We start from the raw sequence: 57,671 nt of genomic DNA, 5'->3' as shown, positions 1-57,671 counted from the left end.
GACAGCCTGGGCGAGCACATCAGCCCGTTTCTGCTGCTGGACCACGCGGCCCCGACCGAATTTTCCCCTACCCGGGAGCGCCGCGGAGTCGGCCAGCATCCGCACCGGGGATTCGAAACCGTGACCATCGTCTATCAGGGCGAACTGGAACACCGGGACTCCACCGGCAGTGGGGGCAGGATCGGCCCGGGTGACGTGCAGTGGATGACCGCCGGATCCGGCATCCTTCATGAGGAGTTTCATTCCCAAGCCTTCGCCCGCCAGGGTGGGACCATGGAAATGGTCCAGCTGTGGGTCAACCTGCCCGCCAAGGACAAGATGGCGCCGGCCGGCTACCAGACCCTCGTCGCCGGCGAGATCCCGGATATCGCCCTCAAAGGCGACGCCGGCCGCCTGCGCCTGATTGCCGGCACCTTCGAAGGGCAGCAGGGGCCGGCGAAGACCTTCACCCCGATCGACGTCTGGGACATCCGCTTGAACGCTGGCAAAAGCCTGGACCTGGACCTGCATGAGGGACGCAATGTCGCGCTGGTGGTGCTGCGCGGTGCGGTCTCGCTCAACGGTCGCGAGCGGGCCGAGGCCGGGCAGCTGGCTCTGTTCGACCGGGCGGGAGACCGGATGACCCTGCAAGCCAGCGAGGATGCGGTGGTGCTGTTGCTCAGCGGCGAGCCCATCGACGAACCCATCGTCGGCCATGGTCCGTTCGTGATGAACAGCGAGCAGGAGATTCTCCAGGCCTTCACCGACTTCCACGCCGGGCGCTTCGGCCAGATGGACGACTGACTGGCGCATGCGATGGACGGGGCTGGTGGCTTTGCTCACCCGCCCTGGATCCCTTGTGGGACGGGCTTGCTGGCCAAACCACGACATCGGTGGACTTGCTTGTCGAAATGTTGCCCTCGTCGCGAGCGGGCCCGCTGGCACAAAAGTTTGTGGCGTGTGCAATTTGTGCCAATCTTCGCTCCAATGATTTCCTGGAGCTGTCCCGATGCTGTCTCTGATCACCGATCATCCGATGCTCTGCGCCCTGGTGCTGCTCGTGCTGGACCTGCTGTTGTGGCGGCTGGTCAGTACGCAGCGGACCTACTGGAAAATCGGTGGTCGCCTGGTGATTTTTTCGTTGTTCAGCATGCTGCTGTTCAACGAGGGGCTCAATCCGATGGTGCCGGCGCCCTGGGGCGACGATGTGCCGCGGCATCTGGCGGCCACTGGTCTGCAGATTGCCTGGTGGCTGTTCGCCGCGCGGACCCTGACGGTGATGATCGGCGCGGCGATGATGCAGCGGGTCGGGCACACCGGACGCTTGCTGCAGGATCTGCTGGGTGCGGTGATCTTCCTGATCGCCGTCATCGCGGCCCTGGCCTACGTGCTGGACCTGCCGGTCAAGGGCGTACTGGCGACATCCGGCGCGATGGCGATCATTGTCGGCCTCGCGTTGCAAAGCACCCTCAGCGATGTGTTTTCCGGGATCGTGCTCAATACCACCAAGCCCTATCAGCTCGATGACTGGATCTCCATCGACGGCACCGAAGGCCGCGTCACCGACATCGACTGGCGAGCCACGCGGTTGCAGACGGCCCAGGGCAGCATGGCGGTGATTCCCAACTCCCTGGCGGCCAAGGCCAAGATCGTCAACTTCAGCCGGCCCAGCGATGTGCACGGTCTTTCCATCAGCGTCCCGGTCAGCCCCCACGCCCGACCGCAGAAAGTGATCGAGGCGCTGGAGCGCGCCATGATCGGCTGCCGCGCATTGCTCTCCAGCCCGGCGCCCTGCGTGACCCTCAAGAGCACCGGCAGCGCCGGGGCGGAATATGAGATCAGCGGGTTCGTGGCCTCCATGAGCCAGAAGCGCGAGGTGCGCAATCAACTGTTCGACCTGGCGTTCCGGCATCTTCGGGCTTCGGGCATCAGCCTGCTCTCCACCAGCGAGAACACTGCCGCCGCCGGTACGTCGCGGCCCCGGGCCCTGCTGGACAGTTCGAGCATTTTCGCCACATTGCGCCCGGAGGAAAAAGACACCTTCAGCCAGAACATGACCCTGCAGACCTTCCGCGCCGGGGACATGATCCTGCCCGCCGGGGAGGTCAGCGACCATCTGTTCATCATCGAGTCGGGGGTGGTCAGCGTGACCCTGGTGCGCAATGGCCAGGTACTCGAAGGCGGACGCATGGGGCCAGGGGAGGTGATTGGCGAAGCGGGAATCGTCTCCGACCAGGCCGCCCTGGCCAACTTCACGGCCAAGACGTTCTGCTCCCTGTATCGCATCGAGAAGAGCTACCTCAAGCCGTGCCTCGACGCTCGCCATGACATTGCCGATGCGATGAAGAACCTGCTGGACGTGCGCACCCACCTGGCCCAGAACCTGACGCGGGAGATGCCCAAGCCCGTCGCCAAGAAACGCTTCCTGCAATGGTTGCGCAGCCGCGCCTGAACAGGTCCTGAAGTCGGGGCCCCCTGAGGCGAGGAGATTTATCCCCGCTGGACTGCGAAGCAGGCCCATACGGTTGAGCAGGGCGTCTGCTTCGCAGCCGTGCGGGGATAACTCCCGTCGCCACAGGGACAATCATCTTCGATGCCCATTGGCCACCCGAACTTCCCAATAATTGGCTATTTGTACGGCGCCACCGCAAGGCTAACGTAGCGCCACACCCAATCGTTCTGGAGTTCACCATGCAACCGCGCATCGATTTTTATACCGCTTCCCCGGACGCCTTCAAGGCCATGATGGCCCTGGAAACCGCCGTTTCGAAACTGGGCCTGGAAAAATCCCTGCTGGAACTGGTCAAGCTGCGTTCCTCGCAGATCAATGGCTGCGCCTTCTGCATCGACATGCACACCGCCGATGCCCGCAAGAACGGTGAGACCGAGCGGCGCCTGTACGCCGTGACCGCCTGGCGCGAAGCACCGTTCTTCACCGGCCGCGAACGCGCCGCACTGGCCTGGACCGAAGCCCTGACCCGCCTGAGCGACACCCACGCGCCCGATGCCGACTATGCGCTGCTGAGCGAACACTTCTCCCCCAAGGAAATGGTCGACCTGACGGTGGCGATCAACACCATCAACGGCTGGAACCGCCTGGCGGTGGGCTTTCGCAAGATGCCTGAAGCCTAGTCGAACGCAAAGAGACCGGTGGGAGCGAGCCTGCTCGCGATGGGGTAGGGCATTCAATGTTGAATTGACTGTCAAGCTGCCATCGCGAGCAGGCTCGCTGCCATAGGACATTCTCGATTCTGAAAGCTTCGGACGACAGGCAGTGCAATAGGTTTGCTTCAGCTTAATGGGAAGAATTACTATTCACATCCCGTTTCCGCAGCGCGCCGTAATGACCCCCAAGTTGCCCCGCTTATCCGGTTTTTTCGAGCATTACGAAGAGTTGATCGGAACCTGGACCCGGCGCCTGCGCAATCGCGAGCAGGCCGAGGACCTGGCCCACGATACCTTCGTGCGGGTACTCGAGGCCGATTCGGCGGGGGTCGAGCAACCTCGGGCCTACTTGCACCAGACGGCGCGCAACATTGCAGTGGATGGCTATCGGCGCGAAGATCGACGGGGCGCCATGGAGGAGGCGGCGATCGATTTCAGTCAGTCGCTTTCCAGCGACCCGGAGCATTTCATGCACGCGATCCAGCTGGCGGACTCCATCGAACGGGCGCTTGCCGAGCTGCCAGCCAACTGCCGTACGGTGTTTGTCTGGCAGAAGATCGAAGGCCTGACCCAGGCGGAAATCGCCGAGCGCCTGGGGCTGTCAAAAAACATGGTGGAAAAGTATATGATCCGCACCCTGCGGCATCTGCGCGATCACCTGGACGGGCCTGGGCAATGATCCGCCGTCGTCTTGCACTGCAACCCGCTCACCTGAACCCGAGGACCTTCCATGATGGATAGCCGTGATTGCCCGTGTGGGCAGAACCGGGTTCGCGACGAAGCGGCGCAATGGTTCGTGCGCCTGCAAGCGCCGGTCATGGGGGTGGAGGAGCGTCGGCGCTTCGATGCCTGGCTGGACGAACACCCCAACCACCGAGATGAAATCCAGTTGCTGCAAGGCATCTGGAGCGCCACGGACCTGCTGCCCCGCGAGCGCCTGCAGGCCTTGTGCGAGCCCCCGGCCAAACGTCCCGCGCGCCGGCCGTTGCTGCGCTATGCCGTGGCCGCCGGACTACTGGCGGTGACGATCGGGCTGGGGCTGTTCAGCGGCCTGGGTTCTACCACCGACTACAGCGCAGAGTTTGCCACTGCCCTTGGCGAACGCCGGCACATCGCGCTACCGGACGGCTCGCTGATCGATCTCAATAGTCGCAGCCGAGTACGTATCCAGTTCGTGCATCATCAGCGCCGGGTGGAGTTGATCGAAGGGCAAGCGTTGTTTCGTGTCGAGCATGACGTCGGCCGGCCTTTTACCGTCGAAGCGGGCAACGGCCAGGTGACAGTGACCGGAACACGCTTCGACGTGCGCCGTGATGTCGACAAGACCCGGGTCGCGGTAGAGCAGGGCAGCGTCAAGGTCCAGGGGCGCGATCTGTCCCAGGCCAGCTTTGTCAGCCTGACGGCCGGCCTGGGTACCCAGATCGACGCCCAGGGCAAGGTGGCCACGCCCTATGCGATCAATGCCGATGCGCTCACCGCCTGGCGCAATGGCAAGCTGGTGTTCAACAACGCCTCGTTGAACGAGGTGGCCGAAGAGGTTTCCCGTTATCGCGCCAAACCCTTGCGGGTGGGCAGCGCGGCGGTGGGCAACCTGCGCTTGACCAGCGTGTTCCGTTCCGACAATCCCGAGGCGTTGCTCAAGGCCCTGCCGGACATCCTGCCGGTGGCCGTGCGAACCCTGGACGACGGTAGCCAGGAAATAGTTGCGCGCCAGGTTCTGCCTGAAAAGCCTTGATACTCGTTCATGCCGCGTTGAAAACCGGCTCGTGCGCGAGTCCGATCGCCATGCTCATTTACTCCAGTAAAGTCGAGCGCGACCCTGGCCGTTCCTCGCCGGTTTTCGCCTTGCCTACCTGCCCAAGATTTTTCAAACAGAGCCTGGATTCAGGTTTTTTTCGAGTTCTTCGTCTACTTGTCCAACTGCAACTGGTTTGTATTAACAGACGCGTATTCTTGCGATTCGACAGGACAAGGTTCGACGTGAAAACTTTTGCTAAAAACAACAAACGCCGCCAACCCCGCTGGTTGCCACTGGCCTTGACGTTGGCCGTCAACGCCGCGGTTCCCCAGGTTCTTGCCGATCAGGCGGCCAGTAGCATCCATATCCAGGCCCAGCCGCTGGGCCAGGCCTTGAGCCAGCTGGCCCAGCAGACCTCGTTGCAGGTGTTCTTCAGCCCCGAGCTGGTGGCTGGCAAGCAGGCGCCGGCGGTGGAAGGCAACCTGTCCCCGGAAGCGGCCCTGCGCCAGCTGCTGCAGGGCAGCGGCCTGCAGTACCAGCTCAATGACGGTTCGGTGACGGTGCTGCCGGCGCCTTCGGCCACCAACGGTGGCCCGCTGGAGCTGGGCGCCACGGACATCCAGGTGGTGGGCGACTGGCTCGGCGATGCCAATGCCGAAGTAGTGCAGAACCATCCTGGCGCACGCACGGTGATCCGCCGCGAAGCGATGCAAGAGCAGGGCGCCATGAACGTCGGCGATGTCCTGCGGCGTGTGCCCGGTGTGCAAGTGCAGGACGCCAATGGCACCGGCGGCAGCGATATTTCCCTCAACGTCGGTGTACGAGGCCTGACCTCGCGCCTGTCGCCGCGCTCCACGGTGTTGATCGACGGCGTCCCGGCAGCGTTCGCGCCTTACGGTCAGCCGCAATTGTCCATGGCGCCGATTTCCTCGGGCAACCTGGACAGCATCGATGTGGTACGCGGCGCTGGCTCCGTGCGCTACGGGCCGCAGAACGTCGGTGGGGTCATCAACTTCGTGACCCGGGCGATTCCGGAAAAGGCCACCGGTGAAATCGGCACCACGCTGGAAACTTCCCAGCGCGGCGGCTGGAAACATATCGACACGGCATTCCTCGGCGGTACGGCCGACAATGGCATGGGCGCCGCGCTCCTGTATTCCAGCGTGAACGGCAACGGCTATCGCCGCAGCAATAATGGCAACGACATCGACGACGTGATCCTCAAGACCCACTGGGCGCCTACCGAGGTGGACGATTTTTCCCTGAATTTCCATTACTACGACGCCAAGGCCGATATGCCGGGCGGCCTGAACCAGGCGCAATATGACGCCGACCCGTACCAGTCCGACCGCGACTGGGACACTTTCGCCGGCCGGCGCAAGGACGTTTCCTTCAAGTGGATCCGGGAAATCAGCGAACGCACCCAGGCCGAGGTGCTGACCTATTACTCCGACAGCTACCGTGGCAGCACCATCGCCTCTCGGGATCAACGCAACCTGGTGTCTTACCCGCGCACCTATTACACCTTTGGCATCGAGCCGCGGGTGTCCCATGTGTTCGACCTGGGCCCCACGACCCAGGAGGCCAGCGTGGGGTATCGCTACCTCAAGGAGGGCATGCACGAAGAGGCCAGTCGCCTGGCGTTGCGTGATAACCAGCCAGTGGTGCGTCCGGGGGCCGATGGCCATGTCTATCAGGACCGTACCGGAGGCACCGAGGCCCATGCGGTCTACGTCGATGACAAGATCGATATCGGCAAATGGACCATCACCCCGGGTATCCGCTTCGAAAGCATCAGCACCGAATGGCACGACCGCCCGGTGCTCGACAACGCCGGCCGTCCCGTGCAGGAAAAGCGCCGCAGCATCGACAGCAACGAGCCGCTGCCGGCCCTGAGCGTGATGTATCACCTGTCCGATGCGTGGAAGCTGTTCGCCAACTACGAGACGTCCTTCGGCAGCCTGCAGTATTTCCAGCTCGGCCAGGGCGGCGTGGGCAACGACACGGCCAATGGCCTGAGCCCGGAAAAGGCCAAGACCTACGAGATCGGTACGCGCTACAACGATGAGGTGTGGGGCGGGGAAGTGACGCTGTTCTACATCGACTTCGACGATGAGCTGCAATACATCAGCAACGATGTGGGCTGGACCAACATGGGCGCCACCAAGCACCAGGGCCTGGAAGCTTCGGTGCGCTACGACCTGGCCGCCCTGGACCCGCGTCTCGAGGGCTTGAGCGCCAACGCCGGTTTCACCTACACCCGGGCGACCTATGAAGGCCAGATCCCGAGCTTCAAGGGGCGTGACCTGCCGTTCTACTCGCGCCAGGTGGCAAACGTGGGCTTGCGCTACGACGTCAATCGCTGGACGTACAACCTCGATGCGTTTGCCCAGTCCAAGCAACGCTCGCCCGGAAACAACGTGAACCCCGACGGCAGTTTCAGCGACAACTACATCACCGACGGCACCGCCGACGGGCAGTTTGGCGACATGCCTGGCTACGTGCTGTGGAACGTGCGGGCCGGCTATGACTTTGGCGAGCAGCTGTCGAACCTGAAACTCGGCGCCGGGGTGAAGAACCTCTTCGACCACCAGTACTACACCCGTTCGAGCGACAACAACTCGGGGATCTACGTGGGGGCGCCGCGGACGTTCTTCGTGCAGGCCAGCGTGGGGTTCTGATGAGAACGCCTTGCGCAGGGCTCAGACTTTGAGCACTTTCCCACTGGCCGCCACCGCCACCAGTGACAGCGCAATCAGCCCGAACGCAATGCTCAGGCTGCTGCCATGGGCCACGAACCCGATCAGCGCCGGGCCGGCAAGGATGCCGGCGTAGCCGATGGTGGTGATGGCCGGTACGGCAATCGCTTCAGGCATCAGTGTCTGTTTGCCGACGGCGGTGTACAGCACCGGCACGATGTTCGAACAACCGGCCCCCACCAATCCATATCCCAGCAACGCCGCCTGCCACATTGGTGCCAGGGTCGCCAGCAGGAACCCGGCCGCGGCGGTCGCGCCGCCGTAGATGATCACGCGCCGGGCGCCCAGGCGACGCACCACTGAATCGCCCGTCAACCGGCCGACGGTCATCGTCAGCGCGAACGCGGCATAACCCAGCCCGGCGTAGGCGGTTTCCACCCCGCGCTCGGTGGTCAGGAACACCGCACTCCAGTCCAGCACCGCGCCCTCGGCCAGAAATACGATGAAACAGAGGATGCCGATGAACAACACCACGCCATGGGGAATGGCAAACGCCGGTCCCGAACTCTCACTGCCGTAGGGCAGTAGATGCGGCGCCGCCTTGAACAGCGCCACCAACAGCAAGGCGTTGACCACCAGTGTCGCCCCCAGGGGCGAGAGCCCCATGCCGAGCAAGGCACTGACCCCGGCCGCACCAATGATGCCCCCCAGGCTGAACATGCCGTGGAAGCCCGACATCATGGTCTTGCCACTGGCTCGCTCGACGATCACCGCTTGCAGGTTGACCGTCGAATCCACGGTGCCAAGCCCGGCACCGAACACGAACAGCGCGGCCACCAGCCAGGGTAGCGTCGTCATCGTCGCCAGCAACGGCAGCGCCAGACAGATCAGTATCGTGCCGCCGCTGAGCACCCGACGGCAGCCGAACCGCGCCGCCAGCGCACCGGAAATCGGCATCGCCAGGATCGACCCCACCCCCAGGCACAACAGCAGCAACCCGAGGGTGCCTTCATCGAGATTGGCCCGGACCTTGGCATAAGGCACCAGCGGCGCCCAGGCCGCGATGCCGACACCGGCGATCAGATAGGCAATGCGGGTGGACATCTGTTCCAGGCGTCCGGGGATAAAGGTTGGCGGTGGGGTGATGGCAGTCATGAAACGTCCTTGGTCTGGCGATGCGGTGGTGCGGGCAGGGCCCTATGCTTGCATATTCACTGACCGTGCTGCGACTCCAAGGTGCCGACCGCGTTGTCTGCATCGCGAGCAAGCTTTGATCCCACCGTCATGCGTTGACGATTTTGCTCCTGCAGGGGCGCTCGGCATAAAGTACTGCCTCTCGCTGGCGAATACCGGGTTGGTCCATGACGCAGTTTTATGATGCACGCGGCAATGTTTATGGTGTGGTTTCACCGCAACAGGTCCGTGCCCAGGGCATAGACCTGCCCTCGTCGGCCGGACAGGCGGCAAGGGCGAGGGAAGGTTGGACTTCAGCCGCCATCCATGCCTTCTGCAGTTGGGCGCCGGGCGAAGCCCCGCCGGGGGCCAAGGCCCATCGCTGCGACGGCTTGCTGATCGGGCCATTCCAGAGCGAGCCGCCCTTCGATCTGCTGATCGTCAACACCGATGGCACCCTGGCCGAGCGCAGTGGCAATGGCCTGACGATCTTTTCCCAGGCCCTGAAAGAACGCGGGTTGATAAAGGACGATGGCGATTGCCTGCTGCAGGTCCATCACGACAATCCCCATGGCGTGTCGCCGTTGCGCACATCGGTGCGGGCCGCCATGTTCGAGGGCGCACAGGGTTTCTGGTTGGACCTGGGGCGGCCGTCGTTCGGGCCGCAAGCCGTCGGTGCCCGGAACGTGGAGCGCGTGACCTTCCAGCAGCACGATGTCAGTCGGGTAACGGCGTTGCACGCCTTGAACCCGGCATGGGGCCACAACCAGTTCGTGAACATCGGCAATCCTCACTGCGTGACGTTGGTGGACAGGGTCGACGCCCTGCCGGACAACCCACAGATGCGCGCCCCGGCCTTGGCGCAGGGCCTGACCCGCATCGCCTTTGCCGCGCCCGCAGGGTCGGGTTCTCCTTGTCCGGCAGGGGTGAATCTGCAATGGGCGTGGCTCCAGGCCCCGGGACTAATCGTCGCTCGCGTCTTCGAGCGCGGCGAAGGCCCCACGGCTTCCTCGGGCACCAGCGCCAGCGCCGTGGCCAGCGCTGCGTGGCGAGTGGGCTGGGTCGCGGCGGGACCGGTGAGGGTTGTCATGCCCGGTGGCACAGCGCCGATCTTATTGGAACAACAGGATGAGGCGTTGGTGCGAGTTAGGCTGTTCGGCACTGCCAAGGCCATCCCGTGAATCCCTGTGTTCCCGGTAATGCCGAGGACCCGTCAGGCGCCACCGATGACGCCATCATGATCAGGCTCGTCTCCCAGCAGGGGCAGGTTCAATCCAACACGGGAGCAAACTCCACCACCGGCATCTGCCGCTTCATCAGCACTTCGCCATGGCGAATCGAGTAGAGCGGCAAGCCCTGGCTGCGGATCACTTCGTAGTCGCTGTCCGCCGACAGGATCAGCAGGTTCGCCGGGCGGCCGGGCTCCAGGCCGTAGCGCTCGCCCAGGGCCATGGCCTTGGCACTGTTGTCGGTGACCAGGTCCAGGGCGCTTTGCAGGTTGCGGTAGCCGAGCATATGGCAGATATGCAGGCCGGCTTCCAGTACCCGCAGGATGTTGCCGTTGCCCAGGGGATACCACGGGTCGACGATGGAATCCTGGCCGAAGCACACGTTCATCCCGGCTTCGAGCAATTCGTTGACACGGGTGACGCCGCGGCGTTTGGGGAAGGTATCGAAGCGCCCTTGCAGGTGGATGCTTTCGGTGGGGCAGGACACGAAACTGATGCCCGAATGGCCCAGCAGGCGGAACAGCTTGGCGCAGTAGGCGTTGTCGTAGGAGCCCATGGCCGTGGTGTGGCTGGCTGTCACCCGACTGCCCATGTCGCGGCTGCGGGCTTCTTCGGCAAGCACCTCCAAAAAGCGTGAGTGCGGGTCGTCGGTCTCGTCGCAATGCACATCCACCAGGCAACCGGTGCGTTCAGCCAGGTCCATCAGGAACTTCACCGAGCTGACGCCCTGGTCGCGGGTGTACTCGAAATGCGGGATACCGCCCACCACATCGGCGCCCATGCGAATCGCTTCTTCCATCAGTTCGCGGCCATTGCGGTAGGACTCGATGCCTTCCTGGGGAAACGCGACGATCTGCATGTCCACCAAGTGACGGCTTTCCTCGCGCACCTGCAGCATGGCCTTGAGGGCCGTCAGTTCAGGGTCGGTCACGTCGACGTGGGTACGCACATGCTGGATGCCGTGGGCAGCGAGGGCCTGGAGGGTCTTCTTGGCGCGGGTCCTGGTGTCTTCCTGGGTGATGGTGGCCTTGCGCTCGCCCCAGCATTCGATGCCTTCGAACAGCGTACCGCTCATGTTCCAGCGCGGTTCGCCGGCCGTGAGGGTAGCGTCCAGGTGGATGTGCGGCTCGACGAAAGGCGGCACCACCAGGTTGCCTCCGGCATCGAGGTCTTCCGGGCCAAGGCTGGGGGCCTCGGTCTGGCGGGCGATATTGGCGATCAGGCCGTTTTCCAGGTGCAGCTCATGCAAGCCTTCACGGTTGCGCAGGCGGGCGTTGATGATGTGCATCGGCGAGTCCTTGTTATAGGTCTTGGAGTGGCGCAACAGCGGTGCGGGTACCCATGACGCCAGTCAATACCACATACGTTAGCGCGCCGGTGGCGATTCCTACCAGTGGCGCGACCCATGGCGAATTGAATGCGGCGACAGTACCCAGCCCATAGGCCAGCAAGCCGGGCCAGTTGAAGGCTGGCAACCGTGCTTCGGCCAGGCGTGGATAACGGCCGCGCCAGCGAAAGAAGAAGTCGGCCATGATCACGCCGCCGATCGGCGGGATGACCGTGCCCAGAAGGATCAGGTAGGGCACCAGCAGGTCGTACATGCCCAGCAGGGCCAGCAGTGTACCGACCAGCGCCCCGCCCAGGGTAACGGCCTTGCGTCGACGGGTTCGCAGCAGGTTGCAGCCGGCCACGGCGAAGTTGTAGATGGTGTTGTCCTGGGTGCTCCAGATGTTGAGCAGCAGCATCGCCATCGCCGCCATGGCGAAGCCCTGCAGCAGCAACACCTCGACCACGTCCGGTTGCTGATAGACGATGGCGCCGTAGGCACCGATCAGCACCATCAGCCCATTGCCGAGGAAAAAGCCGATCAGGCTGGCCAGCACCGCAACCTTCGCCGAGCGGGAGAAGCGCGTCCAGTTGGTGGCCTGGGTCGCGCCGCTGACGAAGGTGCCGAACACCAGCGTGATGGCGGTGGACCAATCGAGGCTGCCTGTGGGAACCACGGCCAGCAAACCCTCGAAACCGCCGATTTTCGTCGTCGCCACCCACATCGACAGCATCAGCAGCAACAGCATGGCCGGTACGGCGATATAGGAAAGGATCTCCAGCCCGCGATAGCCGATGTAGGCGGTGGCGCAGAACCCCAGGCCGAACAGCACCATCAGCCCCAGCACGCTGCCCTGGTCCAGCTCGAAATACTTGCCCAGCACCACGGCCGCGGTGGCCGTGCCCCAGGCGTACCAGCCGATCTGGGTGAAACCCAGGATCAGGTCGCTGAGCTTGCTGCCGACCTCACCGAAACAGAAGCGGCCCATCAGCACCGAGTTGAGCCCGCTCTTGAAGGCGATGTAGCCCAGGCCTGCGGCATACAGGCCCAGCAGCAGGTTGCCGATCACGATCACCGTGAGCATTTCGACAAAACCGAAGGCCACCCCCAGCTTGCCGCCGGCGAACATCGTCGCGGTGAAAAAGGTGAAGCCCAGCAACACCATGGCCGTGGAGGCCAGGCCCTTGCGGGCATGCATCGGCACTTCGCTCAAAGGGTAATCGTTGCCCGGATCGTTCTGAGTCATGTGGCGGACCTTGCAAAAGAGGAAAGACCGCGAGCGTGCAGCGGCCGTGCCAAGCGCGTGATCGCGAGGTTATTTATAGACAATCCTGGGAATTGGGGGGCGCAGGGGGGGCGAAAGCGGTGCGCGAGTGATTCAAGTTGGAACACGGATCCCATTAGCGACGAGCCCTGTGGGAGCGAGCTTGCTCGCGATAGCCTTGTGTCAGATAGCATCAAAGTGACTGCCATGCCGCCATCGCGAGCAAGCTCGCTCCCACAGGAGAATGCGGTGTCTTTCAGGTCGGGGAGGACAGTGGCAAAAACCGCAACATCGCCGCCACGATGGCTTGCGGTGCGTCTTCCTGGACCAGGTGCCCGGCGTTCGGAACGGGATGCAATTGTGCCCCGGGGATCATCCGTTGGAGGGCCTGGCCGCGTTCGATGGGAATCCACTGGTCATCCTCGCCCCAGAGGATCTGGGTCGGGCAGCGCACGCTCGGGTACAGGTCTTGCGCCTCACGGGTATAGCGTTCGTCCATCTGCGCGATCTGCCGGTAGAACGCCGCCTGGCCTGTCTCGCCCAGCCATGGCTTTACGTAGGGCGCCAGTTCCTCGTCCGGGATGTCCCGTTTGATCGCACCACGAATGTACGTCGGCACGATGGCGCGTTGAATGTAGTCGGGCAGGCCGCTGAAGGCGGCTTCATGTTGGCGCACGTGCTGTACGAAGGCGGAGCCCCAGGGCGACAGGGCCACGGGGTCGATCAGGGTCAGGCTGCGGTAGTCCCTGCCGTCGAGCAGATGGGTGCGCAGGGCGGTGGCGCCGCCGAAGTCATGGGCCACCACGTCCGGGCAGTCCAGGCCCCAGTGTTCCAGCAATTGTGCGAGCAACAGGTTTTGCACGCCCAGGGACACGTCGGCATCGGGTTGTGCGGATTGGCCATAACCCAGCAGGTCGAAGTAGTGCACCCGGTGGGTGGCGAAAAACAGCGGGGCGATGCGGTGCCACACGTAGGAAGAGAACGGCGTGCCGTGGACAAATACCAAGGGAGGGCCATCGCCGTGGATGGCGTAGCGGATGGGATGTCCGTTGAAGGTGTATGTCTGATCCAGCGGCCAGTGGGTCATAATCGTGTCCTCTTGGCATGTTCGAGCCAAAGAGCATAGACACAAAAAAGCTGATGTCAGGCAAACAGGGACCTGTGGCGAAGGCAGTTATCCCCGCTGGGCTGCGCAGCAGACCCAAAGCAATGGACTCGATCCGCCTGACACACCGAATGGCGGTTTCAGGACTGCTGCGCGGCCCAGCGGGGGATGAACCCCGCCACAAGGGATTTGGTTATTCGCCGCGATAGATGCAGCCGCTGGTGCATGTCTCATGGATGCGAATGGCACTGAGCTCGGGCAGCAACGGCTTCAATTCACTCCAGATCCACTTGGCCAGGACTTCGCTGGTGGGGTTTTCCAGGCCGGGAATGTCGTTGAGGTAGTTGTGGTCCAGACGCTCGTACAGCGGCTTGAAGATCGCCTTGATCTCGGAGAAGTCACGAATCCAGCCGGTGTACGGGTCGATATCGCCGTCCAGATGGATCGCCACTTTGAACGAATGGCCATGAAGGCGGCCGCACTTGTGGCCTTGCGGCACGTGGGGCAGGCGGTGGGCGGATTCGAAGGTAAACTCTTTGAAGATTTCCACGGGGTTCGGGCTCTATAGGGTAGCGGTCGCGAGGCAGGCGGCGGAGTTTATCAGTTTGGCTCCGGCGTTGCGCAACCGTGCTGACTAAAGGGTCAGCAATCGCTCGCCCAACCCCCCATTGGCCGTCAGTTCCAGGAACTCGTCGCCCAGCCGTCGGCTTTCGTCCATTGCGGTGCGCCAGTATTTGCGGCGGCTTGGGTCATCGCCCATGAAACGCTTGAAGTCGTTACGATCCGGCAGTTTGCCGAAGGGCAGGCGAGCCAGGTACTCACGGGACGGCGCCAGTAGCAGCACGTCCTGCAGGCGTTCGGCATTGCCCCGGCGCCACGGCAGGCTCTTGTCGAACCAGCCGGGAATGACCCGGTCGGTAAAATGTGGATACAGCACGATGTCATCGCCGCTGTAGGGCAGGTCGAGGTGATAGTCCAGCAGGCCGCCGTCGCGGTAGGTACCGGCACCGGCACCCGGCAGGTCGCGCACGCCTTCCATCACCATGGGAATGGAGCCCGATGCCAGCAAGGCCTGGCGCAGGTTGGCCACCTCCAGCGGGACGAAGCGCGATGGAAAGTCGTTCAGAGGATGCAACGGCGGCGCCAGGCGCGGATCGTGGACGATCAGCCGTTCGAAGTGCCGTGACAGCCGTGCGCGGCCGCGCAGGTTGTCAGCGATCACCGACGACAGGCCCAGGCCCAGCCGCCCACGATGATCCTGCGCGAGCAAACCATGGCTTTTGACCACCATGATGTTGAGTCGGTAATGCGGGTTGTCGAGGATCGCCGCATCGCGGCCTTCGAGCAGGTCGTCGAGCATGCGCTGCGAACTCTGGCTGACCCCGGCCATGGTCACGCCTTTGGCAAAGCTCTGTTCGTTGTACAAGGTGCCCAGGCGCCGGATCCCTTCGGCGGCATCCGGCAGGCAGGCACTGGCGAAGCGCCAGGAGCCTACCGACGCGCCGATCAGCGAGCGTTCCCGGGGCGCGGCGGGCAGCCATTCACCGAACAGCGCCAGGTCCAGCCCCTGGATCCCCAGGGCCTTGGGCCCCCCGGCGGCGCCGGGCAGGATGCCAACGTCGCGGGCGCTGAGGCCCGCCTCGCGAATGCGCGCGAAAGCACGAGGGCCGGCCTTGAGGGTGAGCGCTGGGATCTTGATGTGGATGGCGGTCATACCGGCCTCGAATGCGTACAGGTGGATGATTATAACGACACAACAACCCGTGGACGCGAGCCCGCTGGCGATGGCGCCGGCCCATCCCGCGCCGATTCAGGTTCGCACGGCTCTGCCAGCAAGCCCGTCCCTGCAAGCGTTCACAGACGTTGATGTGGGTTCAATGATGGCAATTCAGTTTCAGTTAAGTTCTTCCCGATAGAGTCGTTGCGTGACGATTATAAAAAGGAGACAAACCATGAACCGCCTGACTGCCTTTTTCATCGCGATGTCCATGGCCCTCGGCGCCGGCCTGGCCCAGGCTCGAGACCTTGATGCCGGCGAAGCCCAAAAACTGCAGGACGCTGGTACCATTCAGTCCTTTGAAAAACTCAAGGCCGCAGCCCTGGCCCAGCACCCTGGTGCCACGCTGACGGATGTCGAGCTGGAGGAAGAGTACGGCAAGTACATCTTCCAGGTGGACCTGCGCGATGCCAAGGGCATCGACTGGGACCTTGAATTGGATGCTGTGACCGGCAAGGTGCTCAAGAATCATCAGGATACGTAATGAAGCTTAATCTACGCGCCCGCAGTCCCTGGCTGCTGGCGCTGCTGACGTTTTGTTCGGTGGTCATGGCTCGCGACCTGGACCAGGACGAAGCCCTGCAATTACGCCAGCAGGGCGTGATACTGCCCCTTGAGCATCTGCTGCAACAGGCGCTGGACCGGCATCCCGGCGCCAAGTTGCTGGAAGCCGAGCTGGAGGAAAAGCACGGGGTCTATATTTACGAGGTCGAGCTGCTGGATACCGACGGCGTCGTGCGCGAGCTGGACCTGGAGGCCAAGACCGGCCGTTTACTCAAAGATAAGGAAGATTGATGCGCCTGCTTCTGGTGGAAGATCACGTTCCCCTGGCCGACGAGTTGATGGCCGGGCTTGCACGACAGGGTTATGCCGTCGACTGGCTCGCCGATGGGCGCGATGCGGTGTACCAGGGCAGTACCGAGCCCTATGACCTGATCATCCTCGACCTCGGCCTGCCCGGGGTGCCGGGGCTCGAGGTGCTGGCCCAGTGGCGTGCCGGCGGCCTGAGCACCCCGGTGCTGATTCTCACGGCCCGTGGTTCCTGGGCCGAGCGCATCGAAGGTCTCAAGGCCGGCGCGGACGACTACCTCACCAAGCCGTTTCATCCCGAAGAGCTGCACCTGCGGATCCAGGCGCTGCTGCGTCGCTCCCATGGCCAGGTCAACCAACCGACGCTCCAGGCCGCCGGGCTGCATCTGGACGAAGGGCGTCAATGCGTGGTCCGCGACGGTACGGACATCCAGCTCACGGCTGCCGAATTTCGCCTGTTGCGCTATTTCATGCTTCACCCTGAACAGATCCTCTCCAAGAGCCATCTCTCCGAGCACCTGTATGACGGCGAAACCGAGCGCGATTCCAATGTGCTGGAGGTTCACGTCAATCACCTGCGGCGCAAGCTGGGACGCAGCGTGATCGAGACCCGTCGTGGGCAGGGCTATCTGTTCGGCGGACAGGCGCAATGAGCGCCGGGCAGTGAGGTCCATCCAGCGGCGCCTGAGCCTGGGCCTGATCGGTGTGATGGTGGTGGTCGGCCTGGTCCTGGCGCAGACCAGCCTGTGGTTGTTCGAGCTGGGTTTGCAGCGTTACCTGGAAGCCGGGCTGCGCAACGACAGCGAGAGCCTGCTGGTGGCCCTGGTGCGCGGCCCCCAGGGGTTGCAGCTGGATGAGCGCCGCTTGTCGCCGGCCTATCTGCGCCCGTTTTCCGGGCACTATTTCCGCATCGATTTTGCCGATGTGCATTGGCGCTCCCGCTCCCTTTGGGACCAGGAATTGCCCCGGCTCGAGCATCCGGGCCTGCACAGCAACCTGAAACTGGGGCCCGAAGGGCAGAAGCTGCTGGTGCTGCGTACCGACTACCGGCGCCTGGGCCAGGCGATCTCCATCAGCGTGGCCCAGGACTACACGCCAGTGCGCGACAGTTTCCTGCGCATGCAACAGGTTGGCCTCGGCCTCGGCCTGGCCGGCCTGCTGCTGATCCTGTTTCTGCAACGGATCACAGTGCGCCGGGCCTTGCGTCCATTGGAGGCGGCCCGGGAACAGATCGCCCAGCTACAGCGCGGGCAGCGCTCGCAGCTCGATGAACAAGTGCCCCGGGAGCTGGAGCCGTTGGTGGCGCAGATCAACCACCTGCTGGCCCATACCGAGGACAGCCTCAAGCGTTCGCGCAATGCCCTGGGCAACCTGGGCCATGCCTTGAAGACCCCGCTGGCGGTGCTGCAAAGCCTGGCCTCCAACGAAAAGCTCGATCCCTATCCGGAGCTGCGCAAGCTGTTGCTCGAACAGCTGGAACAGGTGCGGCAGCGCCTCAATCGCGAGCTCAACCGTGCCCGGCTGTCCGGCGATGCGTTGCCCGGCGCGCACCTGGACTGTGACGCTGAGCTGCCCGGGCTGCTGGCGACCCTGAACATGATCCATGGCGAGCACCTGCACCTGGCGTACGTCGCACCGCCCGGGCTGCACTTGCCCTGGGACCGCGAAGACCTGCTGGAACTGCTGGGCAACCTGCTGGACAACGCCTGCAAATGGGCCGACGCCGAAGTGCGCCTGACCGTCACCGAAACCGCCGGGACATTCAGCCTGGCGGTGGAGGACGATGGCCCGGGGATTCCCGAGGACCGGCGTGACCAGGTGTTCAGCCGGGGCACGCGCCTGGACGAACAGACCGACGGCCATGGCCTCGGGCTCGGTATCGTGCGCGACATCGTCGACACCTGGAGCGGTACGCTGGCACTGCATGACAGCGAGTGGGGCGGGCTGAAGGTCGTGATCGAACTGCCCAAGCGCTGAGCTCTATCGCATGACGCCGCCCAGCCTGTGGGAGCGGGCTTGCCCGCGATAGCAATCGCTCGGCAGCTATCCATGCGTCCGAACTGACGCCATCGCGAGCAAGCCCGCTCCCACAAGGGGGGGCGCTTGGCGCTAGTCAATATCGCGAGATTTGAAAACCTGCCCCACGGCCCTTGCAGCTTGCCGCCGCTTCCTGCAAAGTCGCGGCCTTTTTGTCCGGTGGCCTTCCATCGCTGTGCTTTGAGGTAACGATGATAAATGCAGTAATTGCCGCGGTTGGCGTCATGCTGGTGCTCAGCCTGTCCCGCGTGCATGTGGTGATCGCGCTGATTATCGGCGCATTGGTGGGTGGCCTGACCGGCGGCCTGGGTATCGAGGCCACGCTCAAGGCGTTCAACGCAGGCCTTGGCGGCGGGGCGACAGTGGCATTGTCCTACGCCTTGCTTGGAGCGTTCGCGGTAGCGATTGCCAAGTCCGGCATGGCCCATGCCTTGGCCGACAAGGCCCTGGCCATGGTGGACCGCCAGGACGCCGCTGGTGGCTCCGGTGTGAAATGGGTGCTGATCGGTTTGCTGGGGACGGTCGCGGTCGCTTCCCAGAACATCCTGCCGATCCACATCGCCTTCATCCCGCTGCTGGTGCCGCCGCTGCTCTATGTGCTGACCAAGCTCCAGCTGGATCGTCGGCTGATCGCCTGCGTCATGACCTTCGGCCTGATCACCCCCTACATGTTCCTGCCGGTGGGCTTCGGCAACATCTTCCTCAATGAAATCCTGCTGGCCAACATCGCCCGCAGCGGCGTGGATGTCAGTGGCATCAACGTCACGCACGCCATGGGTATCCCGGCGCTGGGCATGGTCTTCGGCCTGGTGCTGTCGTTCTTCACCTATCGCAGGAAACGCGTCTACGACCTGAAGAAGATCGCCAGGGCCGAACAAGTGGCGGTGCGCTACAACCCGTTGAGCCTGGCGGTGGCCGGGTTGGCAGTGGCTGCGGCGTTCGCCATCCAGCTGCTGCTGGACTCGATGATCATCGGTGCCCTGGTCGGCTTCCTGATTTTCTCCATCTCGGGGGTGGTGCGCTGGCGCGAAACCGACGACTTGTTCACCGAAGGCATGAAGATGATGGCGATGATCGGCTTCATCATGATCGCCGCCTCGGGTTTTGCCGAGGTGATGAAGGCCACCGGTGAAGTCCAGAGCCTGGTGGAGACGTCGGCGGCGTGGATCGACCACAACAAGGGCGTCGGTGCGCTGATGATGTTGCTGGTGGGCTTGCTGGTCACCATGGGCATCGGCTCGTCGTTCTCCACGGTGCCGATCCTGACGACGATTTTCGTGCCGCTGTGCCTGCAGCTGGGCTTCAGCCCCCTGGCCATCGTCTGCATCGTCGGCACGGCCGGCGCCCTGGGCGACGCCGGCTCGCCTGCCTCGGACTCGACCCTGGGCCCGACCTCCGGCCTGAACATCGACGGCCAGCACCACCACATATGGGACACCGTGGTGCCGACCTTCATCCACTACAACCTGCCGCTGCTGGCGTTTGGTTGGGTGGCGGCGATGGTGCTGTAGCCTCGAGACCGAGTCGCCTCAATCGCAAGCAGGCTCGCTCCCACAGGGAATTGCACTCCAATGTGGGAGCGAGCCTGCTCGCGAAGGGGCTGCCCAGATCAACCCTTCCCTGAGCCCCTGCTCACCTTGTCCTACAGTTTTGCCGTGCGATGCCGTTAATACAGCTAACCACGCCAATAACACCTACAAGAGTGAACAGCATGCGCCTGAGCCTGAAGGCTAAAGTCCTGTCCCTGGCAATACTCCCGGTATTGCTGTCCGCTGTGATCATCAGCCTGACCACGGCATTCATCCTGAAGGAACAGGCCGCCAACGAGGTCCGACAGACCCGTGAACGCCTGCTCGCCGAGGCCAAGGCCACGCTGCAGAATTACGTGGCGGTGGGCCTGACCGCCATCAAGCCGCTGTACGATGCCGCCGCGCCCGGTGATAACGCCGCGCGGGCCCAGGCGATCAAGCTGCTGTCGAACGTCAGCTACGGCAAGGACGGCTATTTCTTCGGCTACGACTCCGAAACCGTGCGCCTGTTCAAGGCCAACAGCCCCGATGGCGTGGGCAAGAGCTTCAAGGACAACCGTGACCCGAACGGTGTCTACGTCAACCGTGACCTGGTGAAAGTGGCCAAGGACGGGACGCATTACCTCGAATACAGCTCGCCGCTGCCCAACAGCAACGAACTGGTACCCAAGCTCGGCTACACCGAATACCTGCCCAAGTGGGACATGGCGGTCGGCAGCTCGGTCAACCTGGACGGCATCGAAGGCCAGGTGGCGCTGGTGGAAGCCAAGGTCCACGATCGTGTACAGGGCGTGATATTGAGCATCGTCGGCATCGCCGCCGTCGTGTTGCTGGTGATCGCCATGGTGGGGTTGCTGCTGGCCAATACCATCCTGCGGCCGCTGCACCTGATGAAGGACAACCTCGACGACATCGCGGCCGGCGAGGGCGACCTGACCCGGCGCCTGCCCATCACCAGCCAGGACGAGCTGGGCCAACTGGCCGGTTCGTTCAACCGCTTCGTCGACAAGATCCATGGCCTGGTGCGCCAGATCACCGACATGACCTCGCAACTGACCGGCCTGGTGACCCAGGTGTCCGAGCAGGCCCAGCGTTCCGAACAGGCCATGGAACGCCAGCGCCACGAAACCGACCAGGTCGCCACGGCGATCAACCAGATGTCTTCGGCCGCCCAGGAAGTGGCTCGCAGCGCCCAGGGGGCCGCCGTCGCGGCCCAGCAGACCGATGAAGAGGGCCAGTCCGCCAAGCGCGTGGTCGCCGGCAGCATCCAGCAGATCCATGCCCTGGTGAGCGACATTCGCAGCAGTGGCCTGTCCCTGGACAGCCTGCAGCAGGACGTGGCCTCCATCGTCAGCGTACTGGGGGTGATCCGCTCGATCGCCGAGCAGACCAACCTGCTGGCCCTCAACGCCGCCATCGAGGCCGCGCGGGCGGGGGAAGCGGGGCGAGGTTTTGCCGTGGTGGCCGATGAAGTGCGGGCCCTGGCCAGCCGGACCCAGCAGAGTACCCAGGAGATCCAGGGCATGATCGACCGCCTGCAATCGGGTACCCATGCGGCGGTGGAAGCGATGCGTCGTTCCAGCGAGGCCGGTGACGGCACTTCGGTGCAGGCCAACGAGGCGGGCGCCTCCCTGGATGCCATGGCGCAGTTGATCGGCACCATCAACTCGATGAACGCCCAGATCGCCAGCGCCGCCGAAGAACAGACCGCCGTGGCCGAGGAAATCAACCGCAGCGTGCATCAGATCGCCGTGGCGGTGGACAGCGTCGCCGACGAAACCCAGCGGGGCGCCCAGACTTCCCGCAGCCTCAACGACCTGGGCCAGCGCCTGGGCAAGCTGGTGGGGCAGTTCCGCATCTGATCCCGCAGCAGCAGGAGCTGCCGAAGGCTGCGATCTTTCGCTCTCGATCCAGTTGTTTCGCCTGGGCTACCGGGCCCTATCGAAAGTGGAGGATCGCAGCCTTCGGCAGTTTCTGCCGCGACCAAAGGCCGGGCAGGACCCCTGTGGGTGCGAGCTTGCTCGCGACAGAGGCGGATCGGTCATCGAAGTGTTGCCTGGGCAGTCGCCATCGCGAGCAAGCTCGCTCCCACAGGGGCAACTGTAACCGCTAGGGTGCCTGCACATCCCGCATCAACAACCCGAACCGCAGATCCACCGCGTCCGGGATCGGCACGTACACCACATGTCCATCCCCCGGGGCGACGTCGATGCTCTGGCCCTTGGCGTTCTGCAACTGATGCAGGTCGAAGTGGAAGTTGCCCTTGGGCGTCATCAATTCCATGTGATCGCCCAGGCCGAAGCGGTTCTTGACCCTTACTTCCGCCAGGCGCTCGCGACGCTCGCCGGTCAGTTCGCCGACGAACTGCTGGCGCTCCGACACCGAGCTGCCGTTCTGGTAGTTCTGATATTCATCGTGCACATGCCGCCGCAGAAAGCCTTCGGTGTAGCCGCGCTGGGCCAGTGATTCGAGGTCGGTCATCAGGCTGCGGTCGAATTCCCGGCCGGCCACGGCGTCGTCGATCGCCCGGCGGTAGACCTGGGTGGCACGGGCGCAATAGAAGTGGGACTTGGTCCGGCCTTCGATCTTCAGCGAGTGCACCCCCATGCGGGTGAGCCGCTCCACGTGCTGGACCGCACGCAGGTCCTTGGCGTTCATGATGTAGGTGCCGTGCTCGTCCTCGAAGGCGGGCATGGACTCGTCCGGGCGATTGGCCTCCTGGAGCAGGAATACCTGGTCCGTGGGGGCGCCCAGGCCGAGCGTGGGTTCGGGCTGGTAGCTCTGCACGATTTCGCCGGTCACGTTTTCCATGGCCGGTTGCGCCGAATACTTCCAGCGACAGGCATTGGTGCAACTGCCCTGGTTGGCGTCGCGCCGGTTCAGGTATCCCGACAGCAGGCAGCGCCCGGAATAGGCCATGCACAGCGCGCCATGGACGAACACTTCCAGCTCCATGGCCGGGACCTGCTGGCGAATCTCGGCGATTTCCTCCAGGGACAGCTCCCGGGACAGGATGATCCGGCTCAAGCCCTGTTGCTGCCAGAACTCCACGCTTGCCCAGTTCACCGTGTTGGCCTGGACCGACAGGTGGATGGGCATCTCTGGGAAATGCCGGCGAACCAGCATGATCAGTCCCGGGTCGGACATGATCAGCGCATCCGGCGCCATGGCGATCACAGGTTCCAGATCCTTGAGGAAGGTGCGCAGCTTGGCGTTGTGCGGGGCGATGTTGACCACCACGTAAAACCGCTTGCCCATGGCCTGGGCCTCGCCGATGCCCAGGGCCAGGTTGGCGTGATCGAATTCATTGTTGCGCACCCGCAGGCTGTAGCGCGGCTGGCCGGCGTACACCGCATCGGCTCCGTAGGCGAAGGCATAGCGCATGTTTTTCAGGGTGCCGGCGGGGGCGAGCAGTTCGGGGGCTACGAGGGGCATGGTGGCGTCGGATCGCAAAAAGCGGCGAGGGTAATCCGCGTCCGGTCGAGCAGTATTGATGCAGGTCAATGCGGGGGTGGGCAAACGCGACGGCACTCCGGCGAGTCCGGGCTGACTAACGTTTATCCCGCCTCTGGACATGGAAAGCTGATGAATCGAAAGATGCTGCAGAACAAAGCCCAGATGTCGCTGTTGGTGCTGGTCACCGTCGCGTTCATCTGGATCCTGTTACCCTTCTACGGAGCGGTCTTCTGGGCGGTGATCCTGGCCATTGTCTTTGCGCCGATGCAGCGTCGCGTGCAGCTGAAGTTCGGCTGGCAGCGCAACGTCACCTCGCTGTTCACCCTCAGTATCTGCGTGCTGATCGCGATCCTGCCGGTGATCGTCATCAGCATGCTGCTGGTGCAGGAGGGCACGGCCCTCTACAAGAGCCTGGAGAGCGGCGAGCTGGACGTTGCCGATTACCTGGCCCGGTTCAAGGAAGCCTTGCCGCCGTATTTCCAGAACCTGTTCGACCGTTTCGGCCTGGGTAACCTGAACGGGTTGCGCGACAGAATCGTCAAGAGCGCCATGCAGGGCAGCGAGTTCTTCGCCACCCAGGCCTTCAGCTTCGGCCAGGGGACTTTCCAGTTCCTGGTCAGCTTCTTCGTGATGCTCTATCTGCTGTTCTTCTTCCTGCGCGATGGCGCGGAACTGGCGCGCAAGGTGCGCGCCGCCGTACCGCTGGCCGAATACCAGAAGCGTCGGCTGCAATTGAAGTTCAACCGGGTGGTGCGGGCGACCGTCAAGGGCAACCTGCTGGTGGCGATCACCCAAGGGGCGCTGGGTGGGCTGATTTTCTGGATCCTGGGCATCCCGACGGTGTTGCCATGGGCGGTGCTGATGGCGTTCCTGTCCCTGTTGCCTGCCGTTGGCGCGGGGCTGGTGTGGGCGCCGGTGGCGGTGTATTTCCTGCTGTCGGGGGCGATCTGGCAAGGTGTGGTGCTGACGCTGTTCGGCGTGTTCGTGATCGGGCTGGTGGATAACTTCCTGCGTCCGATCCTGGTGGGCAAGGACACCAAGATGCCTGATTACCTGGTGCTGGTGTCGACCCTGGGCGGCCTGGCGGTGTTCGGGCTCAACGGGTTCGTGATCGGCCCCTTGATCGCCGCGCTGTTCATCTCGTGCTGGGCGCTGTTCGTGGAAAGCCAGCCCAAGGTGAAGCTGCCTTAGGCTCTGTACGAAAAGTCTTGAAACCAAGGTCAGGCAAGGCGAAAACAGCCGAACAAGCGCCGTGTACTGGAGTGCATGAGCATTGCGAGGCAGTTTTCAGCGCGACATGAACCCGTATCAAGGCTTTCTTAGGCGGTCAGCACATAGGGGCCGATACGTTGGGACAGGGCCTGGGCGGCGGGCAATGAAGTCAGCGGGCCGCTGATGGTCACGCCATCCTGCACCAGATACCAGCAGGCCAGCAGACCGCGTTCCCTGAGCGGGGCGGGGACGGCACTGCCGATGACAGACATGATTCGAACCTTGGACATTGGGCACCTCCATCAATCGATGGAGCTACCTTACGGTTCAGGCGGCGGGACGAAAAATCAACAGTCTCGATAGTAGGAATCGACGCCGCTCAGTCGACCACCAGATCGAGCATATGCACCACTTCCCGCTCATTGAGTACGCCCTTGCGGACCAGGTTCTCCGTCAGCAACGAAAGAAACTTGGCGCTGCGATGGCCTTCCAGGTGCTTGAGCTCGGTCAACACGTTATACACCTTGCTGGAGGTGCACAGGCCGACGATGCGGTGGGGATTTTGTGTGGGCATACCTTCGTCCTTGTTGTTATGAAGCTGTTGTTGACGGACAGCGCCAGCTTGCGGCAGCGCCATGACACTCGCGTGACAGCTTGGGTTTGAGAAAAAGAAAGCAGGATTCAGACCATAATGCCTTTTTGGCGCCGGATTATTGTTCTGGCAGCGACCTCGGGGAGGCTTATTCGGCCATCCCCCAGGCTGAATGCGACGCCTGGCTCAAGCTTTGCCCCTGTACAGGGCAAAAGCCGCCCACAAAAAAGCCCCTGAACCTTTCGATTCAGGGGCTTCTTGTCTTGCTGTCTGGCTCCACGACCTGGACTCGAACCAGGGACCCAGTGATTAACAGTCACTTGCTCTACCAACTGAGCTATCGCGGAATGACGCGTATGTTACTGATTGGAAAAGAGAAGTCAAGCTTTGGGTGGTGAATCGGGCGCTCGAAGGGAGGTGGGTGCTCGCTCGGTCACTTGTTACTGCTTCACACAGCCTAGACGCCGAGGAAACAGAGGACCTTGTGTGAGCGAGCAAGCCCGCCCCCACAAAATCTTACTTTCCCGTTATTTCGCGGGCCTCATATGACCTGCATGATCGCCTTGGTCACCGCATCGATGTTGTTCTGGTTCAACGCGGCCACGCAGATGCGACCGGTGTCCAGGGCGTAGATACCGAACTCGTTGCGCAGGCGCGCCACTTGTTCAACGGTCAGGCCGGAGTAGGAGAACATACCGCGCTGGCGTGCGACGAAGCTGAAGTCGCGGTGCGGCGCTGCCTTGGCCAGCATGTCCACCATCTGATTGCGCATGCCGCGGATCCGCAGGCGCATTTCAGCCAGTTCCGCTTCCCACTGGGCACGCAGCTCGGGGCTGTTGAGGACGGCGGCCACGATGCTGGCACCGTGGGTCGGCGGGTTGGAGTAGTTGGTGCGGATCACGCGCTTGACCTGGGACAGCACCCGGGCACTTTCTTCTTTCGATTCGCTGACGATCGACAGTGCGCCAACACGTTCGCCGTACAGGGAGAACGACTTGGAGAACGAGCTGGACGCGAAGAAGGTCAGGCCCGATTCGGCGAACAGGCGCACGGCCGCCGCGTCTTCGTCGATACCGTCGCCGAAGCCCTGGTACGCCATGTCCAGGAACGGAACGTGATTCTTGGCCTTGACCACGGCCAGCACGTTTTTCCAGTCTTCGGGGCTCAAGTCCACGCCGGTCGGGTTGTGGCAGCAAGCGTGCAGCACAATGATCGAACGGTCGGGCAGGGCGTTGAGGTCTTCCAGCAGGCCCGAGCGGTTCACGTCGTGGGTGGCGGCGTCATAGTAGCGGTAGTTCTGCACCGGGAAACCGGCGGTCTCGAACAGGGCGCGGTGGTTTTCCCAGCTTGGGTCGCTGATGGCCACGACGGCGTCGGGCAGCAGTTGCTTGAGGAAGTCGGCCCCGATCTTCAGCGCGCCGGTGCCACCCACAGCCTGGGTGGTGATGACGCGACCGGAGGCGATCAGGGGCGAGTCCTTGCCGAACAGCAAGGTCTGCACCGCCTGGTCATAAGCGGCAATACCGTCGATCGGCAGGTAGCCACGGGAAACGTGCTGGGCCACGCGAATCGTCTCGGCTTCGACCACGGCGCGCAGGAGTGGAATACGCCCCTCTTCATTGCAGTACACGCCTACGCCCAGGTTGACCTTGTTGGTACGGGTGTCGGCGTTGAATGCTTCGTTGAGGCCCAGGATGGGGTCGCGGGGTGCCAATTCGACAGCGGAAAACAGGCTCATTATTGCGCGGCTCTGAATGGAGTAAGAGGGGACGTGTCACGCTCCAGCCGAATGCACTAGAGCGGTGCACAAACGGGGAGCTAGTATAGAGGCCATCACCGGGTACCGCGACAGGCGATTCAGCTTTTACGGTAAGTATTTTCGATTTTTTTTCGACCGTTAGTCCTGGTGCGGCGTCAAAGTCCACAAGGCGCGTAGGACGTCCGTCTTGAAAGCGAAGGCATTCAACTCCACATTGGATGCATTCCAGCTTTTTCTTCGGGCGACATCCGTCGTTTCGGTCTTTCTCGTTTCTGTCGCCTGGCCGACAGGAGTGAATCCAGAGGTTATGTCATGTCTGAATTCCAGCTCGTCACCCGATTCAAGCCCGCCGGCGACCAGCCGGAAGCCATCCGCCTGATGGTCGAAGGTATCGAGGCGGGCCTGGCCCATCAGACGCTGCTCGGCGTCACCGGTTCGGGCAAGACCTTCAGCATCGCCAACGTGATCGCCCAGGTGCAGCGTCCGACCCTGGTACTGGCGCCGAACAAGACCCTGGCGGCGCAGCTGTATGGCGAGTTCAAGGCGTTTTTCCCGAACAACGCGGTGGAATACTTCGTTTCCTACTACGACTACTACCAGCCTGAAGCCTATGTGCCTTCGTCGGACACCTTCATCGAGAAGGATGCCTCGATCAACGACCACATCGAGCAGATGCGGCTGTCGGCCACCAAGGCGTTGCTGGAGCGCAAGGATGCGATCATCGTCACCACGGTGTCGTGCATCTACGGCCTGGGTAGCCCGGAGACCTACCTGAAGATGGTGTTGCACGTCGACCGCGGCGACAAACTCGATCAGCGGGCCTTGTTGCGGCGCCTGGCGGACCTGCAATACACCCGCAACGACATGGATTTCGCCCGGGCGACCTTCCGGGTGCGTGGCGATGTGATCGACATCTATCCGGCGGAATCGGACCTGGAGGCGATCCGCATCGAGTTGTTCGACGATGAAGTGGAGAGCATTTCGGCGTTCGACCCGCTGACCGGCGAGGTGATCCGCAAGCTGCCACGCTTTACCTTCTATCCCAAGAGCCACTACGTCACGCCCCGGGAAACCCTGCTGGACGCCATCGAGGGCATCAAGGCCGAGCTGCAGGAACGCCTGGAATACCTGCGTTCGAACAACAAGCTGGTGGAAGCCCAGCGCCTGGAGCAGCGAACCCGTTTCGACCTGGAGATGATCCTGGAGCTGGGCTACTGCAACGGTATCGAAAACTACTCGCGTTACCTGTCGGGTCGCCCGGCGGGCGCACCGCCGCCCACCTTGTACGATTACCTGCCGGCCGACGCCTTGCTGGTGATCGACGAATCCCACGTCAGCGTGCCCCAGGTCGGCGCCATGTACAAAGGCGACCGTTCGCGCAAGGAAACCCTGGTGGAATACGGGTTCCGCCTGCCCTCGGCGCTGGACAACCGACCCATGCGCTTCGATGAATGGGAGAGCGTCAGCCCGCAGACGATCTTTGTCTCGGCCACCCCCGGCAATTACGAGGCCGAGCATGCCGGACGCGTGGTCGAGCAGGTGGTACGTCCCACCGGGCTGGTCGACCCGCAGGTGGAAGTGCGTCCGGCGCTGACCCAGGTAGATGACCTGCTCTCGGAAATCAACAAGCGCGTGGCGGTGGAGGAGCGCGTGCTGGTCACTACGCTGACCAAGCGCATGGCCGAAGACCTTACCGATTACCTGGCCGATCACGGCGTGCGGGTGCGTTACCTGCACTCGGACATCGACACGGTGGAGCGGGTCGAGATTATCCGCGACCTGCGCCTGGGAACCTTCGACGTGCTGGTGGGCATCAACCTGCTGCGTGAGGGCCTGGACATGCCGGAAGTGTCCCTGGTGGCGATTCTCGATGCCGACAAGGAAGGATTCCTGCGCTCCGAGCGTTCGCTGATCCAGACCATCGGCCGCGCCGCCCGTAACCTCAACGGCCGGGCGATTCTCTACGCCGACAACATGACCGGCTCCATGGAGCGGGCCATCGGCGAGACCGAACGCCGCCGCGAGAAACAGATCGCGTTCAACCTGGCCAACGGCATCACGCCAAAGGGGGTTTTCAAGGACGTGGCGGACATCATGGAAGGCGCCACCGTGCCAGGCTCTCGCAGCAAGAAGCGCAAGGGCATGGCCAAGGCCGCCGAAGAGAGCGCACGCTACGAGGCCGAACTGCGCTCGCCCAGCGAAATCACCAAGCGTATCCGCCAGTTGGAAGAGAAGATGTACCAGTTGGCCCGGGACCTGGAATTCGAGGCAGCGGCGCAATTGCGTGACGAAATTGGCAAGTTGCGGGAGCGGTTGCTGACTGTCTGAGGCTGCGTGGCGACCTCAAGGGCTTCATCGCGAGCAAGCTCGCTCCCACAGTTCGATCGAGTCGCCCCATGATCCCTTGTGGGGAGCGAGCTTGCTCGCGATGGGGGCGACTCGGTCTGACGACTGGCCACACAAATCCCGCTCTCACTGGAGCCCGCCCGCCATCGCCTGTTACCATTCGCCCCCTGTTTCATCTTCGCTTTTATATTCTTTCCGAGACATGCCATGACCACCGTCCGCACCCGCATCGCGCCTTCGCCCACTGGCGATCCCCATGTCGGCACCGCTTACATCGCCTTGTTCAACTATTGCTTTGCCAAGCAGCATGGCGGTGAGTTCATCCTGCGGATCGAGGACACCGATCAGTTGCGCTCGACCCGTGAGTCCGAGCAGCAGATTTTCGACGCCTTGCGCTGGTTGGGCATCGACTGGAGCGAAGGTCCGGATGTCGGCGGCCCGCACGGTCCGTACCGCCAGAGCGAGCGTGGTGACATCTACAAGCAGTATTGCCAGCAGTTGGTGGACATGGGGCATGCGTTCCCGTGTTTCTGCACTGCCGAAGAGCTGGACCAGATGCGCGCCGAGCAGATCGCCCGTGGCGAAACCCCGCGCTATGACGGCCGGGCGCTGCTGCTGTCCAAGGAAGAAGTCGCTCGTCGCCTGGCGGCCGGCGAGCCCCATGTGATCCGCATGAAAGTGCCGACCGAAGGCGTCTGCGTGGTGCCGGACATGCTGCGTGGCGATGTCGAGATCCCGTGGGACCGCATGGACATGCAAGTGCTGATGAAGACCGACGGCCTGCCGACGTACTTCCTGGCCAACGTGGTCGACGATCACCTGATGGGCATCACCCACGTATTGCGCGGTGAAGAATGGCTGCCGTCGGCGCCGAAACTGATCCTGCTGTATGAATACTTCGGCTGGGAGCAGCCGCAGCTGTGCTACATGCCGCTGCTGCGTAACCCGGACAAGAGCAAGCTGTCCAAACGCAAGAACCCCACCTCGGTGACCTTCTACGAGCGCATGGGCTTCATGCCCGAGGCAATGCTCAACTACCTGGGCCGCATGGGCTGGTCGATGCCGGACGAGCGCGAGAAGTTCTCGCTGCAGGAAATGGTCGAGCACTTCGACCTGTCGCGCGTCTCCCTGGGCGGGCCGATCTTCGACATCGAGAAGCTGTCGTGGCTCAACGGCCAGTGGTTGCGCGACTTGCCGGTGGAAGAATTTGCCGCTCGCGTGCAGAAATGGGCGCTCAACCCCGAGTACATGATGAAGATCGCGCCCCATGTGCAGGGCAGGGTAGAGACATTCAGCCAGATCGCGCCGCTGGCCGGCTTCTTCTTCGCCGGTGGCGTGGCACCGGATGCGAAGCTTTTCGAATCCAAGAAGCTCTCCGGCGACCAGGTGCGCCAACTGATGCAGCTGATCCTCTGGAAGCTCGAAAGCCTGCGCCGGTGGGAAAAGGACACGATCACCGCGACCATCCAGGCCGTGGTCGAGTCCCTGGAATTGAAACTGCGCGATGCCATGCCGTTGATGTTCGCTGCCATTACCGGCCAGGCCAGCTCGGTATCGGTGCTCGATGCAATGGAAATCCTCGGGCCGGACCTGACCCGTTTCCGCCTGCGCCAGGCCATCGATCTGCTCGGTGGCGTGTCGAAGAAGGAAAACAAGGAGTGGGAAAAACTGCTGGGCGCCATCGCCTGAGCAGTCGATGAGGCAGGGCATGCCCCGGTTTTCCGGGGTTTGTCGGTAAGTGATTGTTATCCCGGCAAAAAATTTTCAAATTTGTTGAAAATAAATTTGACAGCCTTCTGATACGCCCTTAAGATTCGCCCCGTCCTCAGCGATGAGGGGCTATAGCTCAGCTGGGAGAGCGCTTGCATGGCATGCAAGAGGTCGACGGTTCGATCCCGTCTAGCTCCACCAATTTACACTTCAAGGCTTGGCCACACCGGCCTTGAAGCGATCAACACTCAGCGTTGATCAGTTGTTAGAAGGGTTTGCGTCCCCTTCGTCTAGTGGCCTAGGACACCGCCCTTTCACGGCGGTAACAGGGGTTCGAGTCCCCTAGGGGACGCCAGTTTTACAGAAGCGATGTTACAAGATGTCGCTCCGCCGCGAGGCGAAAAATCCGGGGCTATAGCTCAGCTGGGAGAGCGCTTGCATGGCATGCAAGAGGTCGACGGTTCGATCCCGTCTAGCTCCACCAATTTGCACTTCAAGGTCTGGCCACACCGGCCTTGAAGCGATCAGTTCTCAGCGCTGATCAAGTCAGAAGGTTTGTGTCCCCTTCGTCTAGTGGCCTAGGACACCGCCCTTTCACGGCGGTAACAGGGGTTCGAGTCCCCTAGGGGACGCCACGATTACCCGCACTGCGGGATTTTTAAGGGTCATTCAATTCTTGAATGGCCCTTTTGTTTGTCTGGCGTTCGGCCAATTCTCCAATACCCCAATTCACGTACCTGACCAACGGTCTCTTTTCTGCTTGCAGAAAATTATTATGCGGATAATATTTCAATCGTAATATTCGGAGGCAGCGATGAGCGATAAAAAGGCACAAACCCGTGAACGCATTATCAAGGCCGCCAGCGACGCGCTGATCCAGCGTGGGCCTGCGGAACCGAGCGTGGGCGAGGTGATGGGAGCGGCCGGGCTGACGGTCGGTGGTTTCTATGCCCATTTTGAAAGCAAGGACGCCCTGATGCTGGAGGCGTTCAAGCAACTGCTGGGCCGGCGTCGCGGCATGATCGCGGATATGAATGCCGAGCTGACCGATGAAGAGCGGCGCGCCCTGGTGGCCGCGTTCTATCTGTCGCGAAAGCATCGTGACTCCACCGAGAACGCCTGCCCGATTCCTGCCTCCATCGGCGAGCTTGGCCGGCTGCCGGATCCGTTTCGTGAAGTGCTCAATGAACATATCGAGTTGATGGCTGCACAACTGGCAGGCAGCCCGGACGACGCCGATAAAGCCCTGGCCGACATCGCATTGATGGTCGGTGGCCTGGCCCTGGCACGGGCATTGGGTCCGGGGGAGCTGTCGGATCGTTTGCTGCGTGCGGCCAAGTCGGCGGTGCGTTGAGCCAACAAGCAAGCCCTGGAGACAAGCAATGGACAGGTTAAGCTGGATTCGTGGTGTGAATGGCACGCTTGGCCGGGTAGCCCCGGGCCTGGTGGCAAAGAAAATGCGGACGCTGTTCATGCGGCCTCGAAATCTGCCACCACGGGACTGGGAGCTGCCATTGCTGGCAAGTTCCGAGCGCATCACCTTGCGCTTCGGTCTCTCTGCCTTGCGCTGGGGCAAGGGGCCGACCGTCCTGCTGATGCATGGCTGGGAAGGGCGACCCACGCAATTCGCCGCGCTGATCACGGCCTTGGTGGACGCCGGGTATACGGTGGTGGCGCTGGATGGACCGGCCCATGGTCGCTCTCCGGGCCACGAGGCGAACGTCCTGCTGTTCGCCAGGGCCATGCTCGAGGCCGCGGCTGAGTTGCCGCCGTTGCAAGCCGTGATCGGGCATTCCATGGGGGGCGCCAGCGCCATGCTTGCGGTGCAACTGGGATTGCGTACCGAAACCCTGGTCAGCATCGCCGCGCCTGCGCGCATCCTGGGGGTGCTGCGCGGTTTTGCCCGGATCATGGGAATGCCGCCCCGGGCGCGGTCCGCGTTCATTCGCCAAGTGGAAAAGGACGTGGGCATGCCGGCCTCGAAGATGGATGTCGCTCACTACCAATTGGATGTGCCGGGGCTGGTGGTCCATGCCGAGGACGACACCTCGGTGTCGGTCAAGGAGTCGCAACTGATCCACGAGGCCTGGTTCGACAGCCGGCTGCTGCGCTTGCCGGCCGGCGGGCATCAACGGGTGCTGGCCGATCCGCGCGTGATCGACGGTGTGTTGTCGCTGTTGGCCGGACGCAGCCTGCAAGCGCGGCAATCGGCCTGAGCGTACCCGCGAACGCTGCGCGATCCGTTACACTGCCCCGATCCATATTCGACCGGGAGAGGGGCATGGGCTGGGATCGGGCAACACCGTTCATCATTGATCTTCAAGTGGCTGGCGAAGACATCGACGGGTTGGGCCACGCCAACAACGCGGTCTACGTCACCTGGCTCGAGCGCTGCGCCTGGCGCCACTCCCAGCGCCTGGGGCTGGATCTGGCAGAGTATCGACGGCTGGACCGGGCCATGGCCGTCGTGCGCCATGAAGTCGACTACCTGGCAGCCGCCTATGAAGGCGATGAACTGCAATTGGCCACCTGGATCGTCGACTGGGACCAGCGCCTGAAGATGACCCGGCATTTCCAGTTGATTCGTCCCAGCGACAACACCACGTTGCTGCGCGCCCAGACCACGTTCGTCTGTATCGAGCTGTCCACCGGCAGGCCCAAGCGCATGCCGCCGGAATTCATCGAAGGCTATGGCCCGGCGATCGGTTCCCGCGACAGCGAGACGGCTCGCGATGGCGCCGATTTTGTAGGCGAAATCCGGTAAACTGCCGCACGTTTTTTCGTTGAGTGTTTCCCATGCAAATTGCCCTGGCGCCCATGGAGGGGTTGGTCGACAACATCCTGCGGGATGTCCTGACCCGTGTTGGCGGGATCGACTGGTGCGTCACCGAGTTCATTCGCATCAATGATCGCCTGCTCACGCCGACCTACTTTCACAAGCTTGCCCCGGAATTGCTGACCGGCGCCCGGACCGCCGCCGGTGTGCCGCTGCGGGTGCAATTGCTGGGTTCCGATCCGGTGTGCCTGGCGGAAAACGCCGCCTTGGCCTGTGAGTTGGGCTCGCAGGTCATCGACCTGAACTTCGGCTGCCCGGCCAAGACCGTGAACAAGTCCCGGGGCGGAGCGGTGCTGCTCAAGGAGCCGGAGCTGCTCAACGAGATCGTCACGCACGTACGGCGTGCGGTGCCTGGGCATATTCCTGTCACCGCCAAGATGCGCCTGGGCTTCGACAGCCCGGACGGCGCGCTGGTCTGTGCCACGGCTCTGGCCGAAGGTGGCGCCGCCCACATCGTGGTGCACGCGCGGACCAGGACCGACGGCTACAAGCCGCCGGCTCACTGGGAGTGGATCCCTCGGGTCCAGGAAGTGGTCAAGGTGCCGGTGTTCGCCAATGGCGATATCTGGAGCGTCGAAGACTGGCGCCGTTGCCGCCAAATCAGCGGCGTCGAGGACATCATGCTCGGTCGCGGCCTCGTTTCCCGCCCCGACCTGGCCCGGCAGATTGCAGCGGCTCGGGCCGGGGAAGAAGTGGTGCCGATGTCCTGGGCCGAGTTGCAACCCATGCTCCAGGATTTCTGGGGGCAAGTGGTCGAGCAACTGACACCGCGCCAGGCTCCCGGCCGGCTCAAGCAATGGTTGGCAATGCTGACGCGCAATTATCCCGAGGCAGCGACGCTGTTCAGCGCGTTGCGGCGGGAAACCGAACTGGATGCGGTAGGGCATCTGCTGGGTGTGAAACGTACCGAAGCGGCCTGAAAAAAATTTCAGAAAAAGCTCTTGAAAAGTATTTGGCGGCCCCTAGATAAGGGGTACGCGATGCCGAATCCGGGTCGCGGAGACAAAAAAACTTGCTGAATTTTTCAGGAGATTTGAATCATGAGTACTGCATTTTCGCTGGCCCCTCTGTTCCGTTCCTCGGTAGGCTTCGATCGTTTCAACGATCTTTTCGAAACCGCCCTGCGCAACGAACCGGGCAGCAGCTATCCACCCTACAACGTGGAAAAACATGGCGATGACGAATACCGCATCGTGGTCGCCGCCGCTGGGTTCCGGGAGGAAGACCTGGACCTTCAGGTGGAAAAAGGTGTGCTGACCATCAGCGGCGGCAAGCGCGAGGCCAGCAATGACAGCGTGACCTACCTGCACCAGGGCATCGCCCAGCGTGCGTTCAAGTTGTCCTTCCGGTTGGCTGACCATATCGAGATCAAGTCCGCCGGCCTGAGCAACGGTCTGTTGAGCATCGACCTGTTGCGTGTGGTACCGGAAGAGGCCAAGGCCAAGCGCATCCCGATCAACGGAGCGCAGCAGCAACCCGCGCTGCAGAACTGATGCATCGCAATTGAAGAAGGGCGCCGAAATGGCGCCCTTTTTCATTCTGTAGATCAGGGTCACGGCAACAGCCGCTCGAACGCCTCCAGCGGCAACGGCCGGCTGTGCAGGTAGCCTTGGTACAGGTGGCAATCGAGCCCTTGCAGAAATTGCAGTTGTTCCAGTGTTTCCACCCCTTCGGCGATCATTTCCAGGTTGAGGCTGCGGGCCATGGCGACGATGGCGCGGATGATTTCAGCGTCGTTGGGGTCGCTGGTGGCGTCGCGTACGAACGACTGATCGATTTTCAGGGTGTCCACCGGCAGGCGCTTGAGGTAGGTCAGGGATGAATAGCCGGTGCCGAAATCGTCCATGGCGAAGCTCACCCCCAGTTTCTTCAGGCGGCGCATCTTGGCGATGGTGTCGTCCAGGTTCTGGATCACGATGCCTTCGGTGATTTCCAGTTTCAGCATCGTGAAAGGCAGGCCATGGGTCGCCAGGCTGCTTTCGATGCGCTCGACGAAATCGCTCTGGCGGAACTGTCGCGGGCTGATATTCACGCACAGGCTGAAACGCCGGGGATCGATCTTGCCCTTGGCGATCAGTTGCTTGAAACCGTCGCAGGCTTCGTCGAGGATCCAGGTGCCGACCTCCAGGATCAGCCCGCTGTCCTCCAGCACCTTGATGAATTCATTGGGCGATTGGGCGCCCAGTTCGGGATGGTGCCAGCGCACCAGGGTCTCGGCACCGATGATACGGTTGTCCCGGGCGTCGACCTGGGGTTGGAAATGCACGCTGAATTCCCCGCGAGCCAGGGCCTGGCGCAGGTCGGTTTCCATGCGCAAGCGTTCGCTGGCGGCCTTTTGCATGGTGGTGTGGAACATCTGTGACGTGTTGCGTCCCGAATCCTTGGCCCGGTACAGCGCGATATCGGCGCGCTTGAGCAGGTCGGCGGGCGTGGAGCCATGGTCGGGAATCAGCGCCATGCCGATGCTTGGCGTGACTTGCAGCCGCTGGCCATCGAGGGACATCGGCTCCGAGAGCAGTTCTCGCAGGGTATCGGCCAGTTTCTGCACCTGCTCGGTGACTTCGCTGCGGCTACCTTCGAGGCCGCTGAGCAAGACCACGAATTCGTCGCCACCCAGGCGCGCCACCGTGTCCTCCTGGCGCACGCTGGCCTCCAGGCGCGCGGTGATGATCTTCAGCACTGTATCGCCCACCGGATGGCCCAGTGAGTCGTTGATGTGCTTGAAGTGGTCCAGGTCGAGGAACAGCAGCGCACCGCGCAGGTCATGGCGCTTGAGCAAGGCGATCTGCTGGCTCAGGCGGTCCATCAGCAAGGCACGGTTGGGCAGGTTGGTCAGCGGATCGTGATAGGCCAGGTGGCGAATCTGTGCTTCGGCGTTGCGCAGCAGGCTGACATCCCGGGCGGTGAGCAACAGGCAATCGGTTTCGTTGAGGGTGATGGGCTCGACCGACACCTCCACGGTGAGCAACTCCCCGCGCTTGTTGCGCCCGAGCATTTCCTGGTGGTGCACGCGTCCCTTGAGCTGCAGTTCGGCCAGCAGTGCCGTGCGCTGTTTGGCTTCGGCCCAGATGCCCACCTCGAACACGGTATGGCCGAGTACCTCGTCGGCGCGGTAGCCGGTCAGGCGACAGAAGCCATCGTTGACCTCGAGGTAGCGGCCGCTTTCACGTTCGGTGATGGTGATGGCGTCGGGGCTGGAATGGAATGCCTTGGCGAACTTTTCCTCGCTGGCCTTGAGGGCCGCTTCGGAGCGTTGCTGCTGGGTAATGTCCCGCAGCGTGGTCACGATGCAGGGCTGGTTGTCGACGTTGATCTGGCGGCTGGAGATCACGCAGGTCAGCGGATGGCCGGACCTGTGGTGCACGACAATGGCGACATTGCTCAGGGACTGCTCGCGGATCACCCGCTCGATGCGCTGCAGGCTGCTGCCCGAGGCATCCCAGAGGCCGATCTCGTCGGCACTGCGGCCAATCACGTCGCTGGCGGTCCAGCCGAATGTCTGGGTAAAGCTCGAATTGATCTCCAGGAACCGGCCGCTGTCCTGGTGAGTGAGGCAGATCGGGTCGGGACTGACCTGGAACAACGTGGCGAATTTTTCTTCCGATGCCGCCAGGCTCTGTTCGCGCTCCACCTGGTCGGTGATGTCGAGCAGGGTGCCGGCCATGCGCAATGGGCTGCCATCGTCGTTGCGATACAGACGGGCGCGACTTTCCAGGTAGCGGGAGCTGCCGTCCGGCAGTTGCACCCGATAGGTCAACTGGTAATTGCCCGCCGGGCCTTCGCGCAGGCTGCGGTAGGCGTTGCGCATGTTGTTGCGTTCTTCGTCCGGTACGCCTTCGAAGAACGCGTCGAAGGATTCGTGGAACGGCTTGGGTTCCAGGCCATGGAGCTGCGCGGCCCGGGCCGAGCCGTAGAGCATGCCGCTGGGGATGTGCCAGTCCCAGGTGCCCAGTTGCGCCGAGTCGAGGGCCAGGTCCAGGCGTTCCTGGCTGTCCTTGAGGGCCTGCTCGGCCAGCTTGCGTTCGGTGGTGTCGAGAAAGGTGCTCAGCAGATAGGGTTGGCCTTCGAGTTCGACCTTCTGCGCGCTGAGTATGCCGCTGTGGATCTGGCCGTTGCTGGCCCGGAATTCCACTTCCATGCTCACCAGCTCGCCCTTGGCCTTGGTCGCTTCCACCAGCCTGGCCCTTTGGCTGGGGTCGACCCACAAGCCCAGCTCCAGGGTGGTCCGGCCGATCACATCATGCACCGGCCAGCCGAACAGGCTCTCGAAATACTGGTTGGCTTCGCTGATCAGCCCGTCTTCCTGGCGGGTCAGCAGCACCATGTTCGGGCAGAGATGAAAAAGCGTGGCGAAGCGCTTTTCCGAACTGCGCAGGGCCTGTTCGCGCTCGCGTTGATGGGTGATCTCGCGGATCACCCCGATCATGCGCGGACGGCCGTGCTTGTCGGGCAGTACGCTGCCACTGATTTCCAGCCAGTGCAGGCTGCCGTCGGGCCAGACGATGCGGTGGTGCATGGCCTGTTCCAGTGGCGCACCGGCCACGGCCGCGTGGAAGGCCCGGACGGCCTTGGCCCGGTCTTCGGGCAGCAGGAGGTCCAGGTAGTCCACATCGGCCGGCAATGGCTGGCGCGGATCGAAGCCGAACAGCGCCTGGGTGCCCCGGGACCAGCTGATCTTGCCGCTATCGATATCCCACGACCAGGCCCCCAGGCGCGCGCCGTTCAGGGCGGCCAGCAACTGCGGCGCGCTGTCCCAGCTTTGCTCGGACCGCTTGGGGTCGAGTGCCTGGATGCGCGGCAGGGGCGGGATATGGTCGGCAGGGTTGGGCATTATCTAGCGGGCCTTGGGCAGTTGGGCGTTAGGCACGGGCATTCGGCCCTAGAGGAGTCGCACGACTTATGCCTGGGTCCCTGGCAGATCGATTTGTGCGTCCAGTAGGGCCATGAAGGCCCGAGCAGCGTTCGACAGCGTCCGTTCGGTGTGCAAGATATAGCCTAGCTGGCGACTGAGCTGTATGCCCGGCAAAGGTATGCGAGCCACCTGATCGTCGAGCATCGTGCGTGGCAGGACGCTCCAGGCCAGGCCGATGGAGACCATCATTTTTATGGTTTCCAGATAATTCGTGCTCATGGCGATGTTCGGCGTCAGGCCCTGGGCCTCGAACAGGCGTTGCACGATGTGGTGGGTAAAGGTGTTGCCCCCCGGGAAGACCGCCGGGTGCAGGGCGATGTCCGCCAGGCTCACGCTGGCGTTGTCCAGCAGTGCGTGCTCCGGCGCTACCACGAAGTCCAGGGGATCGTCCCATACCGGCGTGGCGCGCATCAGGGTGTGGGGTTCGGGGGCGAGGGTGATGACCGCCAACTCCGCCCGGCCATGGAGGATTTCCTCATAGGCCACTTCCGAATCCAGGAACTGGATGTCCAGCGCGACCTGGGGGTAGCGGCGGGTGAATTCCCGCAACAGAGGCGGCAGGCGATGCAGGCCGATGTGGTGGCTGGTGGCAAGGGTCAGCCGCCCGCTGACCTCGCCGGTCAGGTTGGTCAGGGCGCGACGGGTGTCGTCCAGTACGTTGAGGATCTGATAAGCCCGTGGCAGCAGGGCCCGACCGGCTTCGGTCAGGCCTATTTCACGCCCCAGGCGGTCGAACAGGCGTACGTTGAGCTGTTGTTCCAGGCCGGCGATGCGCTTGCTGATGGCCGGCTGGGTCAGGTGCAGGCGCTCGCCGGCACCGGAGAAGCTGCCGGTCTCGGCAATGGCAATAAAGGCATTGAGGTTGGCAAGGTCCATGGCCGTCTCGATTGAATTCCTGTTGGTTATGCAAAGTATGAAAAATATGAATTTGAGTTATTTAATGTAGCCTCATAACATCAGCCTCACAAGCCAGAGGGTTATTGAATTCATTCAAGGCCCGGGGCATAGAAACAAGCTGATGAGGAAACCTTCTGATGGCCGGCAAAACGCTCTACGACAAGCTCTGGGATTCGCACCTGGTCAAGCAGCGCGACGATGGTTCGGCGCTGATCTATATCGACCGTCACATCATCCACGAAGTGACGTCGCCGCAGGCTTTCGAAGGCCTGCGCCTGGCCGGGCGCAAGCCGTGGCGCATCGATGCCAACATCGCGACCCCGGACCACAACGTGCCGACCACTGCGGAGCGCAAGGGCGGCATCGACGCGATTGTCGACCAGGTCTCGCGCCTGCAGGTCCAGACCCTCGATGACAACTGCGACGAATATGGCATCGTCGAATTCAAGATGAACGACGTGCGCCAGGGCATCGTCCACGTCATCGGCCCGGAGCAGGGCGCGACCCTGCCGGGCATGACCGTGGTCTGCGGCGACTCGCACACCTCGACCCACGGTGCCTTTGGCGCCTTGGCCCACGGTATCGGCACCTCCGAGGTGGAGCATGTGCTCGCCACCCAGTGCCTGGTGGCCAAGAAAATGAAGAACATGCTGGTGCGCGTCGAGGGCAAGCTGCCGTTCGGCGTGACCGCCAAGGACATCGTCCTGGCCGTGATCGGCAAGATCGGCACCGCCGGCGGTAACGGCCATGCCATCGAGTTCGCTGGCAGCGCCATCCGTGACCTGTCCGTCGAAGGCCGCATGACCATCTGCAACATGTCCATCGAGGCCGGTGCCCGGGTCGGGCTGGTGGCCGCCGATGAAAAAACCATCGAGTACGTCAAGGGCCGTCCGTTCGCCCCGAAAGGCGTCGAATGGGACAAGGCAGTGCAAGCCTGGAAAGACCTGGTGTCCGATCCCGATGCGACATTCGATACCGTGGTCGAGCTCGACGCCGCGCAGATCAAGCCGCAGGTCAGCTGGGGCACTTCGCCGGAAATGGTGCTGGCCGTCGACCAGAACGTCCCCGATCCGGCCAAGGAAATGGACCTGGTCAAGCGCGACTCCATTGTCCGCGCCTTGAAGTACATGGGCTTGAGCGCCAACCAGGCGATTACCGACATCAAGCTCGACCGCGTGTTCATCGGCTCCTGCACCAACTCGCGGATCGAAGACCTGCGCGCCGCGGCGGTAATCGCCAAGGGCCGCAAGGTGGCCTCGACCATCAAGCAGGCCATCGTCGTACCGGGTTCCGGCCTGGTGAAGGCCCAGGCGGAAGCGGAAGGGCTGGACAAGATCTTCCTCGAGGCCGGTTTCGAGTGGCGCGAGCCAGGGTGCTCCATGTGCCTGGCGATGAACCCTGACCGCCTGGAATCGGGCGAGCATTGCGCTTCCACCTCCAACCGTAACTTCGAAGGCCGTCAGGGCGCCGGTGGCCGTACGCACCTGGTGAGCCCAGCCATGGCCGCTGCGGCGGCCGTCAACGGCCGTTTCGTCGACGTCCGCGAATTGATCTGAAGGAGCGCAGCAATGAGAGCTTTTACCCAGCACACCGGTCTTGTCGCGCCTTTGGATCGTGCCAACGTCGACACCGACCAGATCATTCCCAAGCAATTCCTGAAGTCCATCAAGCGCACCGGTTTCGGCCCGAACCTGTTCGACGAATGGCGCTACCTGGATGTCGGCCAGCCATACCAGGACAACTCCAAGCGGCCGTTGAACAAGGATTTCGTGCTCAACGCCGAGCGCTACCAGGGCGCCAGTGTGTTGCTGGCCCGGGAGAACTTCGGTTGCGGTTCGAGCCGCGAGCACGCGCCGTGGGCTCTTGAAGAGTACGGTTTCCGCAGCATCATCGCGCCGAGCTACGCCGATATCTTCTTCAATAACAGCTTCAAGAACGGCCTGCTGCCGATCATCCTGAGCGACGCTGAAGTGGACGAGCTGTTCCAGCAGGTCGAGGCCAACCCGGGCTACCAGTTGCAGATCGATCTGGCAGCGCAAACCGTGACCCGTCCAGACGGCAAGGTGCTGAGCTTCGAGATCGATGCGTTTCGCAAGCATTGCCTGCTCAACGGCCTGGACGACATCGGCCTGACCTTGCAGGACAGTGACGCGATTGCCGCGTTCGAAGCCAAGCACCGAGCGAGCCAGCCCTGGTTGTTTCGCGATGCTTGATGGATCGATGTAGGCAGTACCGGCTTCATCGCGAGCTTGCTCGCGATGGGGTCCACCCAGGCAAAAAAACATAAGGACATCCCATGACCAGCACCGCCCACAGTCAGGTTGTACAAAAGCAATTCGGTGAGCAGGCTGCGGCCTACCTGAGCAGTGCCGTGCACGCCCAGGGCGCTGAGTTCGCGCTGCTACAGGCCGAACTGAAGGGACGTCCCGAGGCCCGCGTCCTGGACCTGGGCTGCGGTGCCGGTCACGTCAGTTTCCACGTGGCGCCCCTGGCCGGTGAAGTGGTGGCCTACGATCTATCCCAACAGATGTTGGATGTCGTGGCCACAGCAGCGGCCGAGCGTGGCCTGGGCAATATCAGCACGGTGCGGGGCGCCGCCGAGCGCCTGCCGTTCGCCGCCGCTGAGTTCGACTTCGTGTTCAGCCGCTATTCGGCGCATCATTGGAGCGACCTGGGCCTGGCGCTGCGGGAAGTGCGCCGGGTACTCAAGCCGGGCGGGGTGGCGGCCTTCATCGATATCCTTTCGCCGGGTGCGCCGTTGCTGGACACCTACCTGCAGAGCGTTGAAGTGCTGCGCGACACCAGTCATGTGCGCGATTATTCGGCCGGCGAATGGTTGCGCCAGGTCAGTGAAGCGGGGCTGCACACCCGCAGCACCTCGCGCCAGCGCCTGCGCCTGGAGTACCGCTCGTGGGTCGAGCGCATGCGCACCCCCGAGGTGATGCGGGCGGCGATACTCGAGCTGCAGCGTGCCATGGGCGACGAAGTGCGTGAATATTTTGAGATTGAGGCCGATGGTTCGTTCAGTACAGATGTACTGGTGCTGTGGGCCGAGCGATAGCCTTTTTCCCGGCCAGCCCCAGGGGCCTGTGCCGATAGAGCAAACGAGGAATACATGAGCAAGCAGATTCTGATTCTCCCTGGTGATGGCATTGGCCCGGAAATCATGGCCGAAGCGGTCAAGGTCCTGGAGCTGGCGAACGACAAGTACGGCCTGGGCTTCGAGCTCAGCCACGACGTGATCGGCGGCGCTGCCATCGACAAGCACGGCGTGCCCCTGGCCGATGAGACCCTGGATCGTGCCCGTGCCGCCGATGCCGTGCTGCTGGGTGCCGTGGGCGGCCCGAAATGGGACAGGATCGAGCGCGATATCCGTCCGGAACGCGGCCTGCTGAAGATTCGTGCGCAACTGGGCCTGTTCGGCAACCTGCGTCCTGCGATTCTCTACCCGCAACTGGCCGATGCTTCGAGCCTGAAGCCGGAAATCGTCTCGGGCCTGGACATCCTCATCGTCCGTGAGCTGACCGGCGGTATCTACTTCGGCGCCCCGCGTGGCACCCGTGAGCTGGATAATGGCGAGCGCCAGGCCTACGACACCTTGCCGTACAGCGAGAGTGAGATCCGCCGTATCGCCCGGGTCGGTTTCGACATGGCCCGGGTGCGTGGCAGGAAACTGTGTTCGGTGGACAAGGCCAACGTCCTGGCTTCCAGCCAACTGTGGCGCGAAGTGGTAGAGCAGGTGGCCAAGGATTATCCGGACGTCGAGCTGAGCCATATGTACGTGGATAACGCCGCCATGCAACTGGTGCGTGCGCCCAAGCAGTTCGATGTGATCGTCACCGACAATATGTTCGGCGACATCCTGTCCGACGAAGCGTCGATGCTTACCGGTTCCATCGGCATGCTGCCGTCGGCGTCCCTGGATGCCAACAACAAGGGCATGTACGAGCCATGCCACGGCTCGGCGCCGGACATCGCCGGCCAGGGCATCGCCAACCCGTTGGCGACCATCCTGTCGGTGTCGATGATGCTGCGCTACAGCTTCAACCTCCATGACGCGGCGCACGCGATCGAGCAGGCCGTCAGCGTGGTGTTGGACCAGGGCTTGCGCACCGGCGACATCTGGTCGGACGGTTGTACCAAAGTCGGTACCCGGCAAATGGGCGATGCAGTAGTCGCCGCGCTGCGGAATCTGTAATCTTTCGGGCCCACCGCCAAGACGGTGGCCCACTTTTGTATAGGTGTAGTTGCGATGAAACGTGTAGGTCTGATCGGTTGGCGCGGCATGGTCGGTTCCGTGCTCATGCAGCGAATGCTGGAAGAGCAGGATTTCGATCTCATCGAACCGGTGTTTTTCACCACCTCCAATGTCGGTGGCCAAGGCCCGTCCGTGGGCAAGGATACCGGTGCGCTCAAGGATGCCTACAGCATTGAGGAGCTCAAGACCCTCGACGTGATCCTGACGTGTCAGGGCGGCGACTACACCAGCGAAGTCTTCCCCAAGCTGCGCGAAGCCGGCTGGCAGGGCTACTGGATCGACGCCGCTTCGAGCCTGCGCATGCAGGACGATGCCGTCATCATCCTCGACCCGGTGAACCGCAAGGTCATCGACCAGCAACTGGACGCGGGCACCAAGAACTACATCGGCGGCAACTGCACCGTCAGCCTGATGCTGATGGGCCTGGGCGGCCTGTTCGAAGCCGGCCTGGTGGAGTGGATGAGCGCCATGACCTACCAGGCGGCCTCCGGTGCCGGCGCGCAGAACATGCGCGAGCTGATCAAGCAGATGGGCGCGACCCACGCCGCCGTCGCCGATGACCTGGCCAACCCGGCCAGCGCCATCCTCGACATCGACCGCAAGGTTGCCGAGGCGATGCGCAGCGACGCGTACCCGACCGAAAACTTTGGCGTGCCGCTGGCCGGCAGCCTGATCCCATGGATCGACAAGGAACTGCCTAACGGCCAGAGCCGCGAAGAGTGGAAGGCCCAGGCTGAAACCAACAAGATCCTGGGGCGCTTCAAGAGCCCGATCCCGGTGGACGGCATCTGCGTGCGCATCGGTGCCATGCGTTGCCACAGCCAGGCGCTGACCATCAAGCTGAACAAGGACGTGCCGATCGCCGACATCGAAGGGCTGATCAGCCAGCACAACCCTTGGGTGAAGCTGGTGCCGAACAACCGCGAAGCCAGCATGCAGGAGCTGAGCCCGACCAAGGTCACCGGCACCCTGAACGTGCCGGTGGGCCGTTTGCGCAAGCTGAACATGGGCTCGCAGTTCGTCGGCGCCTTCACCGTCGGCGACCAGTTGCTCTGGGGCGCGGCCGAGCCGCTGCGCCGCATGCTGCGGATCCTGCTCGAACGTTGATCGGCCGCTGCTGTGAAAGAACCCGTGCCTTGTGAGAGGCGCGGGTTTTTTTTGGGAGACGGTTGTGTGTCAGGTCGCCCCATCGCGAGCAAGCCCAGGCACTGCAAGTCCGCCAGCCGATTGCCTGCATACCGGTCACCCGGTAAAGTGCCGCTCCCCCCGTTTTACCTGAGGTAGACCCATGAGCCAGTCCTTTGATATTGCCGTGATCGGCGCCACCGGTACTGTCGGCGAAACCCTCGTCCAGATTCTTGAAGAGCGGGATTTTCCCGTCGGCAACCTGCACCTGCTGGCCAGCAGCGAGTCGGCGGGAAGCTCGGTGATGTTCCGCGGTAAAAACGTGCGGGTGCGTGAGGTCGATGAGTTCGATTTCAGCAAGGTCCAGCTGGCCTTTTTTGCCGCGGGCCCGGCCGTTACCCTGAGCTTCGCCCCGCGGGCCACGGCTGCCGGGTGTGCATTGATCGACCTGTCTGGCGCCTTGCCTGCGGAACAGGCACCGCAGATCGTGCCAGAGGCCAACGCCCATGTCCTGGCCGGGCTGGGCAAGCCGTTGCAGGTCGCCAGCCCCAGCGCTTCGGCTACGGCGCTGGCGGTAGCGCTGGCCCCCTTGCGTGAATGCCTGGACCTGCAGCGCGTCAGCCTGACCGCCAGCCTCGCTGTATCCACCCAGGGACGCGTCGCCGTCACCGAGCTGGCGCGCCAGACCGCCGAGCTGCTCAACGCCCGCCCGCTGGAGCCCACGTTCTTCGATCGGCAGATGGCATTCAACCTGCTGGCCCAGGTCGGCACGCCGGACGAGCAGGGCCATACACCGCTGGAAAAACGCCTGGTGCATGAGCTGCGGCAGGTGCTGAATCAACATTTATTAAAGATTTCCGTTACTTGCATTCAAGCCCCGGTGTTTTTCGGCGATAGCTTTAGCGTGACCTTGCAGTCCACAGCGCCTGTCGACCTGGCGAAGGTCAACGCGGCCCTGGAAGCGGCGCCCGGCATCGAGCTGGTGGAGGCGGGCGATTATCCGACGCCTGTGGGTGACGCCGTGGGCCAGGATGTGGTTTATGTGGGGCGCGTGCGCCGCGGTATCGACGATCCGACGGAGCTCAATCTGTGGCTGACCACGGATAACGTGCGCAAGGGCGCGGCGCTCAACGCGGTGCAGGTGGCGGAGTTGTTGATAAAAGACCTGCTGTAAAAGATACTTGGCAACAATTTGTCGAATGATTCTAGCTGGGCGCTATGCTTGGCCAGAGTGATGAAGGCGAACCTTGCTCCCGGGGCATTCCCGGGCATGCGTGAAACGATCGCGCGCACCGTTGTTTCTGGGGGCAGTGCGCAAAGCCTCGTGGCGGCGACAACAATACCTTCTCGCTGGCCGAGGAATGTTCAAACAAAGGAAGAGGCTATGGTTCAAGTTCGCAAACTGGTGTTAGCAATAGCGGCCGCCTCGGCGCTGTCCTCCGGTATGGCGCAAGCGCTCGGGCTCGGGGAATTGACCCTGAAGTCGACGCCGAACCAGCCTCTGGTCGCCGAGATCGAGCTGCTCGATGTCCAGCAGCTGTCCGCTGCCGAAGTCGTACCGAGCCTGGCCTCGCCCGAAGACTTCGCCAAGGCCGGCATCGACCGCCAGGCTTTTCTCAACGACCTGACCTTCACCCCGGTGATCAACGCCAACGGCAAGAGCGTGCTGCGCGTGACCTCCAGCCGGCCGTTGTCCGAGCCGATGGTCAAGTTCCTGGTGCAGGTGATGTGGCCCAATGGGCGCCTGCTGCGCGACTACAGCGTCCTGCTCGACCCGTCCAAATTCTCGCCCCAGGCTGCCGAGGCGGCCCGACCGAAACCACCCCAGGTCATATCGACACCGGTGACCGGGGCTACCAAGCCATCCCAGTACACCACTACACCGCGCGATACCCTGTGGGAAATCGCCGCCAAGGCCCGTAACGGCGGCTCGATCCAGCAGACCATGCTGGCGATCCAGGCGCTGAACCCGAATGCATTCATCGATGGCAACATCAACCTGCTCAAGACCGGCCAGGTGCTGCGTCTGCCCGACCCTGTGCAAAGTACTGCCTTGCCGCAGCCCCAGGCCATCGCCGAAGTGGCGGCGCAGAATGCCGCCTGGCGCCAGGGCCGCCAAGGACGCCAGGGCGTGGCGGGTACTGGCCAGCAGCAACTGGACGCGACCCGGCGCGGCCGTGGCGAAGATGCGCCGGCCCAGGCTGCCGGTCGCGACAAGCTGAGCCTGGTGTCGGCCGAGTCCGCCAAGGCCGGGGCCAAGGGCGCCGCCGGGGATGCCCAGGCGCTGAGCAACAAACTCGCGATCACCCAGGAAAGCCTCGATTCGGCTCGCCGTGATAACGAAGAATTGAAAAGCCGCATGGCGGATCTGCAAAGCCAGTTGGACAAGCTGCAGCGCCTGATCGAACTGAAGAACGACCAGTTGGCCAAGATGCAGGCCGAAGGCGCCGCTGTGCCACCGGCTCCGGGATCGACCCCGGCGATGTCGGCGCAACTGACTCCGCCGCCGCCCTCGGCGCAAGCACCAGCCACTGTGCCCACACCCGCACCCCAGGCCACGCCGCAAACGCCTCCTGAAGCCTCGCCTGGAAGTACGTCGGAAGCGACGCCAGCGGCGACGTCGACCGAGCAGAAATACAACGACCTGCTGACCAACCCGATCCTGCTGGGGTTGATCGGTGGCGGCGTGGTGCTCCTGCTGTTGCTGCTGTTGCTGCTTGCCCGTCGTCGCAAGGCGCAACAGGAAGCCGAGAAACATTTGCGCATGGCCCGAGCCCTCGAGGAGGAGGCCGACTTCTCCCCGGAGCTCGATCTGCCCCCGAGCAGCTTCGAGGGCATTGAAGTTCCACCACCGAGCGTCAAACTCGAACCCAAGCCAGTACCTGCCCCGGCGCCCAAGCCGGCTCCGGTGGTCGCGCCTGTCGTGGTCACGCCGCCGATCGCCGCGCCACTGGTGGCTCCGGCCGCCGATCGTTTCGACGACGTTCTGCCACAGGCCCAGGCTCATATCGATCGTGGTCGCCTGAACCAGGCGGCCGACCTGCTCGAACAAGGCATCAAGGCCGAACCGCAACGCAGCGATCTGCGCCTGAAGCTGATGGAAGTCTATGGCCAGCAGGGCGACCGTGACGCGTTCGTCGCCCAGGAGCGCCAGTTGGTGGCCAATGGCGATAACTACGCCCAGGTCGAGCAGCTCAAGAGCCGCTTCCCGGCCATGGCGGTCGCCGCCGGTGCCGGCTTGGCCGCCGCCGCAGTGGCTGCGGAACTGGACGCGCAGTACGTCAAGGATCTGCTGGAAGACACGCCGCCCACCGACGAGGAGCTCGACAGCGCCTTCGACCTGAGCCTGGATGATCTTGAAGCCGCACCGGCGGCCACGCCGCAGCCCGAGCCGATTCCGGAGCTGGATGCATTCCCGACCGACGACGACCTGAGTTTCGAGTCGGTGCTCAAGCAGCAGACCGAAGCCGCCGAAAGCCTGGACGACCTGTCGGAGTTCGACCTGGACCTGGGCGCCGATGCCCCGGCGCCAGCCTTGGCCGACGAAGATTTCCTGCTGGACCTGGACAACGATCTCAAGGACCTGGACGTGCCGGCAGCCGAGACGCCGGCCCTGGACGATACCCCGGCCGACGACCTGGAGTTGCCGGCGGATTTCGATCTGTCCCTGGCCGACGAAATGAATGCCGGCGAGGCGCCCAAGGATCCCTTCGAGTCCGAACTGGACGATGTCAACGCGGAGCTGGAACGTCTGTCCGACAGCCTGGGCCAGCCATCCTTCACGGCTGAAGACGCCCTGGCCAGCGCCGACGAGGAGCCGGACTTCGACTTCCTCAGCGGTACCGATGAAGTCGCCACCAAGCTCGACCTGGCCCAGGCCTACATCGATATGGGCGACAACGACGGCGCCCGGGACATCCTCGGTGAAGTCCTCAATGAAGGCGATGCCACCCAGAAGAGCGAAGCGCAGGAAATGTTGTCGCGCTTGGCGTGAGATGAGCGATAGACAACGACGGCAGCCGGTGAGGCTGCCGTTTTTGTTTGTGGTGGGAATTGGAGTTGGGCGCGATGGCTCCATCCTGCCACCATAGGATCGACGGTGGCACTGGCATCCCGCCCGGCCGGCCTTATAATGCCCGCCTTTGCGTACCTCAGCAGGCTGTAATTCTTGGCAAACATAGATAATCCGGCCGCCGAAATGGCGGCCGACGGCTTTTTCCGGATCGCCCTGGGCGTTGAATACAAAGGTTCGCGCTACCGTGGCTGGCAGCGCCAGGCCTCCGGCGTGCCGACGGTCCAGGAAATCCTGGAAAACGCGCTTTCCAAGGTCGCCGATTCGCCTGTGGCGCTGCATTGCGCCGGTCGAACCGACGCCGGTGTGCACGCCTGTGGCCAGGTGGTGCATTTCGACACCCAGGCCGAGCGATCGATGAAAGCGTGGGTCATGGGCGCCAATATCAACCTGCCGCACGATATCAGCGTCAGTTGGGCCAAGGTGATGCCGGCGCACTTCCATGCGCGCTTCAAGGCCATCGCCCGGCGTTATCGCTACGTGATCTACAACGACCAGATCCGCCCGGCGCACCTGAACGAAGAAATCACCTGGAACCATCGTCCACTGGATGTCGAGCGCATGGCCGAGGCTGCGCAATACCTGGTGGGCGTCCACGATTTCAGCGCCTTCCGCGCCGGCCAGTGCCAGGCCAAATCGCCGATCAAGCAATTGCATCACCTGCGTGTGACCCGTCACGGCAAGATGATCGTACTCGACATCCGCGCCAGTGCGTTCCTGCACCACATGGTGCGCAACATCGCCGGCGTGCTGATGACCATCGGTGCCGGTGAGCGGCCGGTGGAGTGGATCAAGGAAGTGCTGGACAGCCGCATCCGCCGTTCCGGTGGGGTGACGGCGCATCCGTTCGGGCTGTATCTGGTGCAGGTCGAATATCACAGAGAGTTCGAGTTGCCGGAGCGTTACATCGGGCCGCATTTCCTCACGGGCTTCTCGGAACTCGACGGCTGACGCCCTCCGTTGCATTTGCTACCATCCGGAACTTTCACGGGATCTGCCTGAGGTTTTTCACGACATGTCAGCCGTTCGCAGCAAGATTTGCGGGATTACCCGGGTCGAGGACGCGCTGGCGGCGGTCGAGGCCGGCGCCGATGCCATCGGGCTGGTGTTCTACGCCAGGAGTCCCCGGGCGGTGACGGTGCAGCAGGCACGAGCGATCATCCGGGCCTTGCCCCCGTTCGTGACCCCTGTCGGCCTGTTCGTCAACGCCAGCCGTTGCGAACTGGGGGAGATCCTCGACGCGGTGCCGCTGGCGCTGTTGCAATTTCATGGCGACGAGACCCCCGAGGATTGCGAGGGCTGGAATCTTCCCTATATCAAGGCGCTGCGGGTCAAGGCCGGCGACGACATCGCGGCTGGGTGCGAGGCGTTTGCCGGGGCCAGCGGGATCCTGCTGGATACCTACGTGGAAGGCGTTCCCGGCGGTACCGGTGAGGCGTTCGACTGGTCCCTGGTGCCCCGGGGGCTGAGCAAGCCGATCATCCTGGCGGGGGGGCTGACGGCCGAGAACGTGGCCGAAGCCATTCGCCAGGTTCGCCCGTATGCGGTGGATGTGAGTGGCGGAGTGGAGCAGGCCAAGGGCATCAAGGACCCGGCCAGGATCCGGGCGTTCATGGCGGCTGTGCACAGCAGCCAGTCGCCAATGTGACGGCTGGCAGACTGCCGCCGTCCATACCTGCACTGTACAAGCAGGCAGGCGCCGCCTTCGGGTGGGCCGATAGCGTAGTGGCAGCCGCGGTGGAGCGGTTGCCGGAATGGCAGAGGAGGTTGGGCTGCACGCAGGTCATGTTTCGCGCTGACCGTGGTGGCTCCTCGAACCTCGCCGCACAATGAATTTAGCTCAAGGGCATACGCGGGGCCGCGAACCAGAGCGTTCGGGCCGCCGGTACTGGAGAAAGAAAGCATGAGCAACTGGTTGGTAGACAAACTGATCCCTTCGATCATGCGTTCCGAGGTGAAGAAAAGCTCGGTGCCTGAAGGTCTGTGGCACAAATGTCCATCCTGCGAGGCGGTGCTGTACCGCCCCGAGCTGGAAAAGACCCTGGACGTTTGCCCCAAGTGCAACCACCACATGCGCATCGGCGCACGTGCCCGTATCGATATTTTCCTGGATGCCGAAGGCCGTGTTGAGCTGGGCGCCGACCTGGAGCCCGTGGACCGCCTGAAATTCCGCGACGGCAAGAAATACAAGGATCGCCTGACCGCTGCCCAGAAGCAGACCGGCGAAAAGGATGCCCTGGTGTCCATGAGCGGTACCCTGCTGGGCATGCCGGTGGTGGTCTCGGCCTTCGAGTTCTCCTTCATGGGCGGTTCCATGGGCGCCATCGTCGGCGAGCGCTTTGTCCGCGCCGCCAACCATGCCCTGGAAAACCGTTGCCCGATGGTCTGCTTCTCCGCTTCTGGCGGCGCGCGGATGCAGGAAGCGCTGATTTCCCTGATGCAGATGGCCAAGACCTCCGCGGTGCTGGCGCGTCTGCGCGAAGAAGGCATTCCCTTCATCTCGGTGCTGACCGACCCGGTCTACGGCGGCGTTTCCGCCAGCCTGGCGATGCTGGGCGACGTAATCGTCGGCGAGCCGAAGGCCCTGATCGGCTTTGCCGGCCCGCGCGTCATCGAGCAGACCGTGCGTGAAAAACTGCCGGAAGGCTTCCAGCGCAGCGAGTTCCTGCTGGAGCACGGCGCCATCGACATGATCATCCATCGCCAGGAGCTGCGTCCGCGCCTGGGTAACCTGCTGGCGCAACTGATGGGCCTGCCGACGCCTAAGTATGTCGCCACGCCCATCGAGCCGATGGTCGTTCCACCGGCGCCTGCGGGCCTATGATCCAACGTACCCTGGGCGATTGGCTGGCCTATCTCGAGCAGCTGCACCCGTCGGCTATCGACATGGGGCTGGAACGCTCGCAGGCCGTCATGTCCCGCATGGGGCTGGGCAAGCCGGCCCCCAGGGTCATCACTGTCACCGGTACCAACGGCAAGGGGTCGACCTGCGCCTTCATGGCCTCGCTGTTGCGGGCCCAGGGGCTGAGTGTCGGTGTGTACAGCTCGCCGCACCTGCTGCGTTACAACGAGCGGGTGCAGATCAACGGCGTCGAGGCTGGCGACGCCGAGCTGTGCGAGGCCTTCGTCGCGGTGGAAGCCGGGCGAGGCGAGATATCCCTGACCTATTTCGAGATGGGCACTCTTGCGGCGTTCTGGTTGTTCGCCCGTGCCGGTCTCGATGCCGTTGTGCTGGAAGTGGGCCTGGGAGGTCGCCTGGACGCCGTCAACCTGGTGGATCCAGACGTCGCGCTGGTGACCAGTATCGGCGTGGACCATGCCGATTACCTGGGCGACACCCGCGAATCCGTGGCTTTCGAAAAGGCCGGCATCTTCCGCCAGGGCGCGCCTGCGCTCTGCGGCGACCTCGATCCACCACAGCCATTGCTGGACAAGGCTCGGGAACTGGCCTGTCCGTTTTTCCTGCGTGGGCGCGATTTCGATCTGGCCACGACCGAGCAGCATTGGCAATGGCGTGGCAGCGATGCCCAGGGTAATCCGGTGGAGTTGCATGACCTGCCGCTGCTGGAGCTGCCAATGGAGAATGCCGCGCTGGCGCTCCAGGCCTACCGGTTGCTGGGGCTGCCCTGGGATGCCGGCCAGATCGTCAAGGCCTTGCAGGCGACCCGTGTCGTCGGCCGGCTCGATCGCCGCACGTTCGATTGGCAGGGCAAGCGCCTGAGCCTGCTGCTGGATGTCGGCCACAACCCCCATGCGGCGCACTACCTGGCCGAGCGCCTGGCTCATCGGCCTGTGGCGGGGCGGCGACTGGCGGTATTCGGGTTGTTGTCCGACAAGGATCTGGATGGCGTGGTCGAGGCGTTGAGTGCTAGTGTCCAGCATTGGGCAGTCGCGCCGCTGGACTCGCCGCGTTCGCGTCCGGCGGCACAATTGCAGGCGGCCTTGCAGGCGCGTGGCGCTTCGGTGGATGCTTATGCAAGCGTGGTCGCCGCGCTGGAAGGGCAGTGCGCCCTGGCGACCGCCGACGACGAAATCCTGGTGTTCGGATCATTTTTTTGTGTCGCCGAGGCCCTTCAATGGCTGAGCCGGCGCTCCACGGAGGAAGCTGCAGATGGCATTGCTGGATAAGGCATACAAGCAGCGCATGGTAGGGGCCCTGGTATTGGTGGCCCTGGCGGTGATTTTCCTGCCGATGCTGTTTTCCCGTCAGGACGAGCAGCGTCAGGTCACGGTCGATGCACCGGCCGCGCCCCAGGCGCCGGCGATGCCACCGGTGCAGGTCGAGCCGGTGACGGTGCCTGAGCCCCAGGCGCTGCCCCAGGAACCCGTTCCAAGCGATGAAGAACTGGCCGCGCAACCCGCGCCTGCGATGCCGATCACGCCCGCTCCAGCGGCTCCAGCGGCGCCGACCGCTGCACCGACTACATCGAGCAAGCCGTCTGTCGCAGCAGCGCCTGCGCCTGCTGCTCCGGCAGCCAAGCCGGCACCGAGCCAGCCGATCACCGCAGCGCCGACCAAGCCGGACACCACCCAAAGTCGCGTGGACGCCAACGGCCTGTCGGTCAGCTGGTCCGTGCAACTGGCCAGCCTGAGCAGTCGCGAGAGCGCCGAGAACCTGCAGAAATCCCTGCGCAGCCAGGGGTACAACGCCTATATCCGTTCCGCCGACGGCAAGAACCGGGTATTTGTCGGGCCGCTGATCGAGCGTGCCGAGGCCGATCGCCTGCGGGACTTGCTTGGCCGTCAGCAGAATCTCAAGGGGTTCGTGGTGCGTTTCCAGCCAGAGCGTGGTTGATCGCGGTTTGCCTGATTTGAATCACACTGACAATCGCAGCTTACCGACAGCCCTGCGCTCTGCTAAAATGCGCCGCCTTATCCGTCTGTAGGCTGCACCGTGCCATTTACCTGGGTTGACTGGGCGATCGTTGCAATCATCGCCATCTCCGCATTGATCAGTCTGAGTCGCGGCTTCGTCAAGGAAGCCCTCTCGCTGCTGACCTGGATCATCGCGGGGGTCGTGGCCTGGATGTTTGGTGGTTCGCTGTCCCAGTACCTTGCCGGATACATCGAAACTCCGTCGGCTCGCGTGATCGCGGGCTGTGCCATCTTGTTTATCGCCACCTTGCTGGTCGGCGCAATGATCAATTATCTGATCGGCGAACTGATTCGTGTCACCGGGCTTTCCGGGACCGACCGGTTCCTGGGCATGGCCTTTGGCGCGGCGCGTGGCGCCTTGCTGGTGGTCGTGGCCGTCGGGCTGCTGAGCCTGGGGCCGGTACAGCAGGATTCGTGGTGGCAGGAGTCCCGGCTCGTGCCACAATTTCTATTGGTCGCAGACTGGTCCAAGAACCTGATCCTGGGTTGGAGCAGTCAGTGGCTTGCCAGCGGTATCAGCGTACCCGCTGAAATACCGTTCAAGGAACAACTATTGCCGACGGCCAAAACGCCGCAGTGATCGTTGTTCAGTTCAGATCCATTAAGTAGGGGTTGCGTCGCATGTGTGGCATCGTCGGTATCGTCGGTAAGTCGAACGTCAATCAGGCGCTGTATGACGCGCTAACCGTGCTCCAGCACCGCGGCCAGGACGCTGCCGGTATCGTGACCAGTCATGACGGCCGGTTATTCCTGCGCAAGGACAATGGCCTGGTCCGTGACGTGTTCCATCAGCGCCACATGCAACGCCTGGTCGGCCACATGGGCATCGGTCATGTGCGCTATCCGACCGCCGGCAGCTCGACCTCGGCCGAAGCCCAGCCGTTCTACGTCAACTCGCCGTATGGCATCACCCTGGCGCATAACGGCAACCTGACCAACGTCGAGCAGTTGGCCAAGGAAATCTACGAATCGGACCTGCGCCACGTCAACACCAATTCCGACTCGGAAGTGATGCTCAACGTCTTCGCCCATGAGCTGGCCCAGCGTGGCAAGCTGCAGCCTACCGAAGAAGACGTGTTCGCCGCCGTGACCGAAGTGCACAACCGTTGTGTCGGTGGCTACACCGTGGTGGCGATGATCACCGGCTACGGCATCGTCGGCTTCCGCGACCCCCATGGCATCCGTCCGATCGTGTTCGGCCAGCGTCACACCGACGAAGGCGTCGAGTACATGATCGCTTCCGAAAGCGTATCCCTGGACGTGCTGGGCTTCACCCTGATCCGCGACCTGGCTCCGGGCGAGGCGGTCTACATCACCGAAGACGGCAAGTTGTTCACCCGTCAGTGCGCGACCAACCCGACCCTGACGCCGTGCATCTTCGAACACGTCTACCTGGCGCGTCCGGACTCCATCATCGACGGCATCTCGGTCTACAAGGCCCGCCTGCGCATGGGTGAGAAGCTGGCCGAGAAGATCCTGCGCGAGCGCCCGGACCACGACATCGACGTGGTGATCCCTATCCCGGACACCAGCCGCACCGCGGCCCTGGAGCTGGCGAACCACCTGGGCGTCAAGTTCCGCGAAGGCTTCGTGAAGAACCGCTACATCGGTCGCACCTTCATCATGCCGGGCCAGGCCGCGCGGAAAAAATCCGTACGCCAGAAGCTCAACGCCATCGAACTGGAATTCCGCGGCAAGAACGTCATGCTGGTGGACGACTCCATCGTGCGTGGCACCACTTGCAAGCAGATCATTCAGATGGCCCGCGAAGCCGGCGCCAAGAATGTGTATTTCTGCTCGGCGGCCCCGGCCGTGCGTTACCCGAACGTCTATGGCATCGACATGCCGAGCGCCCATGAGCTGATCGCCCACAACCGCACCACCCAGGAAGTCGCCGACCTGATCGGCGCCGACTGGCTGATCTACCAGGACCTGCCGGACCTGATCGAAGCGGTAGGCGGCGGCAAGATCAAGATCGAGCAGTTCGACTGCGCGGTATTCGATGGCAAGTACGTCACCGGTGATGTCGACGAGGCATACCTGAACAAGATCGAAAGCGCCCGCAACGATGCATCCAAGGCCAAGACCCAGGCGGTCAGCGCGATCATCGATCTGTATAACAACTGAGTGACGAACCGGCCCCGAGGGGCCGGTTTGCGTTTAACCGAGGAGTGGCAGCATGAGTCAGGATTGGGATGCCGGTCGGCTGGACAGCGACCTTGAAGGCGTAGCGTTCGACACCCTGGCGGTTCGCGCCGGTCAGCACCGCACGCCGGAAGCCGAGCACGGCGATCCGATGTTCTTCACCTCCAGCTATGTATTCCGTACCGCTGCCGATGCGGCGGCGCGGTTTGCCGGCGAAGTGCCCGGCAACGTCTATTCACGTTACACCAACCCCACCGTGCGGGCGTTCGAAGAGCGCATCGCCGCCCTCGAAGGCGCCGAGCAAGCGGTTGCCACCGCCACCGGCATGGCGGCGATCATGGCGGTGGTCATGAGCCTGTGCAGCGCCGGCGACCACGTACTGGTGTCGCGCAGCGTCTTTGGCTCCACCATCAGCCTGTTCGAGAAGTACTTCAAGCGCTTCGGCGTGGAAGTCGACTACGTGCCCCTGGCGGACCTGTCCGCCTGGGATGCGGCGATCAAGGCCAACACGAAGCTCTTGTTCGTCGAATCGCCCTCCAACCCATTGGCCGAGCTGGTGGACATTGCCGCCCTGGCGGAGATCGCGCACGCCAAGGGCGCCATGCTGGTGGTGGATAACTGCTTCTGCACCCCGGCGTTGCAACAACCGCTGAAGCTGGGGGCGGACGTGGTGGTGCATTCGGCCACCAAGTTCATCGATGGCCAGGGGCGTTGCATGGGCGGCGTGGTGGCCGGTCGCAGCGAGCAGATGAAGGAAGTCGTGGGCTTCCTGCGCACTGCCGGGCCGACCCTCAGCCCGTTCAACGCCTGGATCTTCCTCAAGGGCCTGGAAACCCTCGGCCTGCGCATGAAGGCGCATTGCGCCAACGCCCAGGCCCTGGCCGAGTGGCTGGAGCAGCAGGACGGTATCGAGAAGGTGCATTACGCCGGCCTCAAGAGCCATCCGCAGCACGACCTGGCCGTGCGCCAGCAACGGGGGTTCGGTGCGGTGGTGAGTTTCGAGGTCAAGGGCGGCAAGGAGGGCGCCTGGCGCTTCATCGACGCGACCCGGTTGATTTCCATCACCGCCAACCTGGGCGACAGCAAGACCACCATCACCCATCCGAGCACCACCTCCCACGGTCGCCTGTCGCCCCAGGAGCGTGAGGCGGCGGGCATCCGTGACAGCCTGATCCGCATCGCGGTGGGCCTGGAAGACGTGGCGGACCTGCAAGCCGATCTGGCTCGTGGGTTGGCGGCCTTGTGATCGAAGGCACTCATGGCCGGGTCGCACTCGTAACGGGTGCCGCCCGGGGCATCGGCCTCGGCATTGCGGCCTGGCTGATCTGTGAGGGCTGGCAGGTGGTCCTGACCGACCTGGATCGCGAGCGCGGCTCCCGGGTGGCCAAGGCCCTGGGGGATGGCGCCTGGTTCATTGGCATGGATGTGGCGGACGAGGCGCAAGTGGCGACGGGCATCGCCGAAGTCCTCGGGCAATTCGGACGGCTCGATGCGCTGGTGTGCAACGCAGCCATTGCCGACCCGCACAACATCACCCTGGAAAGCCTCGACCTGGCCTACTGGAACCGGGTCCTGGCGGTGAACCTGGGCGGCCCGATGCTGCTGGCCAAGCACTGTGCGCCTTACCTGCGCGCTCACAACGGC

49 protein-coding genes, 5 tRNA genes and 1 pseudogene (2 of these 55 only partly in view) are annotated in these 57,671 nt (G+C 63.2%); 42 read left to right on the top strand and 13 right to left on the bottom strand.

The window, feature by feature from the left end:
• The 6 genes from BT179_RS08430 to BT179_RS08405 all read left to right on the top strand — a co-directional run.
• On the top strand, positions 1-783 hold the 3' portion of the coding sequence (locus tag BT179_RS08430) for a pirin family protein (RefSeq protein WP_072392146.1). 84 nt of this gene lie to the left of the window's left edge; 783 of the gene's 867 nt are visible here — the last part of the coding sequence; its start codon lies beyond the left edge, outside the window; its stop codon occupies positions 781-783.
• A 205-nt stretch (positions 784-988) separates the two neighbouring features.
• A complete protein-coding gene (locus BT179_RS08425) occupies positions 989-2,431 on the top strand; it encodes a mechanosensitive ion channel family protein (protein WP_072392149.1) in 1,443 nt (480 codons plus the stop codon).
• 239 nt (positions 2,432-2,670) lie between these two features.
• A complete protein-coding gene (locus tag BT179_RS08420) occupies positions 2,671-3,111 on the top strand; it encodes a carboxymuconolactone decarboxylase family protein (protein WP_072430697.1) in 441 nt (146 codons plus the stop codon).
• A gap of 211 nt (positions 3,112-3,322) precedes the next feature.
• A complete protein-coding gene (locus BT179_RS08415) occupies positions 3,323-3,823 on the top strand; it encodes a sigma-70 family RNA polymerase sigma factor (protein ID WP_072392155.1) in 501 nt (166 codons plus the stop codon).
• A 51-nt stretch (positions 3,824-3,874) separates the two neighbouring features.
• Positions 3,875-4,879, top strand: a complete 1,005-nt coding sequence (locus tag BT179_RS08410) for a FecR family protein (RefSeq protein WP_072430696.1) — start codon at positions 3,875-3,877, stop codon at positions 4,877-4,879.
• 245 nt (positions 4,880-5,124) lie between these two features.
• Complete coding sequence (locus BT179_RS08405) at positions 5,125-7,563, top strand: TonB-dependent siderophore receptor (RefSeq protein WP_072392161.1); 2,439 nt, start codon at positions 5,125-5,127, stop codon at positions 7,561-7,563.
• A gap of 21 nt (positions 7,564-7,584) precedes the next feature.
• Here the strand turns inward: BT179_RS08405 and BT179_RS08400 are convergent, their stop codons facing one another.
• Positions 7,585-8,736 carry an MFS transporter gene (locus tag BT179_RS08400; protein ID WP_072392165.1) on the bottom strand — a complete coding sequence of 384 codons (1,152 nt, stop codon included), beginning with the start codon at positions 8,734-8,736 and terminating at the stop codon, positions 7,585-7,587.
• A gap of 206 nt (positions 8,737-8,942) precedes the next feature.
• Between BT179_RS08400 and BT179_RS08395 the strand changes: the two genes are divergently transcribed.
• On the top strand, positions 8,943-9,935 hold the full coding sequence (locus BT179_RS08395) for a diaminopimelate epimerase (protein ID WP_072430695.1): 993 nt from the start codon (positions 8,943-8,945) through the stop codon (positions 9,933-9,935).
• Between the two features lie 88 nt (positions 9,936-10,023).
• Here BT179_RS08395 and codA read toward each other — a convergent pair whose 3' ends face one another.
• The 5 genes from codA to BT179_RS08370 form a co-directional block, all read right to left on the bottom strand.
• Positions 10,024-11,271 (bottom strand): cytosine deaminase, encoded by a 1,248-nt coding sequence (codA, locus tag BT179_RS08390; RefSeq protein ID WP_072392171.1) that lies wholly within the window; start codon positions 11,269-11,271, stop codon positions 10,024-10,026.
• A 13-nt stretch (positions 11,272-11,284) separates the two neighbouring features.
• A complete protein-coding gene (gene codB / locus BT179_RS08385) occupies positions 11,285-12,556 on the bottom strand; it encodes a cytosine permease (protein ID WP_072392174.1) in 1,272 nt (423 codons plus the stop codon).
• A gap of 274 nt (positions 12,557-12,830) precedes the next feature.
• Positions 12,831-13,661, bottom strand: a complete 831-nt coding sequence (locus BT179_RS08380; RefSeq protein ID WP_072430694.1) for an alpha/beta fold hydrolase — start codon at positions 13,659-13,661, stop codon at positions 12,831-12,833.
• Between the two features lie 211 nt (positions 13,662-13,872).
• Complete coding sequence (gene queD, locus BT179_RS08375; RefSeq protein ID WP_072392180.1) at positions 13,873-14,229, bottom strand: 6-carboxytetrahydropterin synthase QueD; 357 nt, start codon at positions 14,227-14,229, stop codon at positions 13,873-13,875.
• Positions 14,230-14,313: 84 nt separating this feature from the next.
• A complete protein-coding gene (locus BT179_RS08370) occupies positions 14,314-15,393 on the bottom strand; it encodes a hypothetical protein (protein WP_072392184.1) in 1,080 nt (359 codons plus the stop codon).
• A gap of 238 nt (positions 15,394-15,631) precedes the next feature.
• Here BT179_RS08370 and BT179_RS08365 point away from each other — a divergent pair, with 238 nt between their 5' ends.
• From BT179_RS08365 to BT179_RS27180, 7 genes and pseudogenes are all read left to right on the top strand, one after another.
• On the top strand, positions 15,632-15,940 hold the full coding sequence (locus BT179_RS08365) for a PepSY domain-containing protein (protein WP_072392188.1): 309 nt from the start codon (positions 15,632-15,634) through the stop codon (positions 15,938-15,940).
• The gene (locus tag BT179_RS08360; protein WP_072392191.1) at positions 15,940-16,251 is read left to right on the top strand and encodes a PepSY domain-containing protein; all 312 of its coding nucleotides are present in this window, start codon (positions 15,940-15,942) and stop codon (positions 16,249-16,251) included. The genes BT179_RS08365 and BT179_RS08360 overlap by 1 nt, the downstream gene beginning before the upstream one ends.
• On the top strand, positions 16,251-16,919 hold the full coding sequence (locus BT179_RS08355; RefSeq protein WP_072392196.1) for a response regulator transcription factor: 669 nt from the start codon (positions 16,251-16,253) through the stop codon (positions 16,917-16,919). Before BT179_RS08360 ends, BT179_RS08355 begins: the two co-directional genes overlap by 1 nt.
• A gap of 10 nt (positions 16,920-16,929) precedes the next feature.
• On the top strand, positions 16,930-18,243 hold the full coding sequence (locus tag BT179_RS08350) for an ATP-binding protein (RefSeq protein WP_072392199.1): 1,314 nt from the start codon (positions 16,930-16,932) through the stop codon (positions 18,241-18,243).
• Between the two features lie 254 nt (positions 18,244-18,497).
• The gene (locus BT179_RS08345) at positions 18,498-19,814 is read left to right on the top strand and encodes a Na+/H+ antiporter family protein (RefSeq protein ID WP_165887874.1); all 1,317 of its coding nucleotides are present in this window, start codon (positions 18,498-18,500) and stop codon (positions 19,812-19,814) included.
• A gap of 149 nt (positions 19,815-19,963) precedes the next feature.
• A pseudogene (locus BT179_RS27185) lies at positions 19,964-20,788 on the top strand (cache domain-containing protein); the annotation flags it as partial.
• An 84-nt stretch (positions 20,789-20,872) separates the two neighbouring features.
• On the top strand, positions 20,873-21,694 hold the full coding sequence (locus BT179_RS27180; protein ID WP_371264382.1) for a methyl-accepting chemotaxis protein: 822 nt from the start codon (positions 20,873-20,875) through the stop codon (positions 21,692-21,694).
• A 247-nt stretch (positions 21,695-21,941) separates the two neighbouring features.
• On the opposite strand, the gene yegQ is transcribed toward BT179_RS27180, so the two are convergent.
• Positions 21,942-23,267: a prephenate-dependent tRNA uridine(34) hydroxylase TrhP gene (gene yegQ / locus BT179_RS08335; protein WP_072430691.1), complete on the bottom strand. Its 1,326-nt coding sequence runs from the start codon at positions 23,265-23,267 to the stop codon at positions 21,942-21,944.
• A 150-nt stretch (positions 23,268-23,417) separates the two neighbouring features.
• Between yegQ and BT179_RS08330 the strand changes: the two genes are divergently transcribed.
• A complete protein-coding gene (locus BT179_RS08330) occupies positions 23,418-24,479 on the top strand; it encodes an AI-2E family transporter (RefSeq protein ID WP_072392211.1) in 1,062 nt (353 codons plus the stop codon).
• Positions 24,480-24,607: 128 nt separating this feature from the next.
• Here the strand turns inward: BT179_RS08330 and BT179_RS08325 are convergent, their stop codons facing one another.
• The 4 genes from BT179_RS08325 to BT179_RS08310 form a co-directional block, all read right to left on the bottom strand.
• Positions 24,608-24,790, bottom strand: a complete 183-nt coding sequence (locus BT179_RS08325; protein WP_072392214.1) for a hypothetical protein — start codon at positions 24,788-24,790, stop codon at positions 24,608-24,610.
• A gap of 89 nt (positions 24,791-24,879) precedes the next feature.
• Positions 24,880-25,074: a hypothetical protein gene (locus tag BT179_RS08320; protein ID WP_072393063.1), complete on the bottom strand. Its 195-nt coding sequence runs from the start codon at positions 25,072-25,074 to the stop codon at positions 24,880-24,882.
• A 289-nt stretch (positions 25,075-25,363) separates the two neighbouring features.
• Positions 25,364-25,439 (bottom strand) — tRNA-Asn (locus BT179_RS08315).
• Between the two features lie 194 nt (positions 25,440-25,633).
• Entirely contained in the window at positions 25,634-26,830 is a 1,197-nt protein-coding gene (locus BT179_RS08310; RefSeq protein ID WP_072430690.1) for an amino acid aminotransferase, read from the bottom strand.
• Between the two features lie 333 nt (positions 26,831-27,163).
• Here BT179_RS08310 and uvrB point away from each other — a divergent pair, with 333 nt between their 5' ends.
• The 11 genes from uvrB to BT179_RS08255 all read left to right on the top strand — a co-directional run bounded on the left by uvrB (position 27,164) and on the right by BT179_RS08255 (position 35,236).
• Entirely contained in the window at positions 27,164-29,179 is a 2,016-nt protein-coding gene (gene uvrB, locus BT179_RS08305; protein WP_072392220.1) for an excinuclease ABC subunit UvrB, read from the top strand.
• A 225-nt stretch (positions 29,180-29,404) separates the two neighbouring features.
• Entirely contained in the window at positions 29,405-30,886 is a 1,482-nt protein-coding gene (gltX, locus tag BT179_RS08300; protein WP_072430689.1) for a glutamate--tRNA ligase, read from the top strand.
• A gap of 146 nt (positions 30,887-31,032) precedes the next feature.
• A tRNA-Ala gene (locus BT179_RS08295) sits at positions 31,033-31,108 on the top strand.
• Positions 31,109-31,186: 78 nt separating this feature from the next.
• Positions 31,187-31,262, top strand: a tRNA-Glu gene (locus BT179_RS08290).
• 53 nt (positions 31,263-31,315) lie between these two features.
• Positions 31,316-31,391, top strand: a tRNA-Ala gene (locus tag BT179_RS08285).
• Between the two features lie 75 nt (positions 31,392-31,466).
• Positions 31,467-31,542 (top strand) — tRNA-Glu (locus BT179_RS08280).
• A gap of 179 nt (positions 31,543-31,721) precedes the next feature.
• The gene (locus tag BT179_RS08275) at positions 31,722-32,261 is read left to right on the top strand and encodes a TetR/AcrR family transcriptional regulator (RefSeq protein WP_072392227.1); all 540 of its coding nucleotides are present in this window, start codon (positions 31,722-31,724) and stop codon (positions 32,259-32,261) included.
• A 28-nt stretch (positions 32,262-32,289) separates the two neighbouring features.
• Complete coding sequence (locus BT179_RS08270; RefSeq protein ID WP_072392230.1) at positions 32,290-33,123, top strand: alpha/beta fold hydrolase; 834 nt, start codon at positions 32,290-32,292, stop codon at positions 33,121-33,123.
• Positions 33,124-33,188: 65 nt separating this feature from the next.
• Positions 33,189-33,671: an acyl-CoA thioesterase gene (locus BT179_RS08265; protein ID WP_072392233.1), complete on the top strand. Its 483-nt coding sequence runs from the start codon at positions 33,189-33,191 to the stop codon at positions 33,669-33,671.
• Between the two features lie 32 nt (positions 33,672-33,703).
• Entirely contained in the window at positions 33,704-34,663 is a 960-nt protein-coding gene (locus BT179_RS08260) for a tRNA dihydrouridine synthase (RefSeq protein WP_072430688.1), read from the top strand.
• A 120-nt stretch (positions 34,664-34,783) separates the two neighbouring features.
• On the top strand, positions 34,784-35,236 hold the full coding sequence (locus tag BT179_RS08255) for an Hsp20 family protein (protein ID WP_072392239.1): 453 nt from the start codon (positions 34,784-34,786) through the stop codon (positions 35,234-35,236).
• Between the two features lie 59 nt (positions 35,237-35,295).
• Here the strand turns inward: BT179_RS08255 and BT179_RS08250 are convergent, their stop codons facing one another.
• Complete coding sequence (locus BT179_RS08250; protein WP_072392242.1) at positions 35,296-38,574, bottom strand: EAL domain-containing protein; 3,279 nt, start codon at positions 38,572-38,574, stop codon at positions 35,296-35,298.
• Between the two features lie 66 nt (positions 38,575-38,640).
• The gene (locus tag BT179_RS08245) at positions 38,641-39,531 is read right to left on the bottom strand and encodes a LysR family transcriptional regulator (protein ID WP_072392245.1); all 891 of its coding nucleotides are present in this window, start codon (positions 39,529-39,531) and stop codon (positions 38,641-38,643) included.
• A 158-nt stretch (positions 39,532-39,689) separates the two neighbouring features.
• On the opposite strand from BT179_RS08245, the gene leuC reads away from it, so the two are divergent.
• The 16 genes from leuC to BT179_RS08165 all read left to right on the top strand — a co-directional run.
• Entirely contained in the window at positions 39,690-41,108 is a 1,419-nt protein-coding gene (leuC, locus tag BT179_RS08240) for a 3-isopropylmalate dehydratase large subunit (protein WP_072392249.1), read from the top strand.
• A gap of 12 nt (positions 41,109-41,120) precedes the next feature.
• The gene (gene leuD, locus BT179_RS08235; protein WP_072430687.1) at positions 41,121-41,765 is read left to right on the top strand and encodes a 3-isopropylmalate dehydratase small subunit; all 645 of its coding nucleotides are present in this window, start codon (positions 41,121-41,123) and stop codon (positions 41,763-41,765) included.
• An 83-nt stretch (positions 41,766-41,848) separates the two neighbouring features.
• Positions 41,849-42,613, top strand: coding sequence for a class I SAM-dependent methyltransferase (locus tag BT179_RS08230; RefSeq protein WP_072392256.1), 765 nt, complete (start codon positions 41,849-41,851; stop codon positions 42,611-42,613).
• Positions 42,614-42,667: 54 nt separating this feature from the next.
• Positions 42,668-43,750 carry a 3-isopropylmalate dehydrogenase gene (leuB, locus tag BT179_RS08225; RefSeq protein WP_072392260.1) on the top strand — a complete coding sequence of 361 codons (1,083 nt, stop codon included), beginning with the start codon at positions 42,668-42,670 and terminating at the stop codon, positions 43,748-43,750.
• Between the two features lie 54 nt (positions 43,751-43,804).
• The gene (asd, locus tag BT179_RS08220) at positions 43,805-44,917 is read left to right on the top strand and encodes an aspartate-semialdehyde dehydrogenase (protein ID WP_072392264.1); all 1,113 of its coding nucleotides are present in this window, start codon (positions 43,805-43,807) and stop codon (positions 44,915-44,917) included.
• Positions 44,918-45,098: 181 nt separating this feature from the next.
• Positions 45,099-46,109: an aspartate-semialdehyde dehydrogenase gene (locus BT179_RS08215; RefSeq protein WP_072430686.1), complete on the top strand. Its 1,011-nt coding sequence runs from the start codon at positions 45,099-45,101 to the stop codon at positions 46,107-46,109.
• Positions 46,110-46,319: 210 nt separating this feature from the next.
• Positions 46,320-48,929, top strand: coding sequence for a FimV/HubP family polar landmark protein (locus BT179_RS08210; protein ID WP_072430685.1), 2,610 nt, complete (start codon positions 46,320-46,322; stop codon positions 48,927-48,929).
• 204 nt (positions 48,930-49,133) lie between these two features.
• On the top strand, positions 49,134-49,958 hold the full coding sequence (gene truA / locus BT179_RS08205) for a tRNA pseudouridine(38-40) synthase TruA (RefSeq protein ID WP_072392273.1): 825 nt from the start codon (positions 49,134-49,136) through the stop codon (positions 49,956-49,958).
• Between the two features lie 64 nt (positions 49,959-50,022).
• The gene (locus tag BT179_RS08200) at positions 50,023-50,655 is read left to right on the top strand and encodes a phosphoribosylanthranilate isomerase (protein WP_072430684.1); all 633 of its coding nucleotides are present in this window, start codon (positions 50,023-50,025) and stop codon (positions 50,653-50,655) included.
• Positions 50,656-50,910: 255 nt separating this feature from the next.
• Positions 50,911-51,831, top strand: a complete 921-nt coding sequence (gene accD, locus BT179_RS08195; RefSeq protein ID WP_053154736.1) for an acetyl-CoA carboxylase, carboxyltransferase subunit beta — start codon at positions 50,911-50,913, stop codon at positions 51,829-51,831.
• Positions 51,828-53,135 carry a bifunctional tetrahydrofolate synthase/dihydrofolate synthase gene (gene folC / locus BT179_RS08190; RefSeq protein ID WP_072430683.1) on the top strand — a complete coding sequence of 436 codons (1,308 nt, stop codon included), beginning with the start codon at positions 51,828-51,830 and terminating at the stop codon, positions 53,133-53,135. Before accD ends, folC begins: the two co-directional genes overlap by 4 nt.
• Complete coding sequence (locus tag BT179_RS08185; protein ID WP_072430682.1) at positions 53,119-53,802, top strand: SPOR domain-containing protein; 684 nt, start codon at positions 53,119-53,121, stop codon at positions 53,800-53,802. The genes folC and BT179_RS08185 overlap by 17 nt, the downstream gene beginning before the upstream one ends.
• A gap of 99 nt (positions 53,803-53,901) precedes the next feature.
• The gene (locus BT179_RS08180) at positions 53,902-54,462 is read left to right on the top strand and encodes a CvpA family protein (RefSeq protein ID WP_072392287.1); all 561 of its coding nucleotides are present in this window, start codon (positions 53,902-53,904) and stop codon (positions 54,460-54,462) included.
• Positions 54,463-54,503: 41 nt separating this feature from the next.
• Positions 54,504-56,009: an amidophosphoribosyltransferase gene (gene purF / locus BT179_RS08175; protein ID WP_072392290.1), complete on the top strand. Its 1,506-nt coding sequence runs from the start codon at positions 54,504-54,506 to the stop codon at positions 56,007-56,009.
• Between the two features lie 52 nt (positions 56,010-56,061).
• Positions 56,062-57,273 carry an O-succinylhomoserine sulfhydrylase gene (locus tag BT179_RS08170; RefSeq protein WP_072430681.1) on the top strand — a complete coding sequence of 404 codons (1,212 nt, stop codon included), beginning with the start codon at positions 56,062-56,064 and terminating at the stop codon, positions 57,271-57,273.
• Positions 57,270-57,671: the 5' portion of an SDR family oxidoreductase gene (locus tag BT179_RS08165; RefSeq protein WP_072392297.1), read on the top strand. It continues 354 nt past the right edge of the window; the window shows 402 of its 756 coding nt (coding positions 1-402); its start codon is at positions 57,270-57,272; its stop codon lies beyond the right edge, outside the window. The genes BT179_RS08170 and BT179_RS08165 overlap by 4 nt, the downstream gene beginning before the upstream one ends.

Origin of the sequence: Pseudomonas sp. NFACC43 (assembly GCF_900119645.1) — a bacterium.
Taxonomy (GTDB): domain Bacteria; phylum Pseudomonadota; class Gammaproteobacteria; order Pseudomonadales; family Pseudomonadaceae; genus Aquipseudomonas.
Note: the sequence above shows the minus strand (reverse complement) of the source record. Positions and strands in the feature narration are given on the sequence as shown.

Bases quoted from the DNA above. Each gene is read 5' to 3' on its own strand.
- BT179_RS08275 (WP_072392227.1), top strand. From the start codon at position 31,722: ATGAGCGATAAAAAGGCACAAACCCGTGAACGCATTATCAAGGCCGCC.
- yegQ (WP_072430691.1), bottom strand. From the start codon at position 23,267: ATGCCCCTCGTAGCCCCCGAACTGCTCGCCCCCGCCGGCACCCTGAAA.
- gltX (WP_072430689.1), top strand. From the start codon at position 29,405: ATGACCACCGTCCGCACCCGCATCGCGCCTTCGCCCACTGGCGATCCC.
- BT179_RS08420 (WP_072430697.1), top strand. From the start codon at position 2,671: ATGCAACCGCGCATCGATTTTTATACCGCTTCCCCGGACGCCTTCAAG.
- BT179_RS08325 (WP_072392214.1), bottom strand. From the start codon at position 24,790: ATGTCCAAGGTTCGAATCATGTCTGTCATCGGCAGTGCCGTCCCCGCC.
- BT179_RS08410 (WP_072430696.1), top strand. From the start codon at position 3,875: ATGATGGATAGCCGTGATTGCCCGTGTGGGCAGAACCGGGTTCGCGAC.
- codB (WP_072392174.1), bottom strand. From the start codon at position 12,556: ATGACTCAGAACGATCCGGGCAACGATTACCCTTTGAGCGAAGTGCCG.
- folC (WP_072430683.1), top strand. From the start codon at position 51,828: ATGATCCAACGTACCCTGGGCGATTGGCTGGCCTATCTCGAGCAGCTG.
- BT179_RS08360 (WP_072392191.1), top strand. From the start codon at position 15,940: ATGAAGCTTAATCTACGCGCCCGCAGTCCCTGGCTGCTGGCGCTGCTG.
- BT179_RS08355 (WP_072392196.1), top strand. From the start codon at position 16,251: ATGCGCCTGCTTCTGGTGGAAGATCACGTTCCCCTGGCCGACGAGTTG.
- BT179_RS08380 (WP_072430694.1), bottom strand. From the start codon at position 13,661: ATGACCCACTGGCCGCTGGATCAGACATACACCTTCAACGGACATCCC.
- BT179_RS08365 (WP_072392188.1), top strand. From the start codon at position 15,632: ATGAACCGCCTGACTGCCTTTTTCATCGCGATGTCCATGGCCCTCGGC.
- BT179_RS08170 (WP_072430681.1), top strand. From the start codon at position 56,062: ATGAGTCAGGATTGGGATGCCGGTCGGCTGGACAGCGACCTTGAAGGC.
- BT179_RS27180 (WP_371264382.1), top strand. From the start codon at position 20,873: ATGACCTCGCAACTGACCGGCCTGGTGACCCAGGTGTCCGAGCAGGCC.
- codA (WP_072392171.1), bottom strand. From the start codon at position 11,271: ATGCACATCATCAACGCCCGCCTGCGCAACCGTGAAGGCTTGCATGAG.
- BT179_RS08415 (WP_072392155.1), top strand. From the start codon at position 3,323: ATGACCCCCAAGTTGCCCCGCTTATCCGGTTTTTTCGAGCATTACGAA.
- leuB (WP_072392260.1), top strand. From the start codon at position 42,668: ATGAGCAAGCAGATTCTGATTCTCCCTGGTGATGGCATTGGCCCGGAA.
- BT179_RS08265 (WP_072392233.1), top strand. From the start codon at position 33,189: ATGGGCTGGGATCGGGCAACACCGTTCATCATTGATCTTCAAGTGGCT.
- BT179_RS08250 (WP_072392242.1), bottom strand. From the start codon at position 38,574: ATGCCCAACCCTGCCGACCATATCCCGCCCCTGCCGCGCATCCAGGCA.
- BT179_RS08260 (WP_072430688.1), top strand. From the start codon at position 33,704: ATGCAAATTGCCCTGGCGCCCATGGAGGGGTTGGTCGACAACATCCTG.
- accD (WP_053154736.1), top strand. From the start codon at position 50,911: ATGAGCAACTGGTTGGTAGACAAACTGATCCCTTCGATCATGCGTTCC.
- BT179_RS08230 (WP_072392256.1), top strand. From the start codon at position 41,849: ATGACCAGCACCGCCCACAGTCAGGTTGTACAAAAGCAATTCGGTGAG.
- BT179_RS08270 (WP_072392230.1), top strand. From the start codon at position 32,290: ATGGACAGGTTAAGCTGGATTCGTGGTGTGAATGGCACGCTTGGCCGG.
- BT179_RS08210 (WP_072430685.1), top strand. From the start codon at position 46,320: ATGGTTCAAGTTCGCAAACTGGTGTTAGCAATAGCGGCCGCCTCGGCG.
- leuC (WP_072392249.1), top strand. From the start codon at position 39,690: ATGGCCGGCAAAACGCTCTACGACAAGCTCTGGGATTCGCACCTGGTC.
- purF (WP_072392290.1), top strand. From the start codon at position 54,504: ATGTGTGGCATCGTCGGTATCGTCGGTAAGTCGAACGTCAATCAGGCG.
- truA (WP_072392273.1), top strand. From the start codon at position 49,134: ATGGCGGCCGACGGCTTTTTCCGGATCGCCCTGGGCGTTGAATACAAA.
- BT179_RS08215 (WP_072430686.1), top strand. From the start codon at position 45,099: ATGAGCCAGTCCTTTGATATTGCCGTGATCGGCGCCACCGGTACTGTC.
- BT179_RS08185 (WP_072430682.1), top strand. From the start codon at position 53,119: ATGGCATTGCTGGATAAGGCATACAAGCAGCGCATGGTAGGGGCCCTG.
- BT179_RS08245 (WP_072392245.1), bottom strand. From the start codon at position 39,531: ATGGACCTTGCCAACCTCAATGCCTTTATTGCCATTGCCGAGACCGGC.
- asd (WP_072392264.1), top strand. From the start codon at position 43,805: ATGAAACGTGTAGGTCTGATCGGTTGGCGCGGCATGGTCGGTTCCGTG.
- BT179_RS08425 (WP_072392149.1), top strand. From the start codon at position 989: ATGCTGTCTCTGATCACCGATCATCCGATGCTCTGCGCCCTGGTGCTG.
- BT179_RS08400 (WP_072392165.1), bottom strand. From the start codon at position 8,736: ATGACTGCCATCACCCCACCGCCAACCTTTATCCCCGGACGCCTGGAA.
- BT179_RS08255 (WP_072392239.1), top strand. From the start codon at position 34,784: ATGAGTACTGCATTTTCGCTGGCCCCTCTGTTCCGTTCCTCGGTAGGC.
- BT179_RS08395 (WP_072430695.1), top strand. From the start codon at position 8,943: ATGACGCAGTTTTATGATGCACGCGGCAATGTTTATGGTGTGGTTTCA.
- BT179_RS08310 (WP_072430690.1), bottom strand. From the start codon at position 26,830: ATGAGCCTGTTTTCCGCTGTCGAATTGGCACCCCGCGACCCCATCCTG.
- uvrB (WP_072392220.1), top strand. From the start codon at position 27,164: ATGTCTGAATTCCAGCTCGTCACCCGATTCAAGCCCGCCGGCGACCAG.
- leuD (WP_072430687.1), top strand. From the start codon at position 41,121: ATGAGAGCTTTTACCCAGCACACCGGTCTTGTCGCGCCTTTGGATCGT.
- BT179_RS08200 (WP_072430684.1), top strand. From the start codon at position 50,023: ATGTCAGCCGTTCGCAGCAAGATTTGCGGGATTACCCGGGTCGAGGAC.
- BT179_RS08320 (WP_072393063.1), bottom strand. From the start codon at position 25,074: ATGCCCACACAAAATCCCCACCGCATCGTCGGCCTGTGCACCTCCAGC.
- BT179_RS08370 (WP_072392184.1), bottom strand. From the start codon at position 15,393: ATGACCGCCATCCACATCAAGATCCCAGCGCTCACCCTCAAGGCCGGC.
- BT179_RS08330 (WP_072392211.1), top strand. From the start codon at position 23,418: ATGAATCGAAAGATGCTGCAGAACAAAGCCCAGATGTCGCTGTTGGTG.